This is a genomic window from Pseudoalteromonas sp. SA25 (assembly GCF_011378705.1).
GTDB lineage: Bacteria > Pseudomonadota > Gammaproteobacteria > Enterobacterales > Alteromonadaceae > Pseudoalteromonas > Pseudoalteromonas arctica.
The window spans coordinates 115,343-173,013 of the sequence record NZ_WTKV01000002.1; the positions used below are offsets into that span (position 1 = coordinate 115,343).

The following is a 57,671-nucleotide window of genomic DNA, read 5'->3' on the forward strand; positions in this document are numbered from 1 at the left end:
ATTCTAATAGGCTTTGCTGACGGCTTATTTTTAATTGTGTATTGTAACGTTCTGTAATATCTAAAATAAATCCATCTAAATACAATATATTGCCATCATCTGCGTAAATCGCTTGGCCTTTTTCGTTTACCCAATGCAAAGAGCCATCGCGGGCTTTAATTCTATACTCAACAGACCATGACTGCTTAGCGCTAACACAACGGACAATTTCATCTTTTATTTTTTGAGAATCGTCTTCACATATTAAATCAAAGAAGCAAAGGTCTTCATTGTGTATCAACTCATCGGGTGAATAACCGGTAATTTCACTCGCTTGCTCGCTCATGTAAAGCATGCTTAATTTGTCATCAAACTTACATCTATAAATAATGCCAGGGATATTTGATACCAAAGATGCAAATCTGTCTCGGCTTCCTTGTAGCTCAAGCTCTGTAGATTTTCGATCTGATATATCTAAATGCGTACCGATCATGCGTTTTGGAGAGCCATCGGTATTCCACTCAACTATTTTTGCAGTATCGAGAACCCAAATCCAATGCCCATTTTTATGTTTCATGCGGGCTTCACTAACATAATAGTCAGTCTCGCCGGAAAAATACGCTTGAAGTTTTTTCTCCGACATAGCTAAATCATCAGGGTGAGCGTAGGTATACCAAGTATCTATAGTACAAGGTTCAATATCACTGAGCTTGTAACCTATAATCTCGGCCCAGCGGTTATTAAATGTCACATTTTTAGTATCAATGTACCAATCCCAAATACCCACTGCTGTTGAGTCAATCACTAGTTGTAGCTGTGTTTTGTGCTGTTCAAGCTCTAGCTCTTGTAACTTAAGCGCTGTAATGTCGGTACGAATAGCAATATAGTTTTTTGGTATACCGTTTTCATCTAAAAATGGTGCAATGGTGGTATCTACCCAATAAAAACCACCATTTTTAGCTTTATTACAGATTTGCCCGTTCCATACATCACCGCGTTTAAGCGTTTTGTACATATTTTTAAAGAATTCTTTTTCGTGTTTACCTGAATTTAAAAGGCGATGGTTTTCGCCTATTAATTCATGTTCGTCGAAACCACTGATCTCACAAAATTTCTTATTTACAAAAGTAATAGTGCCATGTAAGTCAGTTACCGCAACAATGGCATGTTCATCTAATGCACTTTTTTGTTCTGCTAATTGTTTTAATGCAATTTGAAGTGCCGAACGTTGTTTTTGTAATATACTTTGTTGTTCTTCTTTTACGGCTACTAACTTACGTAAGCCTAATGAAAGCTGATTAAATTCAATGCTATCGTTTATTATTGGAACTTTAACTAAATCGCCTTTTGTAATATTTTCGACAATTTTAGCTAAGTTAATTAAAGGCTGAGACAGCCGGCGACCAAACCACCACGACAACGTTAATATCAGCAGTAAGGCACCTGAATTAGTTAATACAGCGAGCTGCTTATAATAATTAGCACCTTGTAGTGCAACTTCTTTTGGTTTTGATACAAGTAGCTGCCAGCCAGACTCATTTAAAAACTCTAATGAATTAATATACCCATATAAAGTGACTTCATTTTTATCAATATAAGAAAAAACACGTTGCGTTGGTGAGCCATTTTGAGAGAAAAATGATGGCTGGGTATCGTCTGAAATATTACTTTTTTGAATTTTATTATTGTGCATAACATAAAATGTTATGTCTTTATTAGCAGCGTGTATTTTACTTAGATTATTTAATAAGCCATTTAAATTTATATCTGCAAGCAATATTGCTTGTAGCTTATTTTCATCATTTAATATCGGTAAGCCAATAATATGATATTCACGCCCTGAGGCAGTCATTGACTGGAATTGAATTTTTCCTGTATTTTTAATACCCGTGCGTATGTCGTCAAAGCGTTGATCTTTAATAATATTAAAAAAAGGTGATAAAGATCGTGAGTTAACGAGGTTTATATCTATAAGCTCTACATGATTAACAAAGTCATACTGCTCAATAAACTGATTAATTAATTTTTGTTTTTTATTGGGGCTGATATCAAATTGTGCCCTAAGCAAATATAAATCTTTAACATGGTCTGCAAACCAAATATCAGCAAATTGCTTCCCTATATTATTAAGCTCGTTAAGTTCAGTGTCTGCATTTTGTTTAAGCGTGCTATTTACATGTTCAAGACTAAACCACGTAAGTATACAAAGTGGCCCTAAGGCTATAATTATAAAGGTTATAATTAACTTACTTCGTACAGACTGTCCTTTACCTGTTAATTCACCAAAGTTTAAACCTTTGTCCATGCTTAATATCCAGCAACTTATAATCATTTAATATTACTTACATTAATGCACTAAATATATAAAGACGCAAGTTTTGAGAGGTAAACTCCTTAAAAACTGGGTATTTAGCGTTACAATCTTAAATTCACATTTTTTAAAAAATACGCTTTTATTACTAACTTATAATTACGCTTGCTTACGCTACAACTTCTGTAGCTGTTTTAAACCCCTCGTGATATAAGCAGTATTTAATCAATGCGTTTGAGGGCATTATGGCGCACGATCACTCACATAGTCATGTAGACGACAACCAAAGCAATAAACAGCTCACCGTCGCTGTGGTTATTAATGTATTGCTAACCGTAGCCCAAGTTATTGGCGGGATATTTTCGGGCAGCTTGTCACTTATAGCCGACGCCCTTCATAATTTAAGTGATGCTGCCGCTATATTTATAGCCTTGGTTGCACGTAAAGTTGGTAATAAACCTGCTGACGCCACTCATCATTTTGGCTATAAACGCGCTGAAATACTTGCCACACTTTTTAATAGCAGTACATTAATATTAATTGGCGTGTATTTAATTTTTGAAGCCATTTCGAGCTATTTAAACCCTCAACCAATCAATGGCTGGATAGTTGTGTGGGTGGCAGCAATAGCGTTGGTAATTGATTTAGCAACCGCATTTTTAACCTACCGAGCTGGAGCAAATCACAGTATAAATATAAAAGCGGCCTTTATTCATAACGTATCAGATGCAATGGCATCTATTGTTGTTATTATTGCAGGCACCTTAATTATTTTATACCAATGGTATATTGTTGATTTAATTGCCACTGTGCTTATTTCTATCTATGTAATTTTTCACGGCATTTTACTATTAAAGCAAAGCTGCAAAATTTTAATGCAAGCAGCGCCTAGCAACATTGATACACACGCAATATCACATGCTATTAGTAATGAATTTAATATCGAATCGGTAGTTAGTATTAAGCTTTGGCAACTGGATGATAAAGAAAATTATTGTGAGCTTGTTATTGGCACTCAGCACTTAATTAATTTGCCAGCAGTAAAAAGCTTTTTACACGACAATTTTAATATTAGAAATTGCATAATTGAAACCCAATCTATTGCAAATTAAAGCCCAATTTAATGTTCTTAATAACAAGCTAAACCAAATACATAACTATTTAATTGAAAACAGCTCGTATTATCATTTACAATATTGCCATTGACTCATAATGAGATACCGTTTTTGAAACTTTGGTTACGTAGAATTCATCTAGGCCTTGCCCTTATTAGCGGACTATTTTTATTAATAGTGAGCTTAACCGGTGCTGTTATGATTTATGCAAAAGATATACAGCACTTAATAGAACCTGCAAAATGGCAAGTAACACCACAAGAAAATTTAATGCCTTACGATGAACTTATACAAAATGTACGAGCTCAAACTAAGCAAAAAATCACTTTTTTTATGCCCGAACAATCGCCAAACGCCGCATGGCAATTTAGGTTAGCCAATAAACACTACGCCAGCGTTAACCCCTACTCAGGGGATGTACTAAACGTCTATGAATCAACAGATACGATTTATGGGTTTGCTATGGGATTACATCGTTGGCTGTTGTTTGAAAACAGTAAGGGTGAAAAAACCTTTCGAAATTGGATGTCCGTGTGTGCATTGCTACTTTTAATAAATGTATTACTCGGCTTTTATTTATGGGTAAAGCCCAAAAACAGAGTTAAACGTTTAGCTATAAAACCAAAAGCCAAATTTAGAGTGCTCATGTATCAATTACATACAGTGCTTGGTGTTTACTTTTTTATACCGCTTATGCTTATTGCCTTTACTGGCATGGCATTTAACTGGAAAACACAAACTCAATCTGTATTAGAGTTTGTAATGTTTAACAAAGTAGAACAAAGACCTAAAGCGCCAAAAATAATAGCCCCTTCTCAAGCTGCGTTAAACTACAATGAAGCTATTAAAAATGCAGAGGACGCATTTCCGGATGGTAAAGTATATAGAATTTACTTACCTAAAAAAGATGACGAAGCAATTGCACTGAGAATGCAAAACCCTGGCGAAAGCCACGCTTACAGCTGGGTTTGGACTAACCCATTTACTGGTAAAGTATTAAACTCATTTGACGCCAGTAAAACCAACTTCACAACACAAGCATGGAACTTTAAGTATAAGTTTCACATTGGTGATTTTGCAGGTCCTATTGTGCAGTTTTTATGGTTATTAATAGCCCTTTCACTCGCATTTTTTATTGTAAGCGGTGTATATTTTTGGTTAAAACGCCATAAATGGAAATAAATCTCATTAACACTTGCGTCATTAGTTGATAATAATTACCATTACGTAAATTATTATCAACTAAGACACCCCATGTTAAAAACTTCGCTTTGCCTTATTGCTGTTGCAATAAGTACTAACACGTTAGCAAATGAAAATAATAAAAATGAATACACTTCTGACCAGTTAGAGCATGTCATTGTATCTGGCAGCCGAATGTCAGAGAACATTGACGAAGTACCCGCCTCGATTACCGTTATTAATCAGCAACAAATACAACAGCATTTAAAAGTAAGCTCAGAACTGGGAAGTTTACTCGCGCAAATGGTTCCAGGGCTTGCTCCCAATACTGGCAGTTCAAGTAATTCAGGACAAACACTACGCGGCCGTGCGCCATTAATAATGATTGATGGCGTACCGCAATCAACCCCTCTTCGTAATGGCTCTTTAGGCGTAAAAACGCTTGATGCAAGTGCCATAGCGCGCATTGAAGTCATAAAAGGCGCAACGTCTATTTATGGTAATGGTGCCTCAGGTGGCATTATTAACTACATAACAAAACAGGCTCGCAGTGATGGTAAACCGGAAGGTGAAATAAGTATTTCAAGTCGCTTTAGTGCTGTTAAATTAGCAGAAAGTGGCGGCGGTAGAATAGCGGCTGCAGTAAACGGAAAGCTCGATAAACTAAGCTACCTGTTAACGGCAAGCTATGAAGAAAACGGCGTACAACGCGATGCAGAGGGCGATATTTTAGGCTTGCAATATGGTTTATCTGATTCTGAAACTCAAAACTATTTTACCAAACTAACTTATGATTTTGACGACGAAAAGCAACTGCAGTTTAGCTATAACTTTTACAGCTCACAGCAAAAAACTGATTTAGGCGATGTTACAGGCGATGGCAATATAGGGGAGAAAACATACGCTATACACGTCCCCTTAGAGCTTCAAAAACAAGGTAAACCGCAAGGCCCAGAAGGCAACGAAAATATAACCTTAAAATATGTTGATTACGCGTTGTTTGAAAACACACAAATGACCCTCGATCTGTATAAACAAAATATAGAAAACGTATTCTTTTTCTCAACCGCTTTAGCCAATCTTGATGAAGGTTATAGCGGTGGTCAATCGGTTATTAAATCAGACAAGCATGGTGCCAGAGCTACATTTAATAGCCAGTTTGATTTTGATAACGTAACAGCCACCCTAATCTACGGTATTGATGCCTTAAACGATAAAACATCGCAACCTTTAGTAGATGGCCGTGTGTGGGTGCCAGAAATGGACATGGAAAGTGTGGCAGGCTTTTTACAAACCAAATGGGTAATAAACGACGACATTATTGTAAAAGCGGGTGTAAGAAACGAAAGCATTGATTTGAGCGTAAGTGACTACCAAACGCTAAAACTTTGCAAAACCGTATCACAATGTTCAGTACCATTAAATGTGCGTGGCGACACCATTAATTACGATGCAACAACCTATAATGCCGGTATTAAATATAACTTAACAGATGCCTTTAGCCCGTTCTTTAGTTACTCACAGGGCTCTGATATTTCTGATATTGGTCGCTTACTTCGCGCTGCAACCGTTGACGACATTGCACTTATTCAAACACAAGCCTCAATAATCGACAATTACGAAGTTGGTTTTACCTCACAGTTTGAAAACGTACGTTTTGAATTTGCTCTTTACAGAAGTACCTCAGAGCTTGGTACAAGTAATGAGTATAATGAAGTAACAGGAGTTTACGAACCTGTACGTGCGCCACAAGAAATATGGGGTTACGAAGGGTTAGTTAATTACACTATTACCCAAGACCTTAAGTTAAGCGCCACATACAGTTACGTAGAAGGTAAAAACACCGAAGCTGATGACTATCTAGGCGCAAGTCAAATTAGCCCACCTAAAGCAACAGCGAATGTAACGTGGCAAACAAATGACGAACTATCTCTTGCAATGAGCTTTTTATATGTAGGCGACAGAAAGCGTTTTGATAAAAATGCGCAAGGCCAATACTCTGGCGATCAGGGCCCTGTTAGTAGCTACAACACATTTAACTTAAGTGGCCAATACAATGTTAACGCTCAATGGAGTGGGTATTTTGGAATAGAAAACCTATTCAATAGTGATTACTACCCTGCCCGCGCACAGGCTTACACCTACGGTGGATATAACATTAAAGGATTAGGCACAACCGCAACGCTGGGTGCTAAATATCAATTTTAACAAATAAACGCACGTAATAGGCATGCCCTGCATGCCTATATGCTTAGCAAATCCCACATAAATAAACATCTCACTTTTTATCTAGCAATCATGATCTTGTATTAGATGCTAATGCAAATAAAAAACTGTCCATAAACCAAGCAGTAACGCAAACTTAAATAAGAATCAAAACCAATAGTAACGCAATGATTTTTATAGAGAAAACTTGCAATATAGGCTATTTGTACTACACTGCATACAATTGAAATAGTTAAGGCGATTTATCATGAAAGGTAATCAAAAAGTAATCGATGCGTTTAATACATTGTTAGCTAACGAATTAGCAGCAATCGATCAGTATTTTATACACTCGCGCATGTATGACGACTGGGGTTTAAATAAGCTATACGAGCGCCTTAACCACGAAATGGAAGAAGAAAAAGATCACGCAGACTGGCTTATTAAGCGCATCTTGTTTTTAGAAGGTGTACCAAATATGACTAAGCGCCGTGATTTACTTATCGGTAACGATGTAAAAAGCATGATGCAAAACGATTTAACACTAGAGCTTGAAGTAGTTGCGTGTGTTAAAGACGTCATCGCAATATGTGAAGAACAACAAGATTATCAATCTCGTAGCATTTTAGAAAAGCTGTTATTTGATACCGAAGAAGACCATGTTTACTGGTTAGAGCAACAACTTGGCTTAATTGATAAAATTGGTTCTGAAAATTATCATCAAGCACAAATGGCTTAGTAGGAGCATATTATGAAAGGCGATAAAGACGTTATTGCAGCACTTAATAAAGTACTCGCTAATGAGCTTGTTGGTATTAACCAATACTTTTTACATGCACGCATGTTTAAAGATTTTGGTTTCACTCAACTAGACAAAGCAGATTACAAAGTATCAATTCAAAAAATGAAAAATGCTGATCGTTTAATCGAACGTATTTTGTTTTTAGAAGGCTTACCAAATCTTCAAGACTTAGGCCGATTACGTATTGGTGAAAACAGCGAAGAAATGATTGCAGCTAACATGAGTTTTGAACTCGATACTATTGATGAGTTACGTAGCGCAGTTAAACTGGCTGAAAACAAAAAAGATTATATTACCCGTGAAGCTCTTGATCACATTTTAAATGAACAAGAAGAGCAAATTGATTGGTTAGAAACCCAACAATTACTTATTAAAAATACGGGTATTAAAAACTACTTGCAGTCTCAACTGTAAATAGTAGTAGATATAAAAAAAGCAGCTATAAGCTGCTTTTTTTATATCTAAATTTTATATGTAATTAAGCAACTTGATCCGTTACATTCGCAATCTGAATAAGTCTGCGATTAAGGATCTTTTTAGTACAACCACAACACTTACCGCATTGGCTGCCTACTTTAAGCTCTTTAGTTAATTCACGCATGGTTGTTGCACCATCGTCAATTGTTTGCTCAATTTTTTTATCAGTCACACCGTGACATAGACAAATATACATGAATACAAACCACTCTCAATTTCATTTAGTGCGTACATACTAATCTAAACGAAAATGGTTATCAATTGTTATTTGAAAAAATGTAATATTTTAAACTTTTTTTGTGGCCAGTGCCACATAAGTCGGGAATTCGCGGCAGCTTGAGAATAGTTTGAATTTTAAACAAGGTGTGGCACTTAGATTGAGATTTATTAATTAGAGTTCACCTTAAATCTAAGTAAGATTAGGTTTAGGTAAATATTTGAACGGTTGCAAATTAATTACATTGAGCCTTTAAAAACCTTAATGTGTAAATACGGAATTTACGGGTCGGTTATTTCCGGTTTGTGCCAGTGTAGGTCGGATAAGCGAAGCGCCATCCGGCACAGTAAAATACCTTGCCCCAATTATTATCAACATCTTATGTTGTCGAATGGCTGGAGAGTGCCATAAGCGGTCAGTTGTAACCTTAGTCACTTGTTATGTATTGGACTTTGCCAATACTACATTTTTGTTATAGAAATCCACTGCAAAATCCGTTGCTTTAGAAATGAAATGATAACCAATCATTGCTACAACTTCATATTGTGGACTAGAATCGTCCATCCCAAATACTTTGTAAGCAGATGGATGGATAATTTTAGAACTTAGTTTATAGAAAAAGTTATAGTCTTCCTGATATCCATGTGCCTTTGCTAAGTGATGCATACGGAAGCTATGTGTTTCAATGTTTTCAAACGGAGATTTATCCAGCTTTTCTTCGGCTATGCTTTTATCACTATCAGAAAGTTCATACCCCACTGCTTCACATTTATTCATAAATGCATTATTTAGTTCATCTATATCACTGCCCAACTGAGCAAAGAATCTTTTCATGGAATACTCATTTTGGTTTACTTCAATAAGTATTAAATACAGCTCAAAAATATTGCGACTTGCTAGGGTTAGGATCGAACCATTATCCAAGTTTTTCAACCACAGTAATATTTCATTATTTAATGCCTTAAATAAGTGCATATTTAGCAAAAATCTGTCACTTAATGAATCTGGTTTTCCCATTGAGGTAGCAATGAAAGAAAGGTCTTTATAGCACTCGTCAAGCATATCTTCGATTTTTTTCTGATCATTCAATTTCATAAAAACCTATTAACATGCTCAAAATGTCGGCGAACCACCAACAATACATAACGAGACTGTAGAATGACTCTAACAGCCAAATTCAATTAAAAAATGAGTTCCTGTAATTAACTCTAAGCGTTTCTAAAGCATTAGGTAGTGCGTTTGGAACTCATAAAACAAGCTGTTTTTATTTAAAAGAGTAATTTCCCAGCCTTAAAACCACCTTAAGCGGTAAAATATTGTAGGCTAAAACATTGAACGAAGTAAAAATAGTCAACGGTATTTTGACCGCTTGAAGACCTTATTAGAAATATGACACTCCTAGCCTTTACCTCTACAAGCTTGAGCCCCCGCAGTATTACCAGACCTATAACCTCTTGAGTAATTTTCGTCGTCCCAATCACCTTCGACCATCGTAGCTCTAATTTTACATGTGGTGTTGTAACCTTCAGCATATCCATCACTGTAGCCAGTATCGAATCGTTCATCGGAACTTGGCCCGCATCCTTGTAAAGCAATAACAGGTACGAGCATCAATATAGTTTTAAGATTAAACCTGAACATTTATACCTTCCTTTGCAAATACTTTTAACAGCTTATTGAACACCATTTTAGTGGTTTATAACAGACCAAAACGGCGTAAATTAGATACCATGATAATGGTATCTATCATTTCATTGGTAAACAAGTAATTAAAATAGTGTTACTTTTCACCAAAAGGGCGATTAATAATGTTGTCGGCCAAAATTATTAATCGACTCATCAAAATAGGAATAAATTTAACTTTTTCAGTGTCCGGTTTTCGCTCATACCTGAATTATTATGTAGCTAGCTAACCTTATTATAGTACAAGGTTTATGTAAGTTTCTTTTCAAATTTGACGTGTATTTCACCTAGTCCTTCATATATTATTTGTACATCTTTATTTATATCCACTTCCATGAGGCCATTATATGAGCCGGTTATAAATACTTGATTTTTTTCTAACTTAAATCCATTCGCAGATAAAAAATTAATAGCCCAATAAAGTGGTTTTTGAGGTAAATCGCCAGGATGCTGCCCTATAACATTAGAGCTCTTGTGGCCCTCCTGCTTCACTATAAGCGTAATATTATTACTCTTATATGCTTTTTCAAGTCTTACTTCTGGGCCGATATATACGCCTTGATTAGATAATCCATCGGCAAGCTTTTCAAACTGTGTTGCCACGTATTGTTCACAAAACCTGTTTTCAATAAGTTCTAACGCTAGGTGTGCGCTTCCTATAGCATTGTCTATTTGCTCATTTGTATATTCTTTTAATGCCCATAAGTCTTTGTTTAAAATAAAGGCAATTTCAGGTTCTATCAACGCTTTATTATTTTTTGTATTTAACGGGCAGTTCTTAGTGGCACTAATTGGCTTATGCAACAGTGGGGCTAAAGTGATTGCTCCATTGCTTGATGGAAGCATACATTTCCAACCGTAAACGGTCTCATCATTTAGCTTTATCATCAATTTTTGAATGGCTAAAACGTCTTCAATCGCGTCAAGCGTTAAACCTTCAGGGAAATCAGATACGCCATTACCACTTTCTCTTTTACTTAATAAGTGTCCTGCTATATGCCTAAACTTTTCTGATTTTTCCATTTAATTGCCTTTAGGTTGTTCGCTATCTAGTAATAACGTAAAAGATTATGTTGCAGCTTTGAATAATACATTGAACACACCCAAAAACATACTACCTTTATATTTATAATACTTTTTATTTTCTGCTTTATTGTAATCTTTCAAGCAAACGCGCGCGTAATTTAGAGCTACGGATTTGCTCAATTAATTCGTTCACGTTTACGCTGGAAGATCCGGTATAATCAATATAGCTTTTTATAGCGTAAAACTTCGATTGCTCCCCTTCTAACATAGATATCCACTCCCGAGCATCACTTAGCTTGTGTTCTGGCCATTGGCTAATTACAGAATAAGCTAGGCTAGGTTGAAATACTGAAGGGTAACTGTAAAACTCATCCTGTATTTGCTGTGAGTTTTTTTCAATTAATGCTTGCGCTAATTGGTGCTGAATAATAGTACGTTTGTTAGCTGGTATCTCAGTGTGTACCTCAAGGTAATTTAATAATTGTGTTGGGTCTATTACAGCCCAATTTTGTAAAAGCCTTAATTCTGCCTCTTGTTTAACTTCGTTATTATTTAAACTATTCAACCATTCGAGTCCTTCATAGGGTGATACTGCTACTTGGGTACTTAAGTAGTCGTCTACAATACTTAGGTCAGAGTGAAGTGCTTCAAAGTTTGAAATAATGTTTCCAGCTACCGGTAAATTCTCTGCAATTAAAAAGTGTATTACTTTGCTTATGTATAAAGTTTGTTCCGGAGTTTTATATTGATCATCCAGCCAATAGACACATTCATATGGCGCTTCTTTGGCCCAATTAAGTAAATGATTGCTTATGGTTTTTATACGTAATTCTGTGTCTTTTATTAACAATGCTTTATTAAGCATGGTCGTATATGTTGGCTGTTCTATTTCAAAGTCTATTGCATGTGCAGCAATAGGATTAATTGCTATTTTTGATTGCTTTGTATCTTTTATTTCGATGTGCATTTGTACAGGGGTTTCTTTGTAAATCCGCCCATTATCGTTTGTTTTTATTAAGCAAACATAACAACTGATGATGAGTAAACTAATACCAATAACCCACTTGCCGTGTAAATTTAATTTTTTCATACCCCCTCCAAAGAAGTAGAAGCCTGAGATCCTACAAGTAAAATGCCTCAATCCTTTGAGGCTAGCTTTAGTTAGCTTAATTCACCGTTATGATTAATTTATCTGTTTTACCTTTATTCTTAGTTTTAGCCGTAATCGTGGCTGTGCCTTTATTTTTTGCTTTTACAACTCCAGCACTATTCACAGTTGCCACGTTTTTATTGCTTGATGAATAAATGACTTGTTTGTTGGTTGCACAATTTGGTAGTACTGTACTTGCTAGCGTTGTAGATTGACCGTTTCGTAGCGTTTGTTTTGGTGCGCTTACTTGCACATTGTTAACAGCGACAAAGGTGTTAGGACATGATTGACCTTCGCTTGGATCCGAATTGTTATTGCCTATCTTTACCCAGGTTCTTACATAATCAACTTCCATTGATGTTGGGAAACCTTCTTCCGACTTATTATCTGATGGGTAAAATTGGTTACATTTCCACTGAGTATGTGGCGCGCGTAAACCTTGAGACAATGTTAGATTCATTTGACGGTGCCAGTATAAATTGTCCTTTTCACCCACAACTTCACCATCTACGTACCAAGTGATCTTGTCTTTAGTCACATTTACACCATAGATGTGGAAATCATTACGTGGATCGAAAGGTAGGTGGTATCCACTGTGATTTGTCTGAGGAAAAGACCCCGGACGCATCCATGTTGGTTTACCATTTTTTACCACAATATTATGCAAATCATGATCAGACTCCCTAACTGCGCTTTTTTGAGTAAGCTCTACTACGTCTATTTCACTATATTGAACATCCCCTTCTTTCGTTAAAGAGCGGTCAATTGTGCTATACATCCAAAAAGCAGGTGAGACACCGGGAAATGTACTCGCCCCTTTAATGCGTGCTTCGTAATAACCATAGTTACCAGTAGCTCTTGATTTAGCTACACCCGATGTATAATAAAGTGGATAATTAGCAACTTGCTGTTGATTACAGCCGTCCCAAAATGTACGTTGATGAGACTCTCGCTTAGTGGTCAATTTTAGTTTTCCGTTAGACACTGTCGCATTTTGATTTTTCCACGACCATACACCATAATTTTCGGTTTGAAAGTTCCACTTTGTAGCATCTTTTACGTCAAACTCATCAGAGCGCTTAGCTTGCAAAATCCACGTCTCGCCAGGTTTAGCAATAGGTGGCTGTATATCAGCCGCCTGAGATGCTGAACTTAATATAAGCAGACTTAATGCTGATAAAGGAAAGATTACTAAATTTATAGGTTTCATTTTATATCCATTGTTTGTGTACGCTGAGTCAGAGCCAGCAATAGTTACAGTGTTATATTTAATATATTGAATTTCACAGATATGCTTCCACAGCTGTAAACTTAACTCTCATACCTGCTAATAATTAAAAGTAAACTTAACTCTCATACCTGCTAATAATTAAAAGTAAACTTAGCGGGTCGGTATATTTAATATTGATATACAACACCAAACCTCAAAAAATGGTTTTATTGTTCTCTAAAAATGGCTTTTATTCGTTATTTAGTTGTAGTTTTAGCGGGTAAAAGTACTTTTAAATTGCTTAGGGGTACAGTTTGTTCGTTTTTTAAAAACAGTAGCAAAGTAGTTTGAGTTATTAAAACCTACTTCGTAAGCTGTTTCTGTAACAGACTTTTTTAGTAGTACTTTTTTAGCTTGCTCTATTCTTACTTCAATAATTTTATTATTGATTGTCTCGTTAGTTGCTAACTTGAATTGCTTAACAAGACATGAGCGGCTTACACCAACAGAAAGAGCAACCGTGTCTATATTTATATCTTTGAAGTAATTATTTTCTATATACAAAAGCGCATTCTTTACGACGCAGCTATTAATGTGAGTCTGCTTTGTCTTATTACTATTACACTGGCTATTATCTTGCTGGTGCAATGTACTCTCAAAAAGCTCTGGAGTTAGCGGATTTAATTGCCTGCTAAAACTAATTTTATTAGTTTCAGGAGTAGAGCTAAGTATTTGGTTATTTTGAGAAGCAGCTATTTTCGAAGAAGTAATAAGGTTACTTTTAGTTTCAACAGCGTAATTTGCTGTTTGTATATCTTTAAACATGGTAGCTAACCAAATTAATCCACATAGACTGGTGCCTGAATAGTACGTAACCCAATGCTCCGCCATACTGCCTAAAACCGCGATAACACCTAAACTTATAGCGCTATATATATAACCTTTGTTTTGTGATTTATGCGTATGCAGCAATAGATAGCTACATGGGATAATTAACAAAACCATAAAGGTGACGACCTGGAAATAGTAAATATGAGTTAGTTTAAGCCAATCAATGGGAGTTATTTTTATCCCAAAACCTTCAAGTACGTTAATTTTGGGGTGTGCTAACTCCGTTAAAACTAAAAAACACACTGAAAAAGCCAACCCAAAGCTGTAACTAAAATACGTAACTGGTTTGGGTAATTTAACATTCGAAAATCTAAAAAGTGCAATTAACAAAGAAGGTAAACCTAACCAAAAAAATAAAATTGTTCGTCCTAATTGGATGAATGGCTTGGCATACTCAATAGGGAGAATATTAAAAGTAGGGCCGCATAAATAAAAAATAAATGTTACAAAAAATACAGCGAAGTAGTTATACGACGAACCAAAGCGGCGTCGCTCTAAAGAAAAGTACACAAACGCAGTAAAAAAAATAGTTGCGACTAACATCGGAACTATACAGCGCAAAAATACACCCCACGTCAGCAGATTGTCTATCACACCCTTTCACCTTATACCCAAAAACAATACATAGTATGTTTATATAAATAAAACAAATAAACCAGAAATAAATTGTAATCGAAGCGTTAACTGCAAAGCATTTGATTTAAATATTTGTAAATACCTACTTAATTGTCATACCCAGAAAAAGCTAAAGAGATTCTTTACTTGACGCACAAACATATGATGTTTAGATTAGTAAAATGTATAACCACCTTTTTACTATTTAAATACTGACTTCTATCTATAACAATAAGGAGAATTACAATGCACAATAAAAAGAAACTAGTACTTGCTATATTAACTTCACTATCAAGTTATTCGTACGCACAGGCTTCAGATGTTTCTGTACCAACTAAAGATAATAACGATACAGAAGTGATTGTAGTGACTGGCGTGCGCTCAAGCCTCGAGGCTGCATCATCATTAAAACGTTACAGCGATAGTGTTCAAGATAGTATTGTTGCTGAAGATATTGGTAAGTTTCCAGATCAAAACGTTGCCGAATCCTTGCAGCGTATTCCAGGTGTTTCAATTAACCGTGTAAATGGTGAGGGCTCAAAAATAACCGTTCGTGGTTTCGGCCCAGAATTTAACGTTGTTACTTTAAACGGACGTACATTAGCAACCTCTGAAATTGGTCGCTCATTTGATTTTCAAGTATTAGCAGCAGAGCTAATATCGGGTGCTGATGTAGTTAAGTCTCCCACCGCTAAAACGCCTGAAGGCAGTATTGGTGCTTATGTTAACGTTAAAACAGCACGCCCTTTAGATAATCCTGGATTGCATGTGCTGGGCTCTATAAACGCTAAATACAGTGAGCTTTCTGGCGAAACAAGCCCTGAATACTCTGCATTATTTAGCAATACGTTTGCTGATGAAACATTCGGTTTTAATATTGCTCTTTCGCAACAAAAAAGTGATAACCGATACGATTCAATGGGTACAACTCGCTGGTTATTACTTAATAATGAGCCAGGTGTTATTGAAGGCGACATTCATAATTTAGATGGAAATGTGGTGACGCCGAGCATGCTTCGCCATGCAGGTCGAATTGAGTACGCATTAGGACAAGAGCATCGCGAACGTATTGGTATTAATACCAGTTTTCAGTGGGCACCAGATTCAAGTTTTACCAATACATTTGATTACATGTATACCGACCTCTCGGTAGAAACTCAAACTCAAGGTTTACAAGCCGGTTTACAATATCCTAATTGGCGAAATGTGGTCGTGTCAGACAACGGTACAATTTTATCAGGCACTAAGTTTTCGGGAAGAACACTGGGCGGAACCGGTGACAATGTAGATTTTAGAATTGATGGTTTATTTCAAGAGCTTGAATCAAAATCAAAAACACAGGCGTTTGGATTTAATTCTGTAAAAGAGTTTGATGTATTAACACTTGAGTTTGATATAAGCCATTCAACATCTAAATCAACGCCGCGAAATGACTTATTAGTTCCTAATTATATCTCACCTGAGCGAAACGACAGTTTAGATTTTGATTTTAGAAACACTGATACCGTTAATTTAGACACAACCATTGATTATGCTTCGCCGACAAGCGTGAGAGCACATTGGAATCAAGTTTCACATTACGAATTACAAGACACGATTACGGAGCTACAAACAAAAGGGAAATACCTACTCGACTTAGAGTTCACTGAAAGCCTAACCTTAGATTCAATCGATTTTGGTATTGCGTATTCAGATCGTGAAAAAATAAGAGATCGCTTTGAAACATTCCATGAAGATAACTGTGGCTTAGTAGCACCAGATGCCGATATTTGTGGCGAACTTAGAGACATGCCTGATGACATATTTTCAGCAAGTCCCTATTCAGATTTTTTAAGCAGTGAGGCGGGTAATTTTCCGCGTGACTTTTTGTTTGCTGATATAAATAAATACCATAGCGCTATTCGTGATATGACCAAAAACCCAAATTGGCCAAACGAGCAATATAACGAAATTGCATCATCAAGTGTGAAAGAAGAGAAAATAAGTGCTTATTCGCAGTTGAACCTAAGCGGCTTAATTAGTGATTACGATTGGCGCGGTAATGTAGGAGTTCGTTACGTAAAAACTGATACAAGTTCAAGTGGTTACGGTAAACGACGTTTAGGTTATACCGGTGAACTTGATAATGGCCAACCTTTATTAGTAGTTGATTACACAGACTCAGGAAGCCTTAAAGCAAAAAATAGTTACACCAACTGGTTACCTAGCGTTAATTTTAGTATTAATTTAAGTGATAATTTATTGGTAAGAGCCGCAGCTGCTAAAGTAATGTCGCGCCCTGCCATTGACGACATTGGTGTACAAACAACGTATACAGATATGCAAGCAGGTAGCTTTTCTCAAACAGGTGGCAATCCTTATTTAGCACCCTATAAGGCTAATCAATACGATTTATCTTTTGAATATTATAGTGATAGCGGCGATGCTTACGCAGTTAACTTTTTCAAAAAGGATATATCTAGCACAATTGCACAAATAACTTATTTAGATAATACACCCGACATTTGGGATGGGTCGCAATATATTGATTCATCAGTAAGTATTGATGGATACGGCAATGTAAACGAAACCATTAATACGAAGCAAAACCAATCAGGCGGCTCAATTAGTGGGGTAGAACTTGCTGTACAACATAATATGGGGTATTTACCGAGCTTTTTAAATGGCTTAGGTGTGCAAGCAAACTATACATGGGCTGATACAACAAATAAAAACACACAAAAAATAGAACTTCCAGGTGTCACCGACCCTGGTGATAAATTGGAGGGATTTGCCGAAAACTCTTATAACATTGTTGCCTACTACGATAAAAATGCATTTCAAGCGCGTTTAGCCTACAACTGGCGAGATGACTTTTTAAGTAGCCGAGCAGGTATACGCAGTGGTGGATTACCAGAGCATACTGCAGCCTATGGTCAGCTCGACTTTAGTATGTCCTATGCGGTTAACGATAACTTTACGCTTACGGGTGAAGCAATAAATATAACTGATGAACGTACCTACCAATATGCCGATGTAAAAGAGCGTGTAATTAATACCCAATATACTGGTCCGCGCTACCGTATAGGTTTACGCGCTAAGTTTTAACGCTTTATTGCAGTAACCCAAATTGCTATAAAGATCGCTCATCAGCGATCTTTATTATATTCCCACTATGCAACGTTTAAAATTAGTTACCCCCCCCTATTTTGTACACATTACATTGACCAGCCAAACATAATATGTTTATATTAAAGGTATGAGCGAACTTATATATTACGACCTAAAACAAACATCAGGAATGGCAGCGAGCCTTTCTGTTCAAGTGGCTAAAGAAATTGGCAGACGCATTGTGTCTGGATCATTTGAAGCCGGCAGTTTAATTGATGATGAAGATGCACTCGCTAAACGCTACCAAGTAAGCCGTGTAGTAGTACGCGATGCGGTAAAAATCTTAGTAAGCAAAGGCCTACTTGATGTACGCAGAGGTATCGGCACGCGTGTACTACCTCGAGATAGATGGAACATGCTGGACGATGACGTATTAGCATGGCATTTGTCAGCACCGCCTAATCGCAAGTTTTTAGAGCAATTAATGGATGTTCGTTTGGCTTTTGAACCAAAAGCTGCTCGCTGGGCTGCAGAACGCGCTCGTCCCGAAGACTTAATCGAAATAGCCGCAGCATGCGAGCGCATGGCTAGAACCGACAACAGTGCAGAAGATTTTATTATTGCAGACTCCCTTTTTCACAAAGCCATTATAAAAGCAGCTCAAAATAGCTTTTTAGCCTCAATGGAAGGCGTTATTTATTCAGCCCTTTTAGTCAGTATTAAAGTAACGAATAAAGACCCCCGCGATAACGGTGCATCTATTCCGTTTCATCGTGAAGTATACGAAGCCATTGCTGCAAAAGATGGCGACAAGGCCGAATTCCTCACCGAAAAACTCCTAAAAGATGCCAGCTTTCGCCTTTCTGCGACAGTAAATAACAAATAGCCATTGTTTATTGTCGAAAATTCATATAAATAGTACGTATAAATAAATAATACGGACACTAAGATACTATGAGCGAATTAACATACTACGATCTAAGACGCAGCAGCGCCATGTCACCTAGCTTACCGGTACAGGTCGCTAAAGAATTAGGCCGTAGAATTGTTGCTGGCACATATACTCCTGGCACACTGATTGATGATGAAAACCGTTTAGCTGAACGTTTTCAAGTAAGTCGAGTTGTTGTTCGTGATGCAGTAAAAATTCTTGTTGGTAAAGGGCTTTTAGATGTACGCAGAGGCATTGGCACTCGCGTAAAAACCCGTGATAACTGGGCATTACTTGACGATGATGTTCTTGCTTGGCATTTAAGCGCCCCACTTAACCCTGAGTTTTTAACTCAATTAATGGAATTTCGCTTAGCATTTGAGCCAAAAGCAGCCAGTGTTGCAGCGCTGCGCGCAGAGCCTGAAGATATTGAAGCCATAGAAGATGCATTAAATGAAATGCAAAGTTCAGTAAGCGATTTAGATAAATTTGTTATTGCTGATGCACATTTTCATGGCGCTATTTTACGGGCTTCTCATAATGAATTATTCATTTCGATGGAATGCGTTATTTTTTCAGCGCTGCTTGTCAGTATTAAAGTAACGAACCAAAGCGCTGAAAGTAATCATGCTTCGATTCCGTTTCACAGAGAAGTATTTGATGCTATTGCTAACGGTAATAGTGAAAAAGCTCAGGCCCTTACAGAAAAGCTTTTAGATGATGCTAAAGCCAATTTAGCTAAGTTAATGGATATTTAATTTATTCTAAATAGCACCGCTAACTCATCATTTAATGTGAGAGGAATGATGAGTAGCGATGCAAGCACAACAACGTTTATACCAATTTTTTAAAAAATTAATTAAAGGTAATATTCAGCATAATTTTTAGCATTAGTCGTAAATTCTTCTAAACCTATTCCTGCTTTATACAAGCCACTTCCTAAACCAAAACCCGATGCCCCTGCATTAACAAATTCACCCTGATTTTGAGGCGATACACCGCCAACAGGGTAAATATCAATATTAGAAAGCACTGTTGTAATTGCTTTTAAGCCTTTTGGACCTGCTGTATCTGCTGGAAAAAACTTAAGTGCGTCTGCACCAGCATGCAATGCAGCAAAACCTTCAGTCGGTGTATAGAACCCTGGCACACAGTACAGCCCTTTTAATTTACTAAAACGGATCAGCTCTACATCGCTATGCGGCGATATAATAATACGACCACCCGCTTTAATTACCTGATCAACTTCGTCCTTGGTAACAACCGTGCCTGCCCCAATAATGGCTATATCTGCGTATTTATCACTTAATAACTTAATACTCTTTAAAGCATCAGGAGAATTAAGTGGCACTTCAATTACGCGGTAGCCAATATCAATAAGTACCTCTGCATAATCAAGCACTTCGCTTGGTGTAATACCTCGTAAAATAGCAACCAGTGGTAATTGCTTCATAGCGTGAGTTAACGAAATTAATGACATAATTGAGTTTCCTTTTCAATGACCAAACCGGCCTGTACAGCAAGTGTAAACATGCCTTTAGTAGATGCAGTTGCACTGCTTAGAATAGAAGAAGTAAAGCCGAGTTCTTTCAATGCTTCACAATAGAGAGTGTTTAAACTTGAGTTACCAATTAAATAAACATGCTTAATGTCATTTAACTTACTTTTAATACCCGCAAGCTCAGCGCCAATAAGTAAACCAGATAAGTAACTAGGTACGTTTTTCAGCGTTAATTGTTTATCTAGCTTTAAAGTACGCGCACTAAATAATGCACTTAATAAACTGCTCTGAACTTGGCTAACACCGACGCCTTTTAAAAAACTTGACATATTTGTTGGTGATTTACCTAGAGACTCTAATCCTTCACCTAAAATGCTTTGTTTAGTCAATAAATCAAACATTTCACCGGTCATAAACGTACTGAGGCAAGTAATAACCGTTTTATGTTGAGCATCTTTTGCAACTTGAACCCATTTAGAATGAGTTCCCGGGAGACAAAACATAGTCTCACCCAAGGTTTGATTACTTAGCTCACCCGTTGTTTGTTCTACATCTAATACGGCACCAAATACTTGCACTTCTTCACCGCGCATTACATCGCATACGTTATTTTTCATAACGTATTTAACACCCGGCACAATACTAATTTGTAGGCCTGCGTTATTATTTGCTTTACAAAGATTTACGCTCATACTGTCAAGATTAACAGGCGTATTTACATAGCCTGTATCTTGCCAACCAATAGCACCGCCTACCATACCAGCCATAATAATCGGCGTTTTGTGTTTTGATAACCAATCTGATATGTAGCTAAGTAATACGGTCTCTAAACAATTGTTTTTAATCGAAAGTACGCCCTGCTCACCATTAACAGTATCTAAAATGCTACCTTTGCTATCGACTAAGAAAGCTCTAAAGTTGGAGCTTCCCCAATCAACCACAATTAATGCTGGTAAGTTGCTTTTGTTATCATTCATAAGCCTTGCCCTTATTTATTAAATTGATACTTCGTAATGTTTAATAAAATCAAGGTCGGGCTCAATACCAAGGCCTGGACCTTGTGGTAGCGCAACAGTTCCGTTGTTATTTTTAACTTGCTCGTTAATGTTTAGAGACTCTTGCAATAGCTGCTCTCTAAATAAGTTTGGCGTTGTATCGTACTCAAGCATAGGCTGTACTGGGTGTGCAGCACCAGGTAAATCAGGTAATGCAGCCAATAAATGTAGGTTAGTGCCAACCGCAATAGCCGAACCCCACACATGGTTTATAACAGGAACAAAATGCGCGTGCGCCATCGCTAATACTTTTTGATACTCGGTAATACCACCTAGTGCACATACTTCTGGTTGCAATAAATCGACGCAGCGGTTTTTAATTAAATCTCTAAAGCCCCAACGAGTAAATTCAGCTTCGCCACCAGCAATGCTCATATCAAGTGCTTCACATAAATCGCGGTAGCCTTGATGATCCTCTGGTGCGACCGGTTCTTCGAACCAGTACACGCCTAAATTTTGCAGCTCTCGACCTAGCGGAATAGCTTCGCGTGCGGTGTATGCATGGTTAGCGTCAACCATTAGCCGCATATCGCGGCCAATGCCTTTTCGCACAGCTTCAACAAGCTTTATATCGCGATCTGGTGAAAGGCCTATTTTCATTTTCATTGCCGTAAAGCCCATTTCTTTAATACGTTGGCTTTCTTCGGTAAAGCGTTCTTCTAGGTTAGGAAACTTTTGTAACATCATGCCGTACCCATAAGCAGGAATTCGGTCTCTAAAAGCCCCCCCTAACAACTTATAAACGGGTTGATCTAAAAATTTACCTGCAATGTCCCACAAAGCAATATCTACACCAGATAAAGACTGAATAGGCATACCTTTTTGACCATGATCGCGCAGTAAGTTATAAACTTTATGCCAAATTACTTCTCTGTCGAGTGGGTCCATTCCCAAAATCATGGGTTGAATAACATGCTCAACAATTGTTTTATTAGCAAATGCCACGCCACCACCGCCAAAACATTCGCCCCAACCTGTAATACCTATGTCGGTACGAACTTCAACTAAATGCGCAGTGCGTTTAGCGTAATATTGCTGCGAATAACCAAGTTCTTCGTCTAGGTCATATTGTAAAACGTGGCTAATAATTTGAGTGATTTTCATTGTCTCTTCCTTAAACCTTTAACGCACGTGAAACACGCTTATAGACAAGATAATCATCTAAAGCTAATAACGAGCAATCAGCCCCAACACCCGATTGTTTAATGCCAAAGTGCGGTAAATTAATACTGTATTTAATACCGTTTACTTGTACTTCGCCAAAACGTAAATGCTTTGCAAAGTGAGATATTGTGTCTTCGTTGCTGCTAAAAATAAATGAGCTCAAACCAGCATCGGTGTCGTTCGCATCTTTAAGTACCTGTTCTTCATCGCTAAATGTAACAATGCTAATAACCGGGCCAAATATTTCTTCTTTATAAATTTTCATGTTCGAGTCAATATTGGTAAGCACCGTTGGCTCGTAAAAATAGCCAATAACACCTGCGGGCTTTTTACCACCACACTGTAATTTAGCGCCATTTTGCTGTGCATCTTTGACAAGATCATCAATACGCTGCCATGAGTTAGCATCCATAACGGGGCCCATATCAATGGCCTCGTTTTTATCAAAACCAACTTTTACTGCTTTTGCACGAGTAAGTACTTTTTCAATAAATTCATCAGCAACGCTTTCGTGTACAAATACACGATTTGGAGTAACACAAATTTGCCCTGCGTTGGCAAACTTAACGCCACAAATTACATCTGCTGCGTTATCTAGATTTGCATCGCTACATACAATGGCAGGTGCATTACCACCAAGCTCCATTGAATAACGCTTGATTGACGTAGCACCTGTTGCAATTACATGCTTACCCACATTAGTAGAACCAATTAAAGTAAGTACAGAGGGAATAGTTGATGCTGAAATAGCATCACCTACGGTGCTATCCGTGCCCGAAAGTATGTTAACCACACCAGCTGGCAAGCCGATTTGTTCACATAATTCGCCTACAGCATAAGCAGACAAAGGCGTTTTACTTGACGGCTTTACTACAAGCGGACAACCCGCAGCCATTGCTGGGCCTAATTTATAAGCCAAGTTTAATAATGGAAAATTCCACGCTAAAAAGGCAGCAGCGACACCTGCAGGCTCTCGACTTAACATATGGCTATGAGTACCTTCGGTATCATTTAATTTTTCGTCAGCGATATTAACAATAGCGTCGGCGTAAAAGGTAAGGCTATCAACTAGCATTTGATAATCATCAGCCGTTGAACCCCACGGTTTTGCCATTTCTAAATGAACACACTCACGCAGGTGTTCCTCATTTTCGATTACAGCATCACGCAGTTTAAGCATCCACTGAGCGCGTTCTTTTGCTGGAGTTGCTGACCACGGTGCAAATGCACTTTGCGCAGCATCGAGTGCTAACAAAGCTTCATTAATACCCGCTGCTGATATTTGCCCAACGGCTTCAAGTGTTGCAGGGTTAATAACATCAGTTGTTACTTCACTGGTTATTAATTTACCGCCAATATACAGTTGTTTAGAAAGCATTCTGTCGCTCCATTATTATCTACAACACCCATAAGGGCTAAAGAAAGACTCACCGGCCTCAATACATACCAACTATTTAAACATATGATGTTTGAATGAGCAAACAGAAAATACATTTAGTTAACAAAAAAAATCATATACCAAGATTTATGAGCATTGCCTTTAATTAAGCCTTCCTCTTCACTCGCTATGGCTTTGTGTAAAGAATCGTTATTGCCTATGCAAGGTTCTATCCCAAGTACAAAAGGGGGTATATGCTCATTGGCAGACCAACCATTGTAATTAAACCAAAGCCCTAAGTGACTTATGCTTGTTGATGAAAATTCAAACCCGCAGCTTTGATTGGCTTTATCATCAACCAGTTTTACAATTATATTTTGATCTTTATGAGTGCCCGTATTTAAGTGTTTGCTAAAAACCTTACTTGCAAAACCACTGTTATAGGGCATAACCTTATTTAGCGGCGGGATTTTAGCTGAGCACTCACTCCAGTTAATAAAGGCACTATTAACGTTATAAAAACGACTAAGCCCTTCATCAACTTTAAACTCCATATGTTTGTTATTTATTAAAATACGCATCTCTGGTTTTATGGCAAAAATTGGATGCGCTGACCAAACAAAAGGGAGATTGTAAGTTGTGTTATTTTTTACGTGGTAATCAACAAGCAACCGTTTACTGTGTTTTTTTAAGTTAAACGTTCTTATAAATGTAAAAGTAGAGTCAAAAACCTCAGCCTGTAAGCTAAGTACTATTTCTTCATCGCTAATATGGGTATGAGTTATCTGCCATGCTTGGCACCACAACTCACCATGATCATGTGAAAAATGCGTTTTATTGGGGATGTGTTCGTATAACTGAGAAGAAATACCCGGGAAACATTCATCCCAGCCACCGCTATCATGCTCTGAAAAATCATTGCTTTTTGTAATTTTTAAAGTGATTTGTTTATCGTGAGCAAGCCACTCTCTATTGTGCTTTAAGCTTACAATAGAGGTGATTTTTGCACCTAACTGAGGAATAACTGTAATAGCAAGCTCACTATTTTTTAGCAAAATAGCCTCAAACCCATGAGCTTTACAGTGTGTTAAGTTAAGCACCTTAATCGTGATAAATTACAGAACGGCCACCATCGATGATTAAGCTTTGCCCTGTCATAAAACTCGAATCTGAACTGGCTAAAAATACTGCTGGATAAGCGATTTCTTCAGTTGTTCCATTTCGTTTTAAAGGGTGTACATCGCCCATTGCTTTGCGTGAAGCTTGCGGATCGTCTGTTTGCTCCCACGACTTAAACGCCATAGGTGTTTCTATCATGCCTGGGCACAGTGCGTTTACTCGTATGTTGTGCTTTGCGTATTCAACGGCCAAGTTTTTAGTTAACCCTATAACCGCATGCTTAGTTACCGCATACGGAAAATATCCTGGTACAATTTTATAAGAATGCACAGAACCTACATTTATAATACTGCCCCGGCCTAAGTCTTTCATATGCTCAAGTACAGCTACAGCACACTGCCACATTCCTTCAACATTAACCGCAAAGCTATCTCGCCACATTTGTGGAGTAACGTCATCTACATTTCGCCCAGGGCTAATTAAAGCCGCGTTATTAACTAAAATACTGGGCTTGCCGATCTCATTAACTACTTTTTCAACCATGTTTTTTATAGCAGTTTCGTCACTAATATCGGTATGAGCAAAAATAGCATCAAAACCTTTGCTTTTTAGCTCTGCTACAACACTTTCACCCATTTCTTTATTTATATCAGCAACACACACTTTAGCACCTTGCTCACAAAATACGCGTGCAACTGTTTTTCCAATACCATCGGCTGCGCCAGTGACAATAGCAACTTCGTTTAATAATCGTGATGACATAGTCATATTCCTTATTTATTGAACCCAGGGACCAAATCGCGTTCAATGGCCTCAATAGACTTGCCCTTAGTTTCGGGAAGTATGAATGCCATAACAATACAGCCTACAATAGCGACGCCTCCGTAATATAAAAACGTGTTTGCTGCGCCCATATTCTCTAACTGCCAAGGGAAAAACTGCTGAATACTCCAGCTAGAAATACTCTGTACTAAGGCAGCAAATGGTAGCGCAACGCTGCGTACTCGGCTTGAAAATATCTCCGAAAATATCACCCACATTATTGGCCCTATCGACATATTGAAAGCCGCTAAAAATGCAAATAATCCAAATAAAACATACGCAGGACTAATATTTATAGAAGCATTAATAATTGCACCAGTAACAACTGGTAGCTCTTTTTTACTGTAAATAGTGGCAAGATCTGCTTTTAGAGCAACATCGGTGCTGTATATTTTATTTTCGAAAACGTGCAGCTTTGTAATATCTACTTTTTGCTCTTCAACTTTGGTTATTGCTTCACTGTTAAGTGAGTACGTGGCATTTTCAAAGCCATACCAAATTGATACATGCGCAACAGCAATAAGCAGTAAACCGGTAATCGTTAATGTTCTTCTGCCGAGTTTTTCAACAAAGAATATGGCGACCAATGTAAATAATACAGATACCGCACCAAGTACTATTGTTTGCAAGAATGAGTTTTCGACGCTCATACCTATTTGTTCAAATACCGTAGGTGCATAAAACAATACCGCGTTCATGCCGGTTGCGCCCTGCACTACTGCGTAACATACAGCAAGTAATACAACAAAACGCATAGGCTTACTAAACAAGACTTTAAGTTGTTCAAGCGCACTGTTTTTTGAATCTTCTTGAATGGTTGCTTTAATATCATTAAGTACTACTTCGGTATCGTTGTTATTGATTCCCATACCTTTGAATACGGCGCGTGCTTCTTCATCACGTTTTTTGCTCATTAACCAGCGCGGAGATTCAGGAATAGTCATTAATAACGAAAACCAAATAATATTAGGCACAATTTCAAAGCCAAGCATATAACGCCAAATATTGGCTTCATTTAACCATTCAATTGAGCCCATGTTTTTAACAAAAAAGTAATTAACAACAAACGCAAATAAACTACCTAACGTTATAAGCAACTGATTAACTGATACAAATTGGCCTCGTTTATTAGCGGGTGCAATTTCACCAATATACATGGCTGAGACAGTTATAGAGGCAAATGCGACCCCTCCTATAAAGCGTCCAACAACCAGCATGGGGTAACTTACTGCAAAAGCAGAAATAACCGTAGAGAGTGAATACGTTAAAGCAATGCCAATAAGTACCTTTTTACGACCAAATTTTTGACATAAAGTACCTGTAAAAAACAGTGCGATGATTACGCCAACAATGGCGCAACCAACAACATTACCTGTTTGCAAACTGGTTAGCTCAAACTGCGAGCTAACATAGCGTAACGCCCCCGATATATTGGCCGCGTCTAGGCCAAATACAAATCCGCCAAATGCTGCAATGAGGGAGTACTTAATTGCTTTTGTTGATTGTGTGTGTGTGTCTTTCAATGTATTACCCTTAGTTTTATTTTTATACTTTTACTGTGTTGGTAATGAGTGCTTTACAACATATAAAAGAATAACATTGATAGAATTAGTAAAAACAATATAAACATATGATGTTTATCTGTGCAATGTGTTTTTCCTCTCACATCTAATTAATGTAAGAGGAAAAACACAAAATTAATATTTAAAGTAAATACTTAAAATTAAAAGCCGTCTATTTTAACGCAAGGCTCAAACACGCCTTTTACCGCATTTTTAAATGCAAGCGTAGTGCCGTGAGGTATGGCATCAAATGGGGTATCTTCTAGGCCACATTGTGCTGACGTTACGTAAAGTGTTGTACCGTCATCGCCAAACGCTGGGCAGGTAGGGCGAGGTGTTTGAGTCGCTAAGCTTTCAATTACCTTTGCTTCGGGTGATATGCAATCTACACGCGCGCCATCCCAAAGTGCAATCCACATGTTGCCTTCGCTATCAATTACAGCCCCATCAGGTGATACAGCTGAACTTGAATAGTCAAAAAACAACACACTCTCCCCTATTGGCGAACCCGTAAGTGAGTCGACGTCAAATCGGTAAATTTTTTGCGTTTTCGAATCTGCGTAATAAGCTTTAGCACGCGACTTATCAAAACAAATACCGTTGGGTATCGTTAAATCACTAACAACCTGAGTAAGTACTCCGTTGTGAAAACGATATATAGCCCCTTCGTTTTCTTTAGCATCGCCATGCATTGAGCTTATCCAAAACCCACCCCACGGATCGGCACGTCCATCGTTACTTCTGTTGTCAGGTTTATCTGCTTCAACACTGCACAAGAAAGTTTGCTTATGCGTACTGGTATTATAGGCACTTAGGCCTTTATCACTTGCTAGTAATAGGGTTTCCTTGTTTACCCAAGCCAGAGCGGTAACCATATCATCTAAGCGTTGCCCAACTTTATGGTCGCCTTTTTTGCTGTACAAAATATGGTTTGGAAAATCAACCCAATAAAGCGTTTGTGTGATCGGGTGCCACAAAGGGCCCTCGCCGACAAAATTTAGTGTGTTATCAAAAACAGTCGCTGTAAGTGTATTCATTTAACTCTCTAACTAGTTACCAGTTGGTATGTGAACCATCACGCTTTGATAAATGCGGCGCTTCGGTTTCTACTGGGGTTGCCAATCTAAAGGCGGCTTCGTTCACTTCAACACCTAAACCTGGTACTTCAGGAATAGTAAATTTATTGCCTGTTAATACATGCTGCTTCGGAAAAAGAAGTGGATCATGGGCGCCAAATTCACTAAACGGACCTTGGTGTGTTTCCATTAAGCCTAGGTTTGGTAGTGCTGCTGCAAAGTGATTTGTTGCTGCTGTACACACGGGACCAAGCGGGTTGTGTGGCATAACATCTATATAATGTGCCTCAGCCCAACCAGCCACTTTCATTGCTTCTGTTAAGCCTCCAATGTTACACACATCCACACGTAAATACTGCGTAAGCCCCTGTTCTATATAAGGCTTAGCTGCCCATTTAGAGCTAAACTCTTCACCAATTGCAAAAGGAATATGCGTTAAAGTACGCAGTGTTTTATAGGCATCAGGAGATTCATGACGAATCGGTTCTTCAATAAAATCGAGTGTGTCGGGCTTTAAACGTTGGCAAAACGAAGCGGCCTCAGCCACGCTTAATCTGTGATGGTAATCAATACCGAGTGTAATATCAGGCCCCAGTACTTTTCGTAATTCATTTAAGCAACGCGCTGTTCGCGTTATAGATTCTTGTGGTTCAAAAAACTGTAAATCGTCAAAACGACTCGGTATGACTCTTATTGTTGTCCAGCCGAGCGCGATAAGCGCTTTTGCTTCTTTAACTAAATCGTCAAATTTATCAGGATCTGCTTCTGTATAACAACACGCAAAGCACGCTATGTGCTCGCGTTGTTTACCCCCTAACAACTGATAAACAGGCACTTGTAATGACTTACCTAAAATATCATAAAGTGCAATATCAATTGCCGAAATAGCAGCCGTAATTACACGGCCCCCTTCAAAATAATGACTACGATAAAGCTCTTGCCAAATACGGCCTATTTTACGCGGATCTTGCCCTTTTAAAAAACCCGAAAAGTGCTGTATTGCGCCAATAACTGCCTGCTCTCGATTTGATAAACCCGATTCGCCCCAGCCAACTATGCCACATTCGGTTACTACTTTTACTAATAGCTGATTACGTTTTCCTACGCAGCCTAAAAGCGCTTCAACGGATTCTATTTTCATTATTATTACCTATGCGTTATTAAGGTTGAGTTGCTGGTAAACGGTATTTATCCATGCGGTCTATATCATATTTTTCATATTTTCTTTTTAATAACCAGCGCGGGCGCTCTAACGTTAATTCCCATTCAAACAATGATTTAAACATAGTTTTAACACGTTCAGGATTTTTTGCTGCTAAATCTGTTTGTTCACTAATGTCAGAGCTTAGGTCGTATAGCTCTGCTGGTCTGTCTGGGTAACGAATGAGTTTCCAATCGTTATCGCGTATTACAGCTCTGTTTTCTTTTTTCCAGTACATCACTTTATGTGGGCGTGCTGTGTTTTCACCTTGAATATAAGGGAGTAAATCAACGCCATCAATATCACTACCTAACGCTTTACCTTTAGCTGCACTGTAAAAAGTAGGCAGTAAATCGAGTGTGCTTACTGGGTAGTCGTAAGTCGAACCTGGTTTAATATGCTTTGGCCAACTAATTAAAAATGGTACACGAATTCCCCCTTCTAACTGGTTTGATTTAGTACCTGCAAGTGGTGCATTATTTGATGCGTTTTTATCAGATGGGCCACCGTTGTCGTTTGAAAAAACTACAATAGTATTGTCATCTAAGCCTAGCTCTTTAAGTTTATCAAGTACGTAACCACTGGCTCTGTCTAGACCTAGGGTCATTGCAGCAAGTTCTTTACGTTTACCCGTTAAGTTTGGAAACTTAGCTAAATCTTTAGGATCTGATTCAAGCGGAGTATGTACTGCATTAAAAGCTAAGTAGATGAAAAATGGTTCGTCTTTGTTTTGTTCAATGTATTTAGCGGCTTCTTTACCTAACACATCGGTTAAGTACTCTTTTGGCTCTTCGTAATTACCAAAGTCGCGTTCTAATTTTTTATCAAAAAAATGTTTGTTTCCATTATTCATTTCTTGTTCTGAATAGTTAAAGTAGCTTCTGTCGCCACCTCTAAAACCTAAAAAGGTATCAAAACCACGTTTTAAAGGATGAAATCTGTCGGCGTCACCTAAATGCCACTTACCAAATACCGCTGTTTTATAACCCTGCTCCTTAAGGTAATCGCCCATTGTTTTTTGATCTAATGGCAAGCCCATATCTGCACCTTTAAGTGCCGAGTTATCGCTCATAAAACCAGGTACATTAATTTCTTCGTAACCAAAACGTTGCTGGTACTTACCTGTCATTAAACCTGCGCGTGAAGGACCACAAGTAGAATCACTCACGTAACCTTGGGTAAAACGGACACCGCTTTGGGCGAGTTTATCTAAATTAGGTGTTTTAAGCTGCGTACTACCTTGAAAGCCAAAATCACCAAAACCTGCGTCATCAGCAAAAATTAAAACAATATTAGGTTTTTCTGTTTGTGCTTTTGCCATTGCATTAGCACTAACGCAAAAGCCTAAACATACAGAAAGAAGAACAAGTAGCTTATTCATCACAGTTTCCTATTTAATATAATAGTTAAGCACATAGCTAAAAAATATTAATTACACCATAGCTAACATATTGGTTATATTAGACTATTACGGCTAGTTAATTTTATGGTTGAGTTGTAAATAATGCGTTTATAAATCACAATATCGCTACACTAAACAAAACATAACAATATTGCAAACATATGATGTATGATATTTTAAAATTAATTTTTCAATTTCTCACTATTACTTAAGCCTAATAACAGTATCAGCTTAAAGGTAAAGCCCATTTATTAAGTGCTTAGCTGCGGCCCGTTATTTAATTTTAAGTATGCATTCGTGAGCTATTAAAGGTGGATTCTAAAATGATAAATATAAAAAACAGCCTTTTTGTTGTTCTTTTTTTATGCAGCTGTTTTTCAACGATTGCAAACGATGAGTGCCAGTCTTGTCATCAACCACAAAACCGTGATTGGAAACAATCAGATCATGCAAGTTCAATGGCTTTAGCGAATAAAGATACAGTGCTTGGGGATTTTAATAATGTAACTACTACCCACTTTTCCCAAAAAGCCGTGTTTTATAAAGAAAAAGATGCCTTTTTAATTGATTTGACCGAGCAAGGCACTAAAAAAACTTACACCGTAAGTTATGTATTTGGCTTTGACCCGCTGCAACAGTATCTAATTGAAGTTGAAAAAGGTAAGTACCAAGTATTTCCTTTTGCATGGGATAGTCGCGCCAAAGCACTTGGCGGGCAGCGTTGGTATGCAAACTATGCTAACGAGGATGTAAAACCCAACGACCGCCTCCATTGGTTGCAACCACTGCAAAACTGGAACGGTATGTGCGCCGATTGCCATTCGGATAATTTAAAGCGTAATTACAATACTGAAAAAGAAAACTTTGATACGCACTTTTCAAATATAAATGTGGGCTGTAAATCTTGCCACAACGATATAACGGACGAACATAAAACTAAAAAAATCATAAAGGCAGCTCAAACAAGCCCGACCAATATGTCGCAATGGAAAATTATCGGTGATGATAAAATTGCCACTTGGCAAGGTGAGCCCCGCGATAACAGCTTTATGCAAGGCTGTTATGCGTGCCACTCGCTTAGAAGCCCGCTTACTGATGGTTTTGATAACAACCAAGCGTTTTTGGACCAATTTAGTCCTTCATTTTTAGAACCTAATTTGTATCACGCCGATGGTCAAATTAAAGAAGAAGTGTATGTGTTTGGTTCTTTTGTACAAAGTAAAATGTACAAAGCCGGTGTTAACTGCGTTGACTGCCACGATAAACACACTATGAAAGTTAAAACAAAAACGAATGGGCTATGCTTGCAGTGTCACAGTGCCAGTGAATACAACAAATCCGAGCATCATCGTCATAAAGAACAATCAACCGGTGCACAATGTGTTAGCTGTCATATGCCAACCAACAGATACATGGGCGTTGATGACAGGCGCGACCATAGCTTTAAAATTCCTCGCCCTGATATATCAATAAAATACGATACACCCAATGCGTGTGTGCAATGCCACGACGATCAAACAAACGAATGGGCAGCAAGCACGCTTGAAAAATGGCATGGTAAAGCACCGGCATTAAGTGCAAGCGAGCACAGTATGCTTGAGTTGCGCTCATTAAAATCCATATCGCAAAATGCACATATGAGCTTAATTAATGACTTTTCGTTAAACGAAATAGATCGCGCCAGTGCGATTGCTTATTTAGGCAATTCAGGGGCTGAGCTAAACGATGCCACAGTAAAAAGTTGGGTTAATTCACCGCTTCCGCTTATTCGCTTGGCTATTGCTAAAGTAGGCTTTTTGCTGCCCGAAGCAGAGCGCTTAAAAAGCTATAAGAAACTATTAACCGACAAATTAAAGTCGGTGCGTGTTGCTGCAGCGCAAAACCTAAGCCAAACAACAGCGCAGTTAAATGGGCTTAATCAATCAATTATAGAGCTTGCACACGCTAATACTGTAAATACATGGCGCGGTGAAGGTAACATCAATCAAAGTATGCTCGCGCTTAATAAACAAGACATAAACGGCGCTATAAAGTCGTTACAAAAAGGCATTAGCGTTGATCCTTACTTTGATGCAAGTTATGTGAATTTAGCCGACATTTATTATCGACTTGGTCAAACAGTACAAATGCAAAGCACATTGAATAGTGGTTTAAAGGCAGTAACTACCTCTGCGCCGCTACATTATGCAAACGGTATGGCGCTTATTAGAAACGGTAACAAACCCGCTGCTGTTGACTCATTTAAACACGCAATGGCACTTGAAAGTAACAACGTGCAATACGCTTACTTGTACTTTTTAGCACTTGATAGCATTGGCGCAACGGCGCAGGCCGTGAGTGAGTTAAAACTTAAAATTAGTACTTATAATAACGCGCAGCAGCTCAAAAACTTAGGGATGAGTTTTGCTCAAAAGCTTAAAAATGCTGAGGATTACCACTTTTTTTCTCGTTTAAAATAATTTTTTGAAAATAAATTATTTTTCACTCTGAATCTGTACTTTAGATTAGAGATTAAAATTCAACCACTTAACTTAATAATCTTGTGTTACTTAAACGGTAATACAAGGTTATAACCTCAATATTATAAGCAACATTTAATAAACAAGTAATCAACACATTGCACTTGCAAACATCATATGTTTAAATTGTTAGAATGAATCATTCCTGATTATTTACATTTCTTGATTGCTTATAGCTTTATCGCAATTAAGGATCGCTGTTTAATTAGCCTGATTCTAAATAACAGATACTGCCGTTGCATTATCTGCACACACAGTAATTATGAAGAAACGGAGTGGTTAAAATGCTTAAACACAGTAAATTGCATACAGCAATATTACTTGCATGTTGTTCTTTATCAGCTTTCACACACACTGCATATGCACAAGAAGAAACAACCGCAAAGCAAGCTAAAAGCAATTCAGACGATTTTGAAGTTATTTTAGTAAGCGCACAAAAACGCGATCAAGCACTAAAAGAAGTACCGTCTTCAATTGAAGTACTTAGCGGTGATTTAATTCAAGAAATTGGCATCGATAATGGGTTTGATTTAGTCACCTACTTACCTGGCTTTGGTATTGATGACAGCAGTGAAATACGAACTACAACATTAAAAACACGTGGTATAGGCACTTTTACAAACTCCATTGGCTTACAGTCTTCAAACTTAGTCGTTATAGATGGCGAAGTGCTACCACGTCAATCAATGCTTAACTTACCAATTTCAGATGTAAAGCGTGTAGAAGCGATGCGCGGGCCGCAAGGCACTTTATTTGGCCAAAACACATCAACAGGCCTATTACATTATGTAACTAAAAAACCTCAACTAGATGACAGGGTTTCAGGTACGGTTAGAGCACAAGTTACTGAGTTTGATGGCACTGATTTTAGCGGTACTGTAAATGTACCACTTAACGAAAACTGGGCAGCTCGATTTAATGCACAATACAGTGATATTGATGGCTGGATAAAAAACACTATGCCTGGTGAAGAAGACTACACTATTGGCGCAAAAACAACAAAAGCTGGTCGCGGCCAACTTTTATACGATAACGGCCAAGAATTAAATGTTCTATTTCGCTTAGAATATTCAGAAACAGACACAAACTGTTGCTCTCTTACTCGTTTAGGTGGAATAAACCCAGATTTTGGCCCTCGTCCAATCGTTAATGTGAAAGACGATGGCACTATTGAAGGTACCACTTATAACCGTGTTAATCCTGAGTCTACTTTTGAAGAAGCCGGCGGCCCGGTAACATCACGTAATGCTGAAGGTAATTTTGGCAGAACAGAAAACTTTGGCTTTTCAATATCTGCTGATTACTACCTAAATGATGAAGTTACGCTTAGCTATAATGGTAGTTATAGAGACTTTGATTTATATAACAGCTCAGCATTTTTCACTATTAATTTCCCTGTAGAACGTACCGCCTTTGGTGGAAACGAATCAGTTGATGTACTTCAGCAAGAGTTTCGTATCTCATCGTTTAACAATGAAAGGTTTGATTGGGTATTAGGTCTTTTTTATCATGATACCGACGGCCAACGCTCAGAGGTACGCGATGGCTGTATTGCAGGTAACCGAGGATTTATTGAAGGCGGCGAATTAACTGGTTGTTATTCAAGACAGTCAACAGATGCTTTTTTAGCTAACTATACAGCCACTGGCGATGACGACCGCTCATTATTGACGCCATCTCGTTTACTAAATGGTGGTGATTTTACAACTGGCTTTGAAAACGTCGCTATTTTTGGACAACTTGAATATCAAATAACTGAGCAATTAGATGCTACTTTCGGTTTTAGATTATTACACGAAAAAAGTAATGCGACCTTTGCTCGTACAGATTTGGCAACACCTTCTACGGGTGTTGGAATGGAAACATTCAATGAAGTATTAGAACTTGCTCAAACAGATCCATCGCTTATTTTACGCCAAGACGCGCCAACTAAGTTTGATAACTCAGACACAGCCTTTATTTACAAAGCAGTTGTAGGGTATGACTTTACCGATGATATTCGCGGTTATGTAAATTATTCTACCGGCTATAAAGGGGCTTCTTACTTTGTAACAACAAATACAGACCCTGCTGATGCAGACAACTTCCCTACCGATCCTGAAAACTCTTCAAACTTTGAAGTAGGCCTGCGTTCAGCGTATTTTGATAACGATTTACTGTTTAACTTTACCTACTTTGATATGAGAGTTGACGATTATCAAGTACGTGCCAGCCGTGTAATAGATGAAGAAAATAACATTATTTTTGCAGGCTACGTGAACGCAGCACAAGCGCGTTCAACCGGTATTGAAGCCGATGTAGTGGTTAAAATATCAGATAAATTGAAGTGGTCATTTAACTACGCTTATTTTGATGCACGTTACGAAGACTTTGCTGATACACCTATAAATTGTCCTGCTGGTGATGGTGGTTTACTTGCTTCTCGCTGTACTACTGATTCAACAGGTCGTCAGAGCTTTGATCAAACGGGTTTATCTTTCCCTAATAATGCTGAGCAACAATTTTTAAGTACTATTTCATACAATACACAAATTGCTGATACTGGCTGGAAAGCAAATACTAGTGCAGTTTGGCGTTATAATGGTAGCCATACGCAATCAATTAATGAACTTGCCTTTGGCGAATCAGCTAACCCATCGTCAAGCATTTGGGATGGTTACTTGAGTGTAAGCAAAGATAACCTTCAGTTTAGTGTATTCATTAAAAACTTATTTGATAAGTCGTACACTACTCGCCAACGTATAAACTCTGAAGGTTTCGGGGAAGCATTCTATCCTCGTGACTGGAGTCGTTATGTGGGTGCAAGTGTTCAATATAGCTTTTAATTAAAGTATCAATACAAAAAAATAGCGCTTAATAAGCGCTATTTTTTTCTTCATTTTCTTACTTACACTTAATTACTTACAACGGCTCTTTTCTACCAACTAACTCCCCGTTAGCATCATTTATAACCGCATTACTAATATCTATATACTCATTATTATTCCAACGAACCGATACATTATTTATCTGTGTACACGTACCTAAACCAACGTGTAGCTTGTTATTTTCACTTTGTGAAAAACCTGCACCCGTTGCGCCTACAACACGCTTATAAGTATGCCCACACGCTTTTATAGTAGCAGTAGCTCCCAATGCAGACACGCCAGCGTTAGGTGAGTAACCAATATTAGTGATCAAAAAATTATGCTGTGCATCTAAAACACTGTTATTAGTAAATAGGTGCCAACGGCCCCGCTCGTTTGAGTAGATTAAATCAAGGTCGCCGTCATTATTGTAATCAAAGGCCTGTGCACTCCCCCCGGTTGCTCCAAGTTCAGTTGAAATAAGACCATGATTTTGTAAAGCCTCAAATCCTTGACCGTGCTGATTTAAATACAGTACCTGCTCGTTAGCTCTTGCTGGATTACCATAACGTAATACAATTAAGTCGCTCCAACCATCGTTATTAAAATCCCCGGCTACTGCACTGGTTGTAGGCTCGCTAAGATTAATATTTAGCTTGGCTGTTGCATCAACAAATTTACCTTGCTGGTTTTCTAATAATACCGCTGGTAATGGCTCAAGCCCTTTTACGTTAGGTGAATTAATCACTCTTTTAATAACACCCGCTGTAGGCGATTTAGTATCCCCCGCGACGCGCCAAGTATCATTACCTAAGTAACCTATATATAAACCTTTTTTACTTAAATTTTTAGGCCAGCCGGTTGCTTGCTCTTTTGTTACATGTACCGTACGTTCACTGCCGCCGTGCCCTTTTAATGTTAAAGGTGCGCTATTTTCTCCAATAAACACATTAAAATGAGGGTAAGCCATTTGCAGGTTTTCTATTTCAAAGTCACCCGATATTTTAAAGTCTTCAAATTTAAATGCTTCGTTACGAGCAAAAAAAGCAAAGTTTTGAGATTGAGCATCGTAAAAGGTTTGTTGTTCAAATTGATGTTTAGCGCGCGTTAAAAATAAATCAAAATCACCGTCATTATCAAAGTCGATTTCGGTCATGCTACTTACATGACTAATATTACGGTTATTTCCTAATACAGCCTTACTTTTATTTTTATAGCCTAAATCAGATTTGCTCTGCACTGCAACAATGTCATCTCCACCGTAAAAAAATAAATCATCGTGCCCGTCATTATTAAAATCACTTACTAAGGTTTTATAACCAAGCCATTTAGCATTAGGTAAGTAATCGACAAACTTAAAATGATTATGTCCTTCGTTTTTGTATATATGGTTCGCTCCCTTTTTTTGCCTATTTAATGGAAAAGCAGAAAGTACTAAATCTAGTACGCCACTGTTATTACCATCAACTAATTTAACCGCACGTCCGCGTGTACGTTCAAAATCATCAAACGTTTTTCCGCCTTCAACAGTGCGGTCATGATTTATTTGAAACGACACAGGTAAACGAGGTTTTAAGCCACCACCACCTCCTTGGGCAATTATTAAATCCATACGACCATCTAAGTCGTAATCAGCAACAGCAACACCATGTGTGTCGCCTTTAATAATTATCTGTGGTGCTGAAAAGGTATTATCTTTGTTATTCCAAAAAATTTTTACTGCGTGGGTATGCTCAGTAATTAATACATCTTGATAACCATCTTTATCAAAGTCTGCAATCAGCGCGCTATCCCACTTACGGCGCGATAGCGGCTCAAAAGGTATAATGTTTTGCGATTCGCTAAACATTAATTTATTACTGCGGTTGTCGCTTAGTGTTTCATTGCTTACCCTTTGAGTAGTGTTACATCCACAAAGCAGAATACTTGTAGCAATCAGTGATAAACAAAATAATGTGCTTGCTGGCTTAGTATTTTTTTTCATTTAACCCACTCCTTACTTAACTGACTGTATTGGTTTTTGCTGCCAAACACGGATGTATTCAATTTCAAAGTCGACTACACCATCATCTTTTTTACCTTCAGGGCTATTACGTTCAAGCTCTTCTTTACTTTTTGGTACGCCATGCCAAGGAAAAGTCTCCTGATCAAGCCATAAAAACAGTGGCTTAGTGGCTACATAGCCTGTATCAACCCCACGATGCTCTTTAGCCCAGGCATCAGCTTGTGCTGCAGATACTTCGCTAAATAATTTACCGTCAACATAGTATTTAATTCCATCAGCCCTCCAATCGATTCCATACACATGAAAGCCATCAGCCACTCTAAAACCTAAGTCTTTTCGCTCTGTGTAAGTGGGCTTGCCCATCACCTTTTTATTCCAATCGCGGATTGACCACCATAATTCACTGTCTATGTGATCTTTTTTAGGATCAAGCGAGTCGCCAAATAATTCAAAAAAATCAACTTCTAACTTTTCACCCATCGACCAAAATGCGCTGCTTATTTGCGCATCAGCGGCTTTACTTTTAATTTCTATGTATCCGTACTGAAATGACTTTCTGCCAATAAAGCATGCCGTTGTCAGGTTTTCGTATTTAAGTGCATCGCCAAACACGGGCTTATGTATTTTTTCTTCAAATGGAAAGTCTGGCTCCCAACGTGTTTCAAGCTTTAACTTACCATCTTCTAAACGGTAGTTATTACCCGAAAATTGCGAAGGTGCTCGGCCTTTCCATACTTTTTTATTTGGCTTATCTGGGTGCTTATAAACGGGTTTACCGTTTTCTAGTTTACCCACAATGTACCAACGTTCTTCATCGATAGTGCTGGCTTCAAATTCATCACTTACTTGGGTGTTAAGTACCCATTTACCAGTATTTTGCGGATCCGTTAATGGCAGTTGATTATTTTTAGTTTGGGGAAGCTTTTGCATATTAGTCGTCGAATCGCTGCTACAACCGCCAATGGTTATTACCGACAATAATGCTGCTGTGAGCGTCAATTGATGTGTTTTTATATTTTTTTGTGCGTTGTTCATGATGTCTCATCATTTTGTATGTAAATTTGTGTGAAAGCTAAAAATTAATACGTAAATAAATAGGCTTTTTAGTGGCTTATAAGCAAACAAAACGACTTTAAACCTATTTAGTTTAAAGCCGTTTTAATTAGTATTATGTTATGCGTCTAGTACTCGCTTAAATATCGGTACGCGTAACTGCGTAATCGTCAATCAAGATTGAATCACCCGTTGGTAGTCCATACACTTCCCAAAGGGTAAACACATCAGTTACTGAGCTCCACGTTGCTGGAATAGCCCATTCACGTGTACTAGTTGAATCCTCTTCAAACTCGATATATTGCCACTCTGTAGTGGCTGCGAGTGCTGCGCTAAATAAGCCAGCTTCTGAGTAACGACCTGTAAATCCATTTGCATCCTCAGGTATGCCGTCATAAACCCACGGTACAACAACATGGCGTAACGTAACGGGTTCAACTGGCACTTGATTTAACTTAACCCACACGGCATAACGGTATGTTTTACCAACAGACTCAGCACCACGGCCATAGTTGGCGCTATACCAGTTACGTTGTTTATTCCATACTTGCTGAGTTGCAAAAGAGTACGGTGTATTCGCTTCACCTTGAGTAGCAGTGCCCGCTGTAATTTCAAGCGATCGACCATTACCCGACACAGAGGTTGCCGATACGCTATAAGTGGCATTGCCTTTATAAGGTGCGCCTTCACCATTGAGGTTAAAGTCAGTGTTAAAGCCTGCTTCGTGTTCAGACACTCCCGGCTCACACATTTGGTTATTAACAGTATTAACCGTAATACTTTTTTTCGAAATGAGTGATAAAGGTGTGCTTGCTGTATCGCCATCAATAAGTTCAACCGTTACTGTATTTGAGCTGTCTATTGTTGTAGGTGCTTTAACGGCAAGTACTTCTCCAAAGCCACTTTTGGCGGTTAAGCTTTTAGTAAATGAGACCTCATCACCAAGTATCCAATCAAAAGTATACTCGCCACTTAACTCTGCGTTTAGTAAAGCAGGCTGCACTTTTACACCACTGGCCACACAGATTGGAACGTCCTTGTTACCTGAAGAAGCGCCTAACTCGTTTTTATCGTCGTTTGTTATTGCAAGACTAAAAGCACCTGTCACTGTAAGTGTGGCGTTTGCTGAAGCTTCGGGGTTATCAACACTTGTGGCTGTAATAGTCGTTTCACCGGTATTTTTAGCGCTAATAAGGCCATTTTCATCTATAGTTGCAATATCTTCATCTGCAATTGAATAAATAAGTGCGGGGTTACACGCGTAACTTGGTATCGCTGATGCGAATACACTTGCTTGACCACCAGCAGGGATTTCAATCGGCGAGACGCTTACCTCAGTTACAACGTCATCAATAGCATTGACAGTTAATTGTAATGTACGAGTAGGCAGCGCACCGCCCGGAGCAATAGCTGCACCATTATTGATAGAATATGTAATGTTATAAATAACTTGACTTGGAAAGTCTAAGTTACCATCAGCAATAGGGTTACCATCGCCATCTAAAGCGCCTCTTATATCGGTTTGGTCGCATTGTCTTAATGCCGCCGAAAACGCATCGGTATTTATAACTAATTTAGTGCTATCACTTGATTGCGTGAAAGGTGAAATTCGGTGTGACGCAATGGTATTAGCGCTTGTTTGTGGGGTATTGAAATTATTATTAACCACAAACTCTAGCTCACTTACGTTTATGGTTGCTCCTGACTCAGAGGCTGGTTTACCGTCGATTGTTACGCCTTGCAGTAAATCAATTTCTTGAACTCCGGACTCTTCATTTAATGTGCTCGTGATCACTGCGGTATCTATTACAAGTACTAAATCAGATTTAAACTGCGGATCGTAACCTTCATCCGTTCCGCCGCCCCCTGTTAATACTGAAAATATAACACTGCTAATTGCTTTTTTTATTAGTAAGTTATGTTTCATCTTACTCTCCAAAATTTGTAAGGCAGCGAGCATAATGTGGCCCGCTGCTAATAGTTTCTCAATTAAAAGGTGCCGCGAAGACCAACACGGAACTGACGGCCTGTTTTCCAAACTGATGCTGTACGCGAAGTAGTTACACTGCCATCTTCAATTGCGTTGCCTTCATCAAGCACAACCTCTTGCGAGTTAGCTTCAAACGCATTACGCGTAAATGAACTGGTGTAATAAATTCGGTTAGTTTCATCAGTTAAGTTAAGTGCCTGAAAAGTTAAGCTAAAGTTTTTATTAATTTTATAACTTGAGCTAAAGTCCAAACGATGGGTTGCCTCTTGCCATGTAGCACCGCCAACTAAACCTCGGTTAATTAATTGCTCCCCGGTATAGCGACTTGCTAAACGTAATTGAATCCCTTTTTGTTCCCAATACAGTGTTGTATTTAGGGAATGCTTTGGAGTGTAAGGTTGTGGTAGTGGTTTTAAAAATATATCGGTATTACCTACCTGCTGACGATCAGATTCTGAATCTTGATAGGTATAGTTCATGTTTAAACCTAAGCCACCCCAATAACTTGGTAAAAAGTCATAGTTTTGGTTGTAACCTAGTTCAACACCTTTGATATCTGCGCCTTTGCCATTGGTTACTGTGGTTACGTTTACAACGTCACATTCAATGCGCCATTGGTCAAAAAAGCCCGCAACTTGCCTAAGTGGCATACAATCTTCTTCGCCACCTGGTGTTCTATTCTCATCGTAATCAAGTAATAAATCGGCTGTTTGTAAATCGTATTCAGTCCTAACGTCTTTGTAGTGATACGGAACCACAACCGTTTCTTCAAAGTCTTTCATATCCTTGTAAAAGAATGCTGCCGACAGCAAGCCTGAATCACTAAAGTACCACTCATAAGACAAGTCGAGATTGGTTGATTTAAGCGGTTTTAAATTTGCATTTCCTGCTGAGCCATTAGCAGAGTCCCATTGTTGTTCAAAAATTTGTGTACGTGGGTTTAATGAATCAAAACGAGGACGTGTCATTGTTCTACTAACTGCAAAACGTGCAATCATTTCTTCGTTAACTGCATAGTTTAAGTTCAAGCTAGGTAAATAAGCGTCATGTCCGCCTTTTTTAGTTACCCATGCAACGCGGTCTTGTACTTCACGTCCGCTACCTTGTGTCCCTGTAAATGAGGTTGTTCTGTCTAAAAACGGCCAAATTTGTCCGTTGCTTGCAAAGTGTGCCCACGCATTAGCTGACGTTGGAACTAAATTTCCGTTGCTATCGTAAATTAAAGAAGGTAATGCATTGTTAGCTATAATGTTGCCATTTTCATCTACAAACACTTGCTGATTTACACCCAGTCCGGTGTTGCCATCAGCTCCAGGAATTACAAACTGACCCGTTTGCGGATCAACAGGGAAAGTAGCCGGGTTTGAGCGGTTATACGCATGGGTGATTTGCCATGCCCAACAGTTTTGTAGCTCAGCATCGTTTGCTGGTGTGTAACGATGATCAGGCTGACCCGTGTCAGATACCCCCATAACAGCTGCCGGACAGGCATCTAAATTTGTATTTGCTAAACTACGCTCAACTAACAAATTGTACGCATCAACCATTTGTGGAAAACGCGTATAGTTAATACCGCCTACACCAGTTGCTGTTGTGTCATCTTTTACATACCTAAGGCCTAAGTTACCTGTTAGCTTGCCATCCATCAGCTCAAAGTTTGCTTTAAAATAAGCGGCTTTTGTTTCGGTTTCAATATTACGACTGCCTGTAATGGTTTCGCGTATACCTACTTCACCGGCATCTTTGCCTGAAACAATTTCAAGCGCTTTTTCGGCATCAAGTAACGGCCAGCCATTAAAAAACTCTGCAGAGCGGTCTGATTGAATATCTTCACCAAAATTATCGTAAGGATAGGCACTATCAGCGATTATATCGGCTAAGCGAATTGTACCAAGCCCACGTACTTCAAAAGCTTGATCAGGGTCTTCTAAATCTATTAAGTCACGGCCATTTGTGGTTGCTCTATTTTGAATAGAGACATCTTTTTTACGATTTGACCACTTAACCCCAAACTCGATCGATCTGATAAAGTCGCCATCAAGTGCATAATCAAAATCAACAAACAGTGATTTGTTTGTATCCGCTAATTTATTTTTACGAAGCACTAAACTACCTAAGTGATTGTGCTGCATGTCATACGGATTAAAACGGCTGTATACTGCATTAGACGTACCATCAAAGGCATCAAACTCACCTGGAGTAACGCCAGTTGAGTAACTACATTCTCCACTGCCGCCACAGTCGTAGCCAATCATTTCGTGGCTGCCATCGGGCATTGATTCAACTATTTGACGACCTGCCGTGCCCCATGTAGCTGTACTAATAGAGATAAAACGATCTTTCTCATCATCGTCTGGTGTTTCATCTGTTGTTTTAGAAAAACCAGCTCTTACATTCATATTTAATGAATCAGTTACCTGATAATCAATATCAAGTGACGCTACATTAGTATCAATTTCTCTAAGTCCGTAGGAGCGAACAAAGTTACCACCTGTAGAGCGGCTACTTGATTGCTGCAAGGTATTGGTCGATAAATCAACCCCGTTTAGTGCTGTATTGTCATCACCGGCATAAATTAAAGGTGTTACAGGTCCCATGTTTAAACGCAGTCGTTGACTGTCGGTTAACACATCTTGCTCTGTATGAGTTACATCTAGCTGAATATCGAGTGACTCTGTTGGTTGGTATTGAAAACCTGTAGATACTGACAAGCGATCTCGTTGGTCATTATTTAATGTAAAATCAATAACCTCACGCGCTAAAACAAATAAATCACCTTCATGTAATATTTGCTTTTCAGGGTCGTAATTATTAAGTGAACTCAGTGGGTTTAATAATGCTTCTCCATTCTCACCAAAAAGCTTATTTCCATCAGCATCACGTTGATTGCCAAGTACCCTAATTGCTTTGCCTGTAACGGTGTCATGTGCTGTACGGCCTGTCGCATCATCTAAATCAACGATAGGAATTGCGCCGTTAGCCCAATCGGTATTGATACGATCTTGTCGTGTTTTTTGTGTATCTTTAGAGGCGGTGATAATAAAGCCAAAAGTGTCGTCGAAGTATTTATCAGAAAAGCTAAAATTAATGCGTGAGTCACTTTCATCAGAAAACTCGTTGTAGCGCCCTTCAACCGTAAAAGAATGACGTGGTTTGTTTAAATTTAGCGGTTTTACAGTTCTAAGCACAACACTTGCGCCGAGTGAGCCTTCATCGTTATCAGCACAACACTTGCGCCGAGTGAGCCTTCATCGTTATCAGCAGAGGATGTTTTAATTACATCGATAGATGACAATATATCTGACGAAAAAGAGCTTAAATCTACACTGTTATCGTTAGTAGCGCCCGCACTAGAGCCATCGGTACTTAGCCCGCCGGTAAGTGCTACACCATTCATTGATATTTGATTTAAAGAAGGTCCGGCACCACGAATTGATATACGTGTTCCTTCACCGCCTTCTTCTTGAATACTCACCCCTGTTACTCTAGATAGTGCATCAGCAATGTTTTGATCTGTTGATTTACCTACATCTTCAGCATGAATTGAGTCACTTACGTTGTCGGAAAAGCGCTTTGCGTTTACCGCTTTTCGTAAGCTACTTTTGATTCCTTGGACTTCAATTATTTCGATATCTTTTTGTAGTTTTATTTTCTCTTTTTCTTCATCTTCTTGTGCAAAAGCAGATAATGAAATAAGCGAAGTAATAATAGCTGCAGAGACTGCTGATAACCTAAAGTTATGCTGCATTGTGTGCTCTCCTATTTTCGGCATCGTGTGTCTCAATGCCAGTGTGTGATGATGTTGTCTGTTTTTATTTTTAGTTAAACGCCACAGATAAAATGAATGAACGTTCTAGTATCCTAATTTCGTTTCAGAGCCTTACTTAACTTACGATCAAGTTAAACATATGATGTTTACATTTACAAGCTGTTTACTTTGAGTTTTACACTTTTGTTTCCATTTTCGACGGGTAAAGCTTATGCGCTTGTCTTTAAATAATTTTTATTTAGAGGAAGTGGTTAAGATTATTTATAAAAACAAGAATGAAACCTAAACCCCCTATTGATTAATAAAGAATGTTGCTAAAAAAGATAAAATTGTATTCTCAGGAAGAGGTTTGCGGAAATTTGTAATATTAGTTTTGTGTATTAGCGTACTTACGCTATCAAAACGGCCAATAAGCCGCTTCAGGAACTGTTAGCTATATGTATTGCCCACGCATAAAGCTTAGATATACAGGCAAAATAAATGAGCTATTTAATTGAAGAGCGCAATTTAAGCGCTTACTTATCGTGTAATTTATTTTCACTTAACGCATAAGTTAGGTATTGGTCTTAATAGGCTCTGCAAATAATTTAACGCTCAATATCACCTAAGAACCTTGATAATAAATAATATAGGTGGTTGCGCGCGCAAACCTTTTTTTAATTATGACCAGAGTTCGCGTAAATAGTGGCTACCTTCTGGTTTGTATCAATTTTGAGTACCTTATCATTTATACTATGTGGAATAATAGTAATTCCATCAGTTTCAAATTTAAGCTCTTAATCACCGTTTTAGTCAAAATAGTTAATACCCATATATCGGTACTATTAGTTACCAACACGTTGTAATTAAAGGCTTTAAAACCATAGACCCCGTTTGGCGAGCTCATGTCTTCAGTAACTATATATGTGCTATTAACCGTATTATTTTTAAAATGAGTTTAAGTAATCGAGATTTACCTTTAATATTTGGTCTTGATAACTAGGCTGGTTTAGTAAACGTTTGTCATTATCAATACAACGGCTTATTGACCTTTATTAGTATAATTTGATACTTAGTTTTATATTTGTTTCCAACCTAAAAGAAGTCAATTAATCGACTATAAACTTGTTTTCTAGCTCTCTAATAAATAATTTCACTGCTTGGCTTCTTAATGTACTAGGTGGGCTCACGATATAAATTCCTCCTTCTCTCAATTGCCATTGTGGCAAAAGTTGCACCAATATCCCGTTGTCTAAATCTTGTTGTATGGCAAAGTCGGGCAAGATGCCGAAATAATGTCCTTCTAATAGTGCCTGTCGAAGCGCTGACGTAACGTTAAATGTTAGGTTTGATTGGAGCTGCACTACCGTTCTTTGCATTTGGTTATTGGTTTTATTTTTTTTCGTAAATACACGAGCGGAGTGATCAATACCATAATACGCAGCAAAGGGAAGTTGCTTAAGGTCATTAGGGTTCTCGGGGTGCCATTCATTTGCTTTGTTAGGAGCACACACTAATACTTCTTTAAACGTTCCAAGCTTTCTTGCGCGGTTAGAGGAATCACTAAGCCAGCCAATTCGAAAAGATAAGTCGAAACCTTGACTGACAATGTCGACAATATCATCGTTCAATCTCAATTCAATCTGAATTTTCGGGTATTTTTGGCAAAAATTAGCTACAAACGCTGATAACTGTGCAACGCCAAAATCAATAGGTGAGGTTATGCGGATTGTGCCAGTAGGCTCTTGGCTTATTTGAGCTAAGCCTTCGTAGGCAAGCTGTGCATAATTTAGCACGTCCTTACTCTGTAAATAAAAAACGTTGCCTGCTTTTGTTGTATGCATATGCCTCGTATTGCGCACAATAAGGTTAACGCCGGCTTCCTCTTCAAGTAGTTGTAACTGTTTACTCACTACGGCTTTGCTAAGACCTAAACGTTGGGCTGCTGCGGTAATGGTTTTTTCTTCGACTATTGCGACATAGTAAGCCAAGCGATTGAGGTTGTACTTAAGGTGATTATTCATTGTAAGTAAAAAGCTGACAGTGTTTATTTAAAGTCAGTCTATTACAAACGGGCTCGTAAGCGTATAGTTTTTACATCAACTAGAGCGATTTTATATAGAGATGCAATATGAGCAAAAACAAATTCATCATCATCTACGACACCTATTGTGGCTGGTGCTAGGGCGCAGCCCCTATTTTCGACGCATTGTTGGAAAGCGATGCAAATGTAGAAGTGTTACATCACCATCTTTTTCAAGGAGAAAATGCGCCGCGAATGCGAGATGGTAAAGGTGATTATATCGTTGGCATGGACGCGCGTATTGCGCAGCTCACAGAGCAACATTTTAGCGAAATTTATACGCGTAATGTTATTAGATCGAAAGTCGAAGTTTTAGACTCCACTTATTCAGCGCTCGCCGCTGCGCTTGTGCATAATCAAGGCGCAAAAAAAGAATTTTCTCTTCGTCGTAGATTAGAGAAATTGCGTTTTGTCGCTGGGACGTCCGCACAAGATAAGCAAGCAGTGATCAACGCTCTTGTTGATGAAGGTGTTAATTACGACCAAGCCGTACAGCTTGACTACCCTTCAAATACGAAAAAAGCGCAGAGCATTTCTCAGCGCGCTATCGAGCTAATGAGTCGTGTTGGTTCTACTGGCGTACCAACGATACTACAAGTTAAGGGCGAAAAGGTTGAACAGGTGGATCACAGCGCGTTTTATGGCCGACCAGAACTAGTTTTAAGCCTTTTAGAAACAAGTGCTTAAACGTTTTATAGATTTTATTAACTAGGAGTTACATATGAACATTCTTTTAATTGGTGCAACCGGCATGATCGGTAGCCGAATTTTGAACGAAGCGGTAGAGCGAGGACATACTATTAAAGCGCTAAGTCGTAATATTGAAAATGTCCCGAGTCTTGCAAATGTAAACGTGGTAAAAGGAGATGTTTACGATATTGAGTTTATATCAGAACATGCTGTGCAAGCCGATGTTATTGTATCAGCACTAAGTCCACGCAATACCGGTGATGGTGTAGCTGAAGCCGTAGCCTTTACGCAAGCACTTATCACAATTCAACAGAAGTCTAACAAACGCTTGCTGACTGTTGGCGGCGGTAGTTCATTACAAATGCCAAATGGACAAAGTGCGCTAGAATTAACACCAGAAAGCATTTTGCCTGAGGCTACCGGAATGCGGAAAGGTTTTGCTTTAATGACCCTAGCAGACATTGATTTCACTGTATTAGCACCAGGTGGGATGATAGCACCTGGTGAAAAAATAGGAACGTTTCGCATTGCAGGTAGAACCATGCTAGTTAATCCTCAAGGCGGCAAAAGCAATATCAGCGCCGAAGATTTTGCTATCGCAATGCTAGATGAAATAGAAAACCCAGCGCACTTTAGAACGATTTTTAATGTAGCTTACTAAATAAACTAAGGAGTAATGTCAATGATTACACTATACGGTCACCCTATTTCAGGTAACAGCCACCGTGTCGCTAACTTTATAAATATCCTGGGGTTGGAATATACAGACCAGGTAGTTGATCTTTCCAAAAGCGAGCATAAAGCCCCAGAATACTTAGCGAAAAACCCTTTAGGTCAGGTTCCTACATTGACGCATGGTGATATAACTCTGCGCGATTCAACAGCGATTCTTATTTATCTTGCACGAACGTTTGATAAATCCAATAGCTGGTATCCACAAGAGGCATTGGTTCAAGCACAAATTCAACAATGGTTGTCAGTTGCCGTGCACGAAATAATGAATGGGCCATTCGTCTTGCGGGCAATTCAACTATTCGGTATGCCAGCCGACGAGGCTGCAACAAGAGAAAAAACCGAAAAATTATTTCATGATTTGTTTGAGCCTCATTTATCTAGCAACAACTGGCTAGTAGGCGAGCATGCGACTATTGCCGATATTGCTTGTTACAGCTATATCGCTCGAGTGACTGAAGGGAATTTTAGCCTTGATGCGTACCCTTCAATTCAAAAATGGCTTCGCGCTGTAGAAGCCATTGATGGTTTTAAAGCAATGATGCACGCAAATTAAACAATAGTGAAAATGAGGAGAGTACTATGTCGGTTTCAACTTACCATCCAGGTGAACTAAGCGCGCAAGACAAAGCAGGTACCAAAGGTGTAGCCGCTGAACTTGCTGCCGGTATGCGTAGTACTCTCAGTTTCGCTTCTGGTCATGGTATGTTTTTAGCAGCCCAGTCATTTGCAGCGCTAGCGAGTGTTGATTTGAAAAGTGAATCAGTATGGGTGACCCCGCTATTTGGCCAACCCGGTGATTTAGCCGCTATCTCAGAAAAGGAAATAGCTATCTCTAGAGATTGCATTCCAAATTTAGATATCCTTAACTTTATAGAGCCTGGTACACCACTGTCACTACTAGGTATAGATCTAAAGCGAAGAATTAGACACCGAATTAATGGGTATGCTATTGCCGCAGAAGATAACGGCAAACATAGCATTGATTTGCAAGTTGTTGAATATACACCTAATTGCCCTAAGTACATTAATCGCCGAGATATAATACCTGCCTCTGATGGTACGCCTACGTTAAACAAAGATGCTGAAGCTGAGGCTCGTACTGAGCTTACTGCAGATGATCAAATATTTGTCCGAAATATGGATACCTTATGGATAGGTAGCTACGCACCAGGCGTAGGTGCCGACTGCAATCATAGAGGTGGTAAACCAGGCTTTATCCGTGTTGTTTCTCCATCTACAATTGAGTGGCCAGAGTACAGAGGGAATGGCATGTTCTTTACCTCGGGCAATTTGGAATCTTATGATAGAGCTGGGGTAACACTTGTTGATTTCGAGTCTGGCAGCATGATTCAAATGACGGGGAAAGCGAGGGTTGATTGGGATCACGATGGTAGCTATGAGGGAGCTTCAAGAAAAATAGTTTTTCACATTACCAGCCTTGTTCGAACGAATAAGGTGACTAACCATCGTTGGAAACGACTAGGTTACTCGCCTTATAACCCTGCAGTGTCGGGAACCGATATCACGAATAGTGAAAGTGACTTTCCTCAAGTTGCAACATTGGCCAAAATTGTAGATGAAAACGCCAGTGTCAAGACTTTTCGCTTTATTGTTCCACGGCGCATTGCTTTTTTACCAGGCCAATATGCTACCTTTGAGTTTGGCAATCTTCCCGGTTGTGAGCCTATCGAAGTTCGTACTTGGACGTTATCGGAGACATCTAATAGTATTAATGGTGATAACACATTAGATATTACCGTAAAGCGCATGCCAAATGGGTTAGTAACAAATTGGCTACATGATCATGCAAAAATAGGAGTGGAGGTAAAGTTACTTGGTATTCAAGGTGAGATGACGCCTCTTACAATAGATGAAAATACGCAAAATCCTATTGTGCCTGAACATTTATTATTATTGAGTGCAGGTATTGGCATCACGCCAAATTTAGCGATGGTCAGGGGAATTGGTGCCTTTTTATTACAAGACAAAACTAAGATTACTATGATCCATATCGAAAGAAACGAACAGAACTTAATTGCTCAGTCTGAATTGCTGCGTCGTTCAAAGGAATATCCTAATTTTAATTACACTACGCTTATTAGTAATCGTGATGGAAGATTAACAAAAGAGTCTCTAGCTAATTTAGTGTCTAACGCTGCAGATCAACATGCTTATATATGTGGTCCTACGCAATTTATGAGGGATATGACTGAGTATTTAGCCGCCATAGGCGTACCTATAGAAAAAATTTATACCGAAAGCTTTACGTTTTAATCTAGCTAAGAACGTTTCTTTACATGTATTAATTTTATTATCACTCTTTTTGTTGTTAATTTTAGCTAAAAAAAAGCAAGGCTCGTTACCAAACCTTGCTTTTTACCTCTCAAAGTTAACTTTGTCGTAATCAAACGTTGTAATTAAAAATTGATTACTCGATCTGTTTCAACCTTAGATTTACTTATGACTTCTCCATTGCTGTAACGCACACTCACGTTATCTATTTCGTTGCACTGACCCAAACCAAAATGAACCACGTTATCAAATGATTGTGTATAAGGTGCTGCATCAGGCGATACTCGCTTTGTTAGGGTTTTACCACAGCCTTTAAGTGTCGCTATAGCACCAATTGGGCTTGTATTATGCTTAAGTGAATTACTTATACGCAGTAATGCATAGTGATTACTGTTATTGGCTTGATTACTAAATAAGTGCCACTGACCTCTGTCGTTATTCATAATAATATCGATCTGGCCGTCTAAGTTGTAATCAAATACATTTGCGCCTGAACCAATGGTACCTAAGGTATTTGTAATTAATCCCGAATGAGTAGCTTGGCTAAATGTATTATCGCCATTATTTAAATACAGTATTTGCGACGTGGGGGTTACCAAGTTACCTTGTTTAACAACAAATAAATCTTGATATCCGCTGTTGTTAAAATCGCCTACACTCACTCCCGTGGTATTTAAATTGGTTTTAACACCGGCTTTATCACTTACATCAACGAATTTTCCACCTTCATTTTTTAATAACAAATCTGATGGTGCCACTGGCTTTTTATTTTCTGCATAGTGCTTAACACCGGTTACCACTCCCGTAGTCGGTGAAAACGTATTACCCGCTATGCGCCACTTATTGTTACCTATATAACCAACATAAAGTCCTTTATTAGGTTGAGTATCAGGCCATCCTAATCCGTTACTGCTAACAATATTAACGTTTTGACCGCTGTGCCTTTCACCTTCAAATTTGTATTTATAGGCACCTTCTCCTACAAACACATCTTGATTCGGATAAGGTGATTGGTAATTAACTATATTGAGCGTGTCGCCAATAAGTAAGTCGTTGAATTTAAATGACCCGCGTTTAGTGTAAAAACCAAATGTTTTGCTTTTAGCATCAAAAAACGTATCGCCTGCTTGTAATGGGTTAGCACGACTTATATATAAATCAAAGTCACCATCGTTATCAAAATCGATTTCGCTAACACCCGTCGCATCCATTATTTTATTAGGTAAAATGTTGCCGGTTACGTCACTAAAGGTAAAGTCGCCATTGCCTTTTAAAATACGTAAAGCGCCGTCGCCGTAAATCACTAAATCGTCAACTTTATCGTTATTAAAATCGGTAATAAGGACTTTTTGACCGTCTCGATTAGTTTTTGGTAAATCAGTTGCGTGGGTTATATTACCAGTACCATCATTTTTATAAATAAAATTACTGGTTTGTTTACCGCTATTAGCCTGCGGGAATCCCATTAGTAATAAATCTAAGTGGCCGTTGTTATTGGCATCAAAAAACTTACTAGTGCGCCCACGTAACGTTGGCAATTTGGGTGAAAAATCACCGCCTTCAATAATTTCTCTTTTGTTAAAGTGAAATAACTTAGCATTACGCGCGTTATCGCCAGAGCCACCACCACGCGAAAGCAAAATGTCCATTTTGCCATCTTTATCGTAATCGCCTACGCCAATACCGTGCATATCACCCACAATAAGATCGCGCCCTTTGTCGTAAACGCCTTTATTGTTCCAATACAAACGAATGGTATAACCATGATCAGTAAGTAATAAATCAGGGTAACCGTCTTGGTCTAAATCGCTTATTAATGCGTTATCCCATTTACGGCGGTTTTTGTTTTCTAATTTAATTGCTTGGTGTTGCTCAGTAAATAATGTGCTGCTAGTTGTTAGCTGAGCGCCCGCTAGGGCACTCGCTCGTTGACAACCTAGTAAGCTTGCGCTCATGCATAATAAAGAAACATGCCATACAATTGTTTTTACTTTCATAAAGCCTCCTTGAATTTGATGAAACTTACTTGGTTGTCTTAAACGTTTTATCAAATCGTGGCATCGCATCTAATCGCCAATTCGCACCTTCAGTAGTTTCGTGAAACCATTTTGGCTGTTGGTTATCCCAGCTCCATTTTTCCATTTCGCGAACCATGTCGGTTAACAGTGCCTTGTTAGATTTACTTACATCATGTTTTTCAGAAATATCGTTTTCTATATTAAATAACTGCCACGGTTGCTGGTTAACTTTTAATGCTTTCCACTGGTTCATACGAATTGCAGCATCGCTGTAACCTTTACGATGGCGAAGTGCATAAATAGGCTCATCTTTATGTGGGTTTTCATTTTTAATAAACGCAGGCCACATATTTGTGCCGTCTAAATGTTGGTTTTCTTCAACTTTAGCGCCCGCTAAAGCTGCAAATGTTGGGTACAGATCAAGTGCCGATACAGGATGCGAAAAGCGTTTGCCCGCAGGTACATGCTTAGGCCAATGAAACAACATAGGGACTCTAAAGCCACCTTCTTGTGTACTGCCCTTACCTGCTTTAAGTGGGAAGTTATTAGCACCTTTACTTAATTTGCCACCGTTATCACTCATAAATACGATAAGCGTATTATCATATTGATTATTTTTTTTCAGGGTTTCTACTAGTTTACCCACGCCGCGGTCAACTGCGTAAACCATACCTGCGTATGTTTTACGGTCTTTATTTTTTATATTAGGAAACATCGCCATATCTTCATCCTTAGCTTGCAATGGCACATGCGGTGCGTTGTAAGCTAAATATAAAAAGAATGGATTTTTTTTGTTCACTGCTTTGTCTACAAAATTAACGGCTTCGCGCGAAAGTGCATCAGTAATGTACTGCGTTTCTTTTACTTCTTTGCCGTTGTGCTCTAGCGGTGTAATGTACTCAAAAATATTTTTTAAGCCTTGTGCCTGTTGCTTTTTATACTGGGGTTGGTACTGATCAGGAAAGTAATTATGCCCACCCCCTAAAAAGCCATAGTATTCATCAAAACCACGTTTATTTGGATGATACTGCGGCGCATCGCCCATATGCCATTTACCTAATGCACCGGTAAAATAGTTGTTTTCGTTTAGTAGTTTACTAATAAACTTGGCGTCAGTAGGCACGCCTACGTTTGAGCCGCGTGTCGGTAAATTAAATTGTGAGCCAATCTTATGTGGATAACGACCGGTCATTAATGCCGCTCGGCTTGGGCCACAGAATGGGTGCGCTACGTAAGCGTCTGAAAAAGAGGTACCCGATTTAGCAAGATCATCAATATTTGGGGTAATAATGTCCTTAGAGCCATTAAAACCAACATCTGCATAACCTAAGTCATCTGCAACAATAAGAATAATATTGGGTTTTTGTTCACTTGCGTGTCCCCCCGCAGAGCCAATTAATAATGCAAGCGATGATAAAGCGCTCAATAATTTTGTGTGTGTTTTCATAGTGCCAATCTCAATTTTGAAAATAAAAATAGTAGGCCAATTATGGCCTACCAAAGGGCATTACTCGGCTATAAAAAAGCTTTCATGTGGTGGTTAAATTTTGTTAATGATGGGTCGTCAATACGGTTTAACTCTCCCGCCATTTTATGCACTAAATCAGTAAGCTGTTTTTTGTATTTAGGATTATCTATTTGGTTTGTGATTTCGTACGGATCATTTTTTAAGTCGTATAATTCATCGCGGCTATCACCTGGATTCCATACAAATTTCATTTCAGGGGTACGTATAGCTCTAATACCAAACCATCCGCCGTTGTACCATTCGTAGGCATATAACGAAATATCATCTTTACCAGCATCCGCACTATCACCTTGTTTCATTAATGGTAAAAGTGAACGCCCATCTTCGTCGCCATCAAGTGGTAGTGTCATCCACTGGCGAAGTGTTGGCGCTATGTCGAGCATAGACACTTGGCGGTTAATTATTTTAGGCTCAAGGCTAGGGTCACGAATAATAAGTGGCATACGCATTAATTCGTCATACGCATATGGGCCTTTGTCATAAAGGTTATGCTCACCTAACATACTGCCCTGATCGCCGACTAAAATAATGTGCAGGTCGTCGTATAAACCTTCTTCTTTAGCCGTATTAATGAGCTCGCCAACTGCGTGGTCAATCATGGCAATGGCACCATAGTAAAAACTATGTGCTTTGCGCCAATCGGTTTCACTCATATGGCTTACGTCATGCCAAGGCCACCAAATATCATCTTGCGCCATTGGTTTATGTTTACGTTTTATACCAAAGTTTTTGGGGAATTTTATATCCTTGTAGTCGTACATGCTGGCGTAAGGCTCTGGTACTCGGTACGGTGGATGAGGTTGTTCAAAGCTAACAATACCAAAAAATGGCTTGTCTGATTTAGCCGCATTTTGCAGCATTAGTTTGCCTTCGTTTACTTCTTTAGCCGTTACTGTATCTGCGTATGTACCAGGAAGCGTTTTATAGTAATCATGCTTTTCGCCATTTTTATCACGTTCTCCTGCGTTCATACGGGCTACATTTTTTTGCGTTTGATAAGGCGTAAAAGGACGGCCGTTACGTTCTTCATCTTTATCGTGCCCCCACATAAAGTTTGCACCGCGCAGTGCTGGGCCTTGTGCACCTAAATGCCATTTACCTACATAGCTAACATCGTACCCTATGCTGGTTGCACGTTTAATTACGCTGCCTTCACTGAGTGATAACTCCGAAAGACGAGAATGATAAAGACCTACGTTATCGTCAAGGCCCGTTTTATGTCCCCAGCGCCCAGTAAACATAGCCGCGCGAGAAGGTGAACATAAGCCTGTAGATGTCATCGCTTGATCAAAACGTGTGCCTTCGTTTGCTAATGCATCAATATTTGGCGTTGAAACTGGGCCATTACGATATGAAAACGTATCAAAGCGCATATCATCAAACAGTAAAATAAGCACATTTGGCTTTTTGATTTCAGAGTTTTTGAGTTCTGCATCTTTTGCATATAAATTTGTAGCAAATAATGTGCAGCACCCTAGCAGCATCACCATTTTTCTTTTAAATAAGTTCATGTGTGTGTCCTTTTAAACAACTAAAAATTGCTACGTCAGTGTTTTAGCAATCAGCTTGTACTTTATTATAAAAGCATGAAATTGATTTCAATAATATAAACATATGATGTTTGCATTGGCAACAAATAAATTTAAACTTGGCTAATATTTATACTTTGAAACTTATATAAATGTTGACAATAAACTCGTGTTTTATCATTTACATAAAAGGTATTAAATGCTTTATTAGAATTGGCTGTAAGAGCTCTCTATTGCTTTAACCATGTTCTCACGTAATCAACTTCCATTGATGTTGGAAAACCTTGTGCAGACTGATTATCTGAAGGGTAAAATTGATTACATTTCCATTGTGTATGCGGTGCGCGTAAACCCTGTGACAATGTTAAGTTCATCTCTCGATGCCAGTACAGATTCTTTTTGGAGCCAACCTGAACATTATCTACATACCATGTAATGTCGTCTTTTGTTACATTAACCCCATAAGTATGGAAGTCATCACTGGGATCAAATGGTAAATGATAGCCATTATGGTTTGTTTCTGGCGAGCTACCAGGTCGCATCCACTTGGGTGCGCCATCTTTTATAACAATATTATGTAGGTCGTGGTCCGACTCCTGAAGCGTCTGTTTTTGAGTTAACTCAACTACATCTATTTCACTATATTGCACATCACCTTCATTCGTTAAAGTACGATCTATTTTGCTGTACATCCAAAATGCAGGTGACACTCCAGGAAATTTATCCGCACCTTTAATACGCGCCTCATAATATCCGTAACTCCCTGTTGCCCTAGATTTAGCAACTCCCGAAGTGTAAAACAACCTATAATTAGGTACTTTTGTTTTATTGCAGCCATCCCAAAACGTTCTTAAATGCGTTTCTCGTTTAGTAGTTAGCTTTAATATGCCTTCAGAAACACTGGCATTTTCATCTTTCCAAGACCAAACACCATAGTTTTCTGTTTGAAAATTCCATTTTTCAGCATCTTTACTATCAAACTCATCTGAGCGCTCAGTTTGTAAAACCCAATTTTCGCCTGGTTGCGCAATATGAGGCATCGGTTGCGCATTAACTCCTGCACTACCAAATATTAAGCTCAACGATATTACTATTAGTTTAACCTTGTTATTTGTTTTCATTTTCTATCCACAACTTAATGTATCGTATTAATTAAAAAGCGAGTACATAGGTATGTACTCGCTAAAAAAATTATTTATTGAACAGTAACTTCAACAAGCAAGACACCCTCAGAAGGGACATCAAAGCTGGTGTTCATTTTATTACTCGTCATTAAGTTTTTAACATGAATAGATTTACCATTTTTAAGCGACAGATCAACGGTCGCTGTTGTATGGCCTAAATTTAAAATATTAACCAGGTAACTACCATTATCTTGCTTAACAGTACGCCATGTTGTGGTTTTAAATGATTCGCCATTATCTACTTTTACAACAACATCAGGCGTGCTACCCGAAACCTCTGCAAGTGC

Annotated in this window: 43 protein-coding genes (2 of these 43 running past the window's edge); 14 read left to right on the plus strand and 29 right to left on the minus strand. The window is 38.5% G+C overall.

The window, feature by feature from the left end; all coding sequences use genetic code 11:
- A protein-coding gene (locus tag GQR45_RS02030; RefSeq protein WP_165724969.1) for a PAS domain-containing protein crosses the window boundary here: on the minus strand, positions 1–2,284 show its 5' portion. It extends 2,480 nt beyond the left edge of the window; 2,284 of the gene's 4,764 nt are visible here — the first part of the coding sequence; the start codon lies at positions 2,282–2,284; the stop codon falls past the left edge of the window.
- A gap of 251 nt (positions 2,285–2,535) precedes the next feature.
- Between GQR45_RS02030 and GQR45_RS02035 the strand changes: the two genes are divergently transcribed.
- The 5 genes from GQR45_RS02035 to bfr (GQR45_RS02055) all read left to right on the plus strand — a co-directional run bounded on the left by GQR45_RS02035 (position 2,536) and on the right by bfr (GQR45_RS02055) (position 8,008).
- Positions 2,536–3,402, plus strand: coding sequence for a cation diffusion facilitator family transporter (locus GQR45_RS02035; RefSeq protein WP_165724970.1), 867 nt, complete (start codon positions 2,536–2,538; stop codon positions 3,400–3,402).
- Positions 3,403–3,516: 114 nt separating this feature from the next.
- Entirely contained in the window at positions 3,517–4,587 is a 1,071-nt protein-coding gene (locus tag GQR45_RS02040) for a PepSY-associated TM helix domain-containing protein (RefSeq protein WP_165724971.1), read from the plus strand.
- 72 nt (positions 4,588–4,659) lie between these two features.
- Positions 4,660–6,795: a TonB-dependent receptor gene (locus GQR45_RS02045; RefSeq protein WP_165724972.1), complete on the plus strand. Its 2,136-nt coding sequence runs from the start codon at positions 4,660–4,662 to the stop codon at positions 6,793–6,795.
- A 265-nt stretch (positions 6,796–7,060) separates the two neighbouring features.
- Positions 7,061–7,531, plus strand: a complete 471-nt coding sequence (gene bfr / locus GQR45_RS02050) for a bacterioferritin (RefSeq protein ID WP_002958985.1) — start codon at positions 7,061–7,063, stop codon at positions 7,529–7,531.
- Between the two features lie 12 nt (positions 7,532–7,543).
- A complete protein-coding gene (bfr, locus tag GQR45_RS02055; protein WP_165724973.1) occupies positions 7,544–8,008 on the plus strand; it encodes a bacterioferritin in 465 nt (154 codons plus the stop codon).
- A 64-nt stretch (positions 8,009–8,072) separates the two neighbouring features.
- On the opposite strand, the gene GQR45_RS02060 is transcribed toward bfr (GQR45_RS02055), so the two are convergent.
- The 7 genes from GQR45_RS02060 to GQR45_RS21545 all read right to left on the minus strand — a co-directional run bounded on the left by GQR45_RS02060 (position 8,073) and on the right by GQR45_RS21545 (position 14,842).
- The gene (locus GQR45_RS02060; RefSeq protein ID WP_165724974.1) at positions 8,073–8,267 is read right to left on the minus strand and encodes a (2Fe-2S)-binding protein; all 195 of its coding nucleotides are present in this window, start codon (positions 8,265–8,267) and stop codon (positions 8,073–8,075) included.
- 459 nt (positions 8,268–8,726) lie between these two features.
- Positions 8,727–9,383, minus strand: a complete 657-nt coding sequence (locus tag GQR45_RS02065) for a hypothetical protein (RefSeq protein ID WP_165724975.1) — start codon at positions 9,381–9,383, stop codon at positions 8,727–8,729.
- Positions 9,384–9,686: 303 nt separating this feature from the next.
- The gene (locus GQR45_RS02070) at positions 9,687–9,929 is read right to left on the minus strand and encodes a hypothetical protein (RefSeq protein ID WP_165724976.1); all 243 of its coding nucleotides are present in this window, start codon (positions 9,927–9,929) and stop codon (positions 9,687–9,689) included.
- A 291-nt stretch (positions 9,930–10,220) separates the two neighbouring features.
- Positions 10,221–10,994, minus strand: a complete 774-nt coding sequence (locus tag GQR45_RS02075; protein WP_165724977.1) for a 2-keto-4-pentenoate hydratase — start codon at positions 10,992–10,994, stop codon at positions 10,221–10,223.
- 127 nt (positions 10,995–11,121) lie between these two features.
- Positions 11,122–12,087 (minus strand): hypothetical protein, encoded by a 966-nt coding sequence (locus GQR45_RS02080; protein WP_165724978.1) that lies wholly within the window; start codon positions 12,085–12,087, stop codon positions 11,122–11,124.
- 76 nt (positions 12,088–12,163) lie between these two features.
- Positions 12,164–13,357 (minus strand): family 16 glycosylhydrolase, encoded by a 1,194-nt coding sequence (locus GQR45_RS02085; protein WP_165724979.1) that lies wholly within the window; start codon positions 13,355–13,357, stop codon positions 12,164–12,166.
- Positions 13,358–13,630: 273 nt separating this feature from the next.
- Positions 13,631–14,842, minus strand: coding sequence for an AraC family transcriptional regulator (locus GQR45_RS21545; RefSeq protein WP_165724980.1), 1,212 nt, complete (start codon positions 14,840–14,842; stop codon positions 13,631–13,633).
- A gap of 267 nt (positions 14,843–15,109) precedes the next feature.
- Here GQR45_RS21545 and GQR45_RS02095 point away from each other — a divergent pair, with 267 nt between their 5' ends.
- The 3 genes from GQR45_RS02095 (at position 15,110) to GQR45_RS02105 (ending at position 19,642) form a co-directional block, all read left to right on the plus strand.
- Positions 15,110–17,950: a TonB-dependent receptor gene (locus tag GQR45_RS02095; RefSeq protein ID WP_165724981.1), complete on the plus strand. Its 2,841-nt coding sequence runs from the start codon at positions 15,110–15,112 to the stop codon at positions 17,948–17,950.
- Positions 17,951–18,101: 151 nt separating this feature from the next.
- Positions 18,102–18,839: a FadR/GntR family transcriptional regulator gene (locus GQR45_RS02100; protein WP_165724982.1), complete on the plus strand. Its 738-nt coding sequence runs from the start codon at positions 18,102–18,104 to the stop codon at positions 18,837–18,839.
- Between the two features lie 68 nt (positions 18,840–18,907).
- Positions 18,908–19,642, plus strand: a complete 735-nt coding sequence (locus GQR45_RS02105) for a FadR/GntR family transcriptional regulator (protein ID WP_165724983.1) — start codon at positions 18,908–18,910, stop codon at positions 19,640–19,642.
- A 101-nt stretch (positions 19,643–19,743) separates the two neighbouring features.
- Here the strand turns inward: GQR45_RS02105 and GQR45_RS02110 are convergent, their stop codons facing one another.
- The 10 genes from GQR45_RS02110 to GQR45_RS02155 form a co-directional block, all read right to left on the minus strand.
- Positions 19,744–20,364 (minus strand): 2-dehydro-3-deoxy-6-phosphogalactonate aldolase, encoded by a 621-nt coding sequence (locus tag GQR45_RS02110; RefSeq protein ID WP_165724984.1) that lies wholly within the window; start codon positions 20,362–20,364, stop codon positions 19,744–19,746.
- Positions 20,355–21,362 (minus strand): 2-dehydro-3-deoxygalactonokinase, encoded by a 1,008-nt coding sequence (locus tag GQR45_RS02115; RefSeq protein ID WP_165724985.1) that lies wholly within the window; start codon positions 21,360–21,362, stop codon positions 20,355–20,357. Before GQR45_RS02115 ends, GQR45_RS02110 begins: the two co-directional genes overlap by 10 nt.
- Before the next feature lie 18 nt (positions 21,363–21,380).
- Positions 21,381–22,544 carry a mandelate racemase/muconate lactonizing enzyme family protein gene (locus tag GQR45_RS02120; RefSeq protein ID WP_007378522.1) on the minus strand — a complete coding sequence of 388 codons (1,164 nt, stop codon included), beginning with the start codon at positions 22,542–22,544 and terminating at the stop codon, positions 21,381–21,383.
- Positions 22,545–22,554: 10 nt separating this feature from the next.
- On the minus strand, positions 22,555–23,982 hold the full coding sequence (locus GQR45_RS02125; protein ID WP_165724986.1) for an NAD-dependent succinate-semialdehyde dehydrogenase: 1,428 nt from the start codon (positions 23,980–23,982) through the stop codon (positions 22,555–22,557).
- A gap of 116 nt (positions 23,983–24,098) precedes the next feature.
- The gene (locus GQR45_RS02130) at positions 24,099–25,037 is read right to left on the minus strand and encodes a hypothetical protein (RefSeq protein ID WP_165724987.1); all 939 of its coding nucleotides are present in this window, start codon (positions 25,035–25,037) and stop codon (positions 24,099–24,101) included.
- A 46-nt stretch (positions 25,038–25,083) separates the two neighbouring features.
- Positions 25,084–25,863: a glucose 1-dehydrogenase gene (locus tag GQR45_RS02135; protein ID WP_149605829.1), complete on the minus strand. Its 780-nt coding sequence runs from the start codon at positions 25,861–25,863 to the stop codon at positions 25,084–25,086.
- 11 nt (positions 25,864–25,874) lie between these two features.
- The gene (locus tag GQR45_RS02140; protein WP_165724988.1) at positions 25,875–27,446 is read right to left on the minus strand and encodes a sugar porter family MFS transporter; all 1,572 of its coding nucleotides are present in this window, start codon (positions 27,444–27,446) and stop codon (positions 25,875–25,877) included.
- A 200-nt stretch (positions 27,447–27,646) separates the two neighbouring features.
- The gene (locus GQR45_RS02145; protein ID WP_165724989.1) at positions 27,647–28,522 is read right to left on the minus strand and encodes an SMP-30/gluconolactonase/LRE family protein; all 876 of its coding nucleotides are present in this window, start codon (positions 28,520–28,522) and stop codon (positions 27,647–27,649) included.
- 16 nt (positions 28,523–28,538) lie between these two features.
- Positions 28,539–29,702 carry a mandelate racemase/muconate lactonizing enzyme family protein gene (locus GQR45_RS02150; RefSeq protein WP_007378528.1) on the minus strand — a complete coding sequence of 388 codons (1,164 nt, stop codon included), beginning with the start codon at positions 29,700–29,702 and terminating at the stop codon, positions 28,539–28,541.
- Between the two features lie 19 nt (positions 29,703–29,721).
- Positions 29,722–31,143 carry a sulfatase gene (locus GQR45_RS02155; protein WP_165724990.1) on the minus strand — a complete coding sequence of 474 codons (1,422 nt, stop codon included), beginning with the start codon at positions 31,141–31,143 and terminating at the stop codon, positions 29,722–29,724.
- 344 nt (positions 31,144–31,487) lie between these two features.
- Between GQR45_RS02155 and GQR45_RS02160 the strand changes: the two genes are divergently transcribed.
- Both GQR45_RS02160 and GQR45_RS02165 read left to right on the plus strand, forming a co-directional pair.
- Positions 31,488–33,623, plus strand: a complete 2,136-nt coding sequence (locus tag GQR45_RS02160) for a multiheme c-type cytochrome (protein WP_165724991.1) — start codon at positions 31,488–31,490, stop codon at positions 33,621–33,623.
- 344 nt (positions 33,624–33,967) lie between these two features.
- The gene (locus GQR45_RS02165; protein ID WP_165724992.1) at positions 33,968–36,508 is read left to right on the plus strand and encodes a TonB-dependent receptor; all 2,541 of its coding nucleotides are present in this window, start codon (positions 33,968–33,970) and stop codon (positions 36,506–36,508) included.
- Positions 36,509–36,584: 76 nt separating this feature from the next.
- On the opposite strand, the gene GQR45_RS02170 is transcribed toward GQR45_RS02165, so the two are convergent.
- The 6 genes from GQR45_RS02170 to GQR45_RS02190 form a co-directional block, all read right to left on the minus strand.
- Positions 36,585–38,513 carry a CRTAC1 family protein gene (locus GQR45_RS02170; protein ID WP_165724993.1) on the minus strand — a complete coding sequence of 643 codons (1,929 nt, stop codon included), beginning with the start codon at positions 38,511–38,513 and terminating at the stop codon, positions 36,585–36,587.
- 12 nt (positions 38,514–38,525) lie between these two features.
- The gene (locus tag GQR45_RS02175) at positions 38,526–39,569 is read right to left on the minus strand and encodes a family 16 glycosylhydrolase (RefSeq protein WP_165724994.1); all 1,044 of its coding nucleotides are present in this window, start codon (positions 39,567–39,569) and stop codon (positions 38,526–38,528) included.
- Positions 39,570–39,726: 157 nt separating this feature from the next.
- Positions 39,727–41,514 (minus strand): Ig-like domain-containing protein, encoded by a 1,788-nt coding sequence (locus GQR45_RS02180; RefSeq protein ID WP_165724995.1) that lies wholly within the window; start codon positions 41,512–41,514, stop codon positions 39,727–39,729.
- A gap of 62 nt (positions 41,515–41,576) precedes the next feature.
- Positions 41,577–44,765: a TonB-dependent receptor gene (locus GQR45_RS02185; protein WP_346774188.1), complete on the minus strand. Its 3,189-nt coding sequence runs from the start codon at positions 44,763–44,765 to the stop codon at positions 41,577–41,579.
- The gene (locus tag GQR45_RS21285) at positions 44,750–45,325 is read right to left on the minus strand and encodes a TonB-dependent receptor plug domain-containing protein (protein WP_240920113.1); all 576 of its coding nucleotides are present in this window, start codon (positions 45,323–45,325) and stop codon (positions 44,750–44,752) included. The genes GQR45_RS02185 and GQR45_RS21285 overlap by 16 nt, the downstream gene beginning before the upstream one ends.
- A gap of 1,109 nt (positions 45,326–46,434) precedes the next feature.
- Positions 46,435–47,349, minus strand: a complete 915-nt coding sequence (locus tag GQR45_RS02190) for a LysR family transcriptional regulator (RefSeq protein WP_165724996.1) — start codon at positions 47,347–47,349, stop codon at positions 46,435–46,437.
- A gap of 254 nt (positions 47,350–47,603) precedes the next feature.
- Here GQR45_RS02190 and GQR45_RS02195 point away from each other — a divergent pair, with 254 nt between their 5' ends.
- The 4 genes from GQR45_RS02195 to GQR45_RS02210 are packed head-to-tail and all read left to right on the plus strand — an operon-like array spanning position 47,604 to position 51,107.
- Positions 47,604–48,095, plus strand: coding sequence for a hypothetical protein (locus tag GQR45_RS02195; protein WP_165724997.1), 492 nt, complete (start codon positions 47,604–47,606; stop codon positions 48,093–48,095).
- Between the two features lie 34 nt (positions 48,096–48,129).
- Entirely contained in the window at positions 48,130–48,759 is a 630-nt protein-coding gene (locus GQR45_RS02200; RefSeq protein ID WP_165724998.1) for an NAD(P)H-binding protein, read from the plus strand.
- A gap of 21 nt (positions 48,760–48,780) precedes the next feature.
- A complete protein-coding gene (locus GQR45_RS02205) occupies positions 48,781–49,386 on the plus strand; it encodes a glutathione S-transferase family protein (RefSeq protein ID WP_165724999.1) in 606 nt (201 codons plus the stop codon).
- A gap of 26 nt (positions 49,387–49,412) precedes the next feature.
- Positions 49,413–51,107, plus strand: coding sequence for an FAD-binding oxidoreductase (locus GQR45_RS02210; RefSeq protein ID WP_165725000.1), 1,695 nt, complete (start codon positions 49,413–49,415; stop codon positions 51,105–51,107).
- Positions 51,108–51,250: 143 nt separating this feature from the next.
- On the opposite strand, the gene GQR45_RS02215 is transcribed toward GQR45_RS02210, so the two are convergent.
- The 5 genes from GQR45_RS02215 to GQR45_RS02235 all read right to left on the minus strand — a co-directional run.
- Entirely contained in the window at positions 51,251–53,122 is a 1,872-nt protein-coding gene (locus tag GQR45_RS02215; RefSeq protein WP_165725001.1) for a CRTAC1 family protein, read from the minus strand.
- Between the two features lie 25 nt (positions 53,123–53,147).
- Positions 53,148–54,590, minus strand: coding sequence for a sulfatase-like hydrolase/transferase (locus GQR45_RS02220; protein ID WP_165725002.1), 1,443 nt, complete (start codon positions 54,588–54,590; stop codon positions 53,148–53,150).
- A gap of 68 nt (positions 54,591–54,658) precedes the next feature.
- Positions 54,659–56,182 carry a sulfatase-like hydrolase/transferase gene (locus GQR45_RS02225; RefSeq protein ID WP_165725003.1) on the minus strand — a complete coding sequence of 508 codons (1,524 nt, stop codon included), beginning with the start codon at positions 56,180–56,182 and terminating at the stop codon, positions 54,659–54,661.
- Between the two features lie 248 nt (positions 56,183–56,430).
- Positions 56,431–57,321, minus strand: coding sequence for a family 16 glycosylhydrolase (locus GQR45_RS02230; protein ID WP_165725004.1), 891 nt, complete (start codon positions 57,319–57,321; stop codon positions 56,431–56,433).
- Between the two features lie 74 nt (positions 57,322–57,395).
- On the minus strand, positions 57,396–57,671 hold the 3' portion of the coding sequence (locus GQR45_RS02235; RefSeq protein WP_165725005.1) for a glycoside hydrolase family 42. Its footprint extends 2,160 nt past the window's final position; 276 of the gene's 2,436 nt are visible here — the last part of the coding sequence; the start codon falls outside the window, past its right edge — the gene reads right to left on this strand; its stop codon occupies positions 57,396–57,398.

Bases quoted from the DNA above. Each gene is read 5' to 3' on its own strand.
- GQR45_RS02035 (WP_165724970.1), top strand. From the start codon at position 2,536: ATGGCGCACGATCACTCACATAGTCATGTAGACGACAACCAAAGCAAT.
- GQR45_RS02045 (WP_165724972.1), top strand. From the start codon at position 4,660: ATGTTAAAAACTTCGCTTTGCCTTATTGCTGTTGCAATAAGTACTAAC.
- bfr (WP_002958985.1), top strand. From the start codon at position 7,061: ATGAAAGGTAATCAAAAAGTAATCGATGCGTTTAATACATTGTTAGCT.
- bfr (WP_165724973.1), top strand. From the start codon at position 7,544: ATGAAAGGCGATAAAGACGTTATTGCAGCACTTAATAAAGTACTCGCT.
- GQR45_RS02060 (WP_165724974.1), bottom strand. From the start codon at position 8,267: ATGTATATTTGTCTATGTCACGGTGTGACTGATAAAAAAATTGAGCAA.
- GQR45_RS02065 (WP_165724975.1), bottom strand. From the start codon at position 9,383: ATGAAATTGAATGATCAGAAAAAAATCGAAGATATGCTTGACGAGTGC.
- GQR45_RS02070 (WP_165724976.1), bottom strand. From the start codon at position 9,929: ATGTTCAGGTTTAATCTTAAAACTATATTGATGCTCGTACCTGTTATT.
- GQR45_RS02075 (WP_165724977.1), bottom strand. From the start codon at position 10,994: ATGGAAAAATCAGAAAAGTTTAGGCATATAGCAGGACACTTATTAAGT.
- GQR45_RS02080 (WP_165724978.1), bottom strand. From the start codon at position 12,087: ATGAAAAAATTAAATTTACACGGCAAGTGGGTTATTGGTATTAGTTTA.
- GQR45_RS02085 (WP_165724979.1), bottom strand. From the start codon at position 13,357: ATGAAACCTATAAATTTAGTAATCTTTCCTTTATCAGCATTAAGTCTG.
- GQR45_RS02095 (WP_165724981.1), top strand. From the start codon at position 15,110: ATGCACAATAAAAAGAAACTAGTACTTGCTATATTAACTTCACTATCA.
- GQR45_RS02100 (WP_165724982.1), top strand. From the start codon at position 18,102: ATGAGCGAACTTATATATTACGACCTAAAACAAACATCAGGAATGGCA.
- GQR45_RS02105 (WP_165724983.1), top strand. From the start codon at position 18,908: ATGAGCGAATTAACATACTACGATCTAAGACGCAGCAGCGCCATGTCA.
- GQR45_RS02110 (WP_165724984.1), bottom strand. From the start codon at position 20,364: ATGTCATTAATTTCGTTAACTCACGCTATGAAGCAATTACCACTGGTT.
- GQR45_RS02115 (WP_165724985.1), bottom strand. From the start codon at position 21,362: ATGAATGATAACAAAAGCAACTTACCAGCATTAATTGTGGTTGATTGG.
- GQR45_RS02120 (WP_007378522.1), bottom strand. From the start codon at position 22,544: ATGAAAATCACTCAAATTATTAGCCACGTTTTACAATATGACCTAGAC.
- GQR45_RS02125 (WP_165724986.1), bottom strand. From the start codon at position 23,982: ATGCTTTCTAAACAACTGTATATTGGCGGTAAATTAATAACCAGTGAA.
- GQR45_RS02135 (WP_149605829.1), bottom strand. From the start codon at position 25,863: ATGTCATCACGATTATTAAACGAAGTTGCTATTGTCACTGGCGCAGCC.
- GQR45_RS02145 (WP_165724989.1), bottom strand. From the start codon at position 28,522: ATGAATACACTTACAGCGACTGTTTTTGATAACACACTAAATTTTGTC.
- GQR45_RS02150 (WP_007378528.1), bottom strand. From the start codon at position 29,702: ATGAAAATAGAATCCGTTGAAGCGCTTTTAGGCTGCGTAGGAAAACGT.
- GQR45_RS02155 (WP_165724990.1), bottom strand. From the start codon at position 31,143: ATGAATAAGCTACTTGTTCTTCTTTCTGTATGTTTAGGCTTTTGCGTT.
- GQR45_RS02160 (WP_165724991.1), top strand. From the start codon at position 31,488: ATGATAAATATAAAAAACAGCCTTTTTGTTGTTCTTTTTTTATGCAGC.
- GQR45_RS02165 (WP_165724992.1), top strand. From the start codon at position 33,968: ATGCTTAAACACAGTAAATTGCATACAGCAATATTACTTGCATGTTGT.
- GQR45_RS02170 (WP_165724993.1), bottom strand. From the start codon at position 38,513: ATGAAAAAAAATACTAAGCCAGCAAGCACATTATTTTGTTTATCACTG.
- GQR45_RS02175 (WP_165724994.1), bottom strand. From the start codon at position 39,569: ATGAACAACGCACAAAAAAATATAAAAACACATCAATTGACGCTCACA.
- GQR45_RS02180 (WP_165724995.1), bottom strand. From the start codon at position 41,514: ATGAAACATAACTTACTAATAAAAAAAGCAATTAGCAGTGTTATATTT.
- GQR45_RS21285 (WP_240920113.1), bottom strand. From the start codon at position 45,325: ATGCAGCATAACTTTAGGTTATCAGCAGTCTCTGCAGCTATTATTACT.
- GQR45_RS02190 (WP_165724996.1), bottom strand. From the start codon at position 47,349: ATGAATAATCACCTTAAGTACAACCTCAATCGCTTGGCTTACTATGTC.
- GQR45_RS02195 (WP_165724997.1), top strand. From the start codon at position 47,604: ATGCGAGATGGTAAAGGTGATTATATCGTTGGCATGGACGCGCGTATT.
- GQR45_RS02200 (WP_165724998.1), top strand. From the start codon at position 48,130: ATGAACATTCTTTTAATTGGTGCAACCGGCATGATCGGTAGCCGAATT.
- GQR45_RS02205 (WP_165724999.1), top strand. From the start codon at position 48,781: ATGATTACACTATACGGTCACCCTATTTCAGGTAACAGCCACCGTGTC.
- GQR45_RS02210 (WP_165725000.1), top strand. From the start codon at position 49,413: ATGTCGGTTTCAACTTACCATCCAGGTGAACTAAGCGCGCAAGACAAA.
- GQR45_RS02215 (WP_165725001.1), bottom strand. From the start codon at position 53,122: ATGAAAGTAAAAACAATTGTATGGCATGTTTCTTTATTATGCATGAGC.
- GQR45_RS02220 (WP_165725002.1), bottom strand. From the start codon at position 54,590: ATGAAAACACACACAAAATTATTGAGCGCTTTATCATCGCTTGCATTA.
- GQR45_RS02225 (WP_165725003.1), bottom strand. From the start codon at position 56,182: ATGAACTTATTTAAAAGAAAAATGGTGATGCTGCTAGGGTGCTGCACA.
- GQR45_RS02230 (WP_165725004.1), bottom strand. From the start codon at position 57,321: ATGAAAACAAATAACAAGGTTAAACTAATAGTAATATCGTTGAGCTTA.